This window comes from Hyphomonas sp., assembly GCF_036964145.1.
Taxonomy (GTDB): Bacteria; Pseudomonadota; Alphaproteobacteria; order Caulobacterales; family Hyphomonadaceae; genus Hyphomonas.
The window spans coordinates 168,831-226,501 of the sequence record NZ_JBALUC010000004.1 but is presented as its reverse complement, the minus strand read 5'-3'; the positions used below and the strand labels follow the sequence as shown (position 1 = coordinate 226,501).

The following is a 57,671-nucleotide window of genomic DNA, read 5'->3' as shown; positions in this document are numbered from 1 at the left end:
ATGGGCGTCTAGGGTGGACTCCTGAATCGCGCTCCGGAGGATTCCATGAAACGCTTGCTCGCCACGATGACCATTGCCGCCTGCCCGCTCGCTGCCTGTGTCACAGCGCCTGAGCCCTGCACGCAGGAATGGGTCGAGTACAAATCCGATCGCATCCTCGGCGAATTCGCCTCCGAAAATCGCGGCCTGATCAATGATCTGCGGCGCATGACCGATACTGAAGGCGAACTCAACACGTTCGCTACGATGCGGCTGATGTCCCGGACAGACGACCTTCAGAATTTTGCCGACAGTTTCCAGAATGTCGTCATTCCGGAACTGGAATCGGCGCTGATTGAGTGTGGTCAGAGCGACCAGTTCGCTCCTGCGCTCACCAGCTTCCTGCGCGATGAGGGCGTCGACGAGGAAGCCCTGCTATGGGTCGCGCCGATCATCGGCCTGATGCAACAAATGCGCGAAGATGATGTGGGCAACCCGCCGCGAGCCATGTAAGAGCGCGGCCATGAAAACGCTGATCGTTGTCCCCGCCCGCTACGCCTCAACCCGTTTTCCGGGCAAGCCCTTGGTCGAGATTGCCGGCCGGAGCATGGTGAGCCGTGTGGCCGCCATGGCCGCGCGCGCGGCCGCTGAACTGGAAGATGCCGCAAGTGTCGTGGCCACGGATGACGAGCGCATCGCCAGCCATTGCCGGGACCTTGGCATTGAGGTCGTCATGACCGATCCGAACGTCCCGTCCGGCACCGATCGCGCCCTCGCCGCCGTCGATGCGATGGGGGTCACACCAGACGTGGTCGTCAATCTGCAGGGCGACTCGCCGTTCACCCCGCCCGCCCATGTCGTTGCCGTGGCTGAAGCCGCCGCCAAGTCCGGCGCGGATGCGGCCACGCCCTATGTCCGCCTGACCTGGCAGGCGCTGGACGATTTCCGTGCGCACAAGAAGACCACCCCCTTTTCCGGCACGACGCTGGCGCATGACAGTTCAGGCCGCGCGCTCTGGTTCTCCAAGAACCTGATCCCGGCCATCCGCAAGGAAGACGCGCTGCGCCAGCAAGGCGACATGTCTCCGGTCTGCCGCCATATCGGCCTCTATGCCTATCGCCTGCCCGCGCTACGCAAATATGTCAGCCTGCCGGAAGGTCACTACGAGAAACTCGAAGGTCTCGAGCAGCTGCGCTTCCTGGAAAACGGGATGAGCGTGCAATGTGTGGAAGTCGAGCCGGACACGATCGCCATTCCCGGCATTGATGCGCCGGAAGACGTGGTACTCGCCGAGCGCCTGATTGCGGCGCATGGCGATCCGCTGAAGGACTGAACGAGCTATGGCAAGACTGATCATCGTCCGGCACGGAAACACCTTCGACAAGGGCGACACGGTCACCCGTGTGGGCGGACGCACCGACCTTCCCCTGTCCGCATCCGGACTGGCACAGGCTGACGCGCTCGCCCATCATTTCGCAGGCACACGCTTTGTCGCCGCCTTCTGCTCGCCGCTGATGCGTACACGGCAGACCGCACGTGCCATGATCGGCATGCCCACCGGCGCGCCTGCCCTGATCGTCCTGCCTTTCCTGACCGAAGTTGATTACGGCCCCGACGAAAACCAGCCGGAAGACAAGGTCGTGGCACGGATTGGCGTAGCAGCGCTCGAAGCCTGGGAGCGTGATGCCACGCCGCCCGAGGGCTGGCTGGTGAACCCGGACGCGCTCCGCGAGGGCTGGCACGGCCTGCTGGAGCGCGCAGCTAGCCTGGATTCGAAAGACACGGCGCTGGTCGTCACCTCAAATGGCATCGCCCGCTTCCTGCCGGATGTCGTGGATGCCCAGCCGGATGATCTTGACCGCAAGCTGAAGACCGGGGCCTGGGGCGTTGTCGAAATAGACGGCGCCGCGTCGCGCATCACCAGCTGGAACCAGCGCCCCTAGGCGACGTCCCGTGCATTGCTTTCATCGACGAGTTCCCGCGCGCCGGAGATCGGCAGGGTGAACGCCACCGTCGTGCCTTCGCCTTCGATGGAGGACAGGATCATCCGGCCCCCATGCATTTCGGCAAAGGATTTCGTCAGCGCGAGGCCGAGCCCCGTGCCTTCATAATTGCGGTCCTTGGTGCCGGACACCTGCTCGAACGGCGTCGCAAGGCGCGGCAGGTCTTCGGCCGGAATCCCAATGCCTGTATCGGTCACGCCGACATAGATTTCCGGTCCGCGCTGCTCGACCGTGACCGTGATCTTGCCGCCGGCATCCGTGAACTTGATCGCATTCGACACGAGGTTCAGCACCATTTGCCGGATCGCCCTGTGGTCGGCGTCGATCTCCGGCAGGTGCGGCTGGGTGTCGAGTGTGACGGCGATTTCCTTGTCCTCGGCCTTGCGGCGGATCATGCGCACGGCGGCGTCCACCGGATCCACCGGATCAATCGGCTGCGGATCAATCGTCATCTTGCCGGCTTCGATTTTCGCCATGTCCAGAATGTCATTGATCATGTCCAGCAAATGCTGGCCGGACGTCAGGATGTCTTGGGCATAGCCCTTGTAGCGCTGGTCGCCCAGCGGACCGTAGAGCTCATTCGACAGGATTTCCGAGAAGCCATTGATCGCGTTCAGCGGCGTGCGCAGCTCGTGGCTCATATTGGCTAGGAAGGCGGACTTGGTATGGGCCGCATGTTCGGCCTTGGCCTTTTCCTCGGAGTATTTCCGCGACAGTTCGCGCTCGCGCCCTTCGGACCGCTCCAGGTCGAGCGCGGTCTTGTGCATCTTCGCCTTCTGCTTCTTCAGCTCTTCCTCGTTGCGGACATTCTCTGTCACATCCACACCGACGGAGATGAGGCCGCCATCGAGCGTCGAGCGTTCGACCAGCTTGATCCAGCGCTCGGTGTTCAGCTCCAGCAAAGTGGTCTGCGGATCTTCCAGCGACGGGTGTTCGGAGCGCAAGGCCCCTGCCCGCGCAATGTTCACCGTATGATGCGCCATGCCCGGCCGCAGCGTTTCATCCAGCAGGAAATCCGTCGCGAACGCGCGGTTCCAGTAAAGCAGGCGCTTGCGGTTGTCCCACAATGCAAACGGGCCGTTGAACCCTTCAATGGCCGTGCGCAGCCGGCGCTCGGCCGCTTTCACGCGGTCTTCCGCCTGTTTGCGCTCGGTGATGTCCAGGACCACGCCGCCATACACATTGGCGCCGGTGTCGGGATTGGTGGTCACGCTGCCGCGCAATTCCATCCACCGGGCCGGCTGGAAGCTCGTCACGAAACTGGTCTGCACCCAGCCTTCCTTGTAGCCCTTCCGGAAGGCGGCCTGAACGCGCTGCTGGTGCTCGGGATGCACCTGCGGCAGCATTTCATCGATCGTGATCTCGCCATCGCCCAGCATACCCAGCAGTTCGGACGCCGCGTCGCTGAGATAGACGGCGCTGGAATCGTCCGACCACTCCCAATAGCCTGCCCGCACACCCAGCATGACGGGGCTCATGAAGCGATCCGACTCGACCTCCTCCACTGGCTCGACAAAGGGAATTTCCGCCGCGGCCGACAGCCGGTTCATGAGGCCGAGGATGACAAGCAGCGGCGCCGCCAGCAGCAATCCGAAAATGAGGAGCCGGACCAGATCGTCCAGCGTGAACAGGGGCGTGCTCTGACTGGAACAGACCAGCAGCGCGCTGCCCCCCACAGGCGCACACCCTGTGGCGGCCCGGCTGAACAGGCCGAGCGACCGGAACCCCGTTGCGGGCCGCATGCCCCCCGTGCCGGGCAACATCCTGCCCGCACTGAAATGCGTGTCCGTAACGAAAATGCCGGTCCCGGCCTTGCTTGCCGGCAGCCATGTCCCGGTAGGCGCAAGCGCCAGGATGATGGCGTCGTCGGGGGACGCTGTCGCGACAATGAGGTCGCCCTGCCTGGACAGGCCGATCCGGTCACCGCTGGCGAGCATCGCCTCTGCCACGGGCACCGCCGCCGCCAGACGGCTATCGTCCGGCGCGGTCCGGGCATCTTCCAGGGACATGACCACATCGACGCCGGGCGTCGCAGACGCAACCGCCGACCGCGAGGCGCCCGCATCCGAAGTCAGCCGCATGGCCATCTCGGCGGTCCCGGCATGTCCTGCCAGACTGGCAGAAATCGTGCGTGAATTCGCTTCGAGGCCCGCGAGCAGGGTCGCATCCGCCGTCTGGCGCTCTTCCCAGGCCTTCAGGCCCAGGGCGCCGGCCAGCAGGAGGATGATGGCCACAACGGTCCATTTCAGCCGCCGGTTATCGCGTTCGGGGACTCCCGATGCGACGGCATCCGTCTCGGAAGGGATGGCCGACTTGGACAAGGCGTTTCCTGTACCGGTACCTTAGAAAAACAAGGACTAAGCTCTGGTTGTCGGACGTAATCCTTGCCCAAATCTTAACAAAGGTACAGAATTCGTTAACCCAAACATCGGCGGCATCGGCCTAGCCCAGAGCGCGCGAGACAATATCAGCAGAATTCTTTGACAAATCAGATGCTTGCAGACGCCGTAGACAGGCTTCAGCCTCTGCCTTCGCCTTCGGTTCCAGGATGCGCCACTGTTCAAAGGCCGTCAGCAGGCGGGCGCCGAGGGCCGGGTTCACCTTGTCGGCCTTGAGGATGATGTCCTCGACCACCTTGTACCCGGCGCCATCCGGCGCGTGGAAGGCGGCAAGGTTCTGCATGGCAAAGGCCGCCGCCACGGAGCGGACGCGGTTCGGGTTGCGCAAATCGAAATCCGGATGCGCGACCAGCTTGCTGATGGTCTCGGCATCGCCGGTGCCGGCCTGCACGCCGAACCATTTGTCCATGACCAGCGGGTTCGATTTCCAGTCCTGCTCGAAATCGGCGAGGGCGGTGTCCCGCGCCTTGCCTTTCAGTCCGGCCAGCCCGCGCAGGGCGGCCAGCTTCTCGGTCATGTTGGGGGCCGCTTCATAGAGACCCAGCAGGCGTTCGCCCGCTTCCTCACGGCCGGAAGCCGCCAGCAAATTGATCAGGGCCGTGCGCAGCGCGCGTTCGCCCGCCTGCTCTGCCCCCGGATCATAGGGCTCAGGGGACGACTTGGCGAGAATGTCGTCGGCAAAGCCGGACAGCTTCCCGAACAGGGCAGCCTGCAGCTTCTTGCGGGCTGTGTTCAACGCCACCGGATCGGCCGGCTGGCGCTCCAGGAACATTTCGCCGACATCCGGCAGGCGTGTCAGCAGCGCCGCAAAAGCAGGATCATCCACCGCGCCCTGAATGGCGACGGCGACGGCTTCCACCAGCGCATCATCCGGCTCGGTCTGCGAGCCTTCGGACAGGGCCAGGATTTCCTCTTTCACGAGGCTCTGCACGCTGTCCCACTGATTGAACGGATCGGTTTCCAGACGGATCATCGCCAATTGGTCGTCGCGGCTGAGGTCGCGCTTGATGCGCACCGGCGCGGTGAAGTCACGGTTGATCGAGACCAGCGGTCGCTCGGGCCCTTCCGGCAGGTCGAAGGTCATGGTCAGCTCTTCATCTTCCAGAAGGGTGATCCATTCGGCCATGTTCCCCTCTTCGTCGATCAGCGCCATTTCCATCGGGATCAGCAAGGGTTTCTTGTCCGGCTGGCCGGGGGTGGCGGGCGTCTTCTGTTTCAGCGTGACGGCGATCTCGCGCGTTTCCGGGTCCCAGGATTCCTCCATCGTGATCTCGGGGGTGCCGGCCTGCGAATACCAGAGGCGGAACTGGGTGAAGTCCTGTTCGCTGACTTCCTCGAAACAGGCATAGAAATCCTCGATCGTCACCGCCTGGCCGTCATGGCGGTCGAAATAGAGGTCCATCCCCTTGCGATAGGTTTCCTCGCCGAGCATTCGGCGCAACATGCCGATGATCTCGGCGCCCTTCTCGTAGACAGTTGCCGTGTAAAGATTGTCGATGGCGCCATAGGCTTCCGGGCGGACGGAATGGGCGAGCGGGCCGGCATCCTCGGCGAACTGGCGCGCCCGCAGGCGGATGACATCCTTGATGCGCTGCACCGGGCGCGACCGCATGTCGGCGGAGAAGTTCTGGTCACGGAAGACCGTCAGGCCTTCCTTCAGGCAGAGCTGGAACCAGTCGCGGCAGGTGATGCGGTTGCCGGTCCAGTTATGGAAGTATTCATGCGCCACGATGCTTTCAATGGCCTCAAAATCCGCATCGGTCGCCGTGTCTTCATCCGCCAGCACATAGGCGGAGTTGAAGATGTTCAGGCCCTTGTTCTCCATGGCGCCGAAATTGAAATCGCGCACGGCCACAATGTTGAACACGCCGAGATCATATTCCCGGCCATAGGTCTCTTCATCCCATTTCATCGAGCGCTTGAGGCTGTCCATCGCCCAGGCGGCACGGTCGGCATCGCCCTTGTCGACATGGATGGCCAGGTCAATCGTCTTGCCGCTCATCGTCGTGAACTTGTCGGGATAGACATCATAATCGCCGGCGCACAGGGCGAAGAGATAGGCCGGCTTCTTGTGCGGATCATCCCAGACCGCAAAATGGCGGCCATCATCCACATTGCCTGCCTCGCCGGGCGTGCCGTTTGCCAGCAGGATCGGATAGGTTTCCTTGTCCGCTGTCATGCGCACGGTGAAGCGGCTCATCACGTCGGGGCGGTCCGGATAGAAGGTGATGCGGCGGAAGCCGATGGCTTCACACTGGGTGCAGAAGCGGCCCCCCGACATGTAGAGGCCCGACAGCGCCGTGTTCTGGGACGGGGCGATCTCGACCTCGGTGACGAGGGTGAAATCGTCCGGCACATTTGCCAGCGTCAGCCCGGCGGAGGTCAGCGCGACCGCATCATCCGGCACCGGCTTGCCGTCAATCGCAATCGATTTCAAATTCAGCGCTTCGCCATCCAGTTCGAGGGGCGCGTTCGCATCGCCGGTCCGCCGTATCTTCAGATCCGCCCGCACCAGGGTCGCATCCGGATGAAGGTCGAACCTCAGATCCACTTGCTCGATTTCGAAGGGATAGGGTGAATAGTCCGACAATTGAACGGCGACGGGGGCTTCAGTGCGCATGTTTTCTCCGGCAAACAGAATTCCAGTCTTTCAGTTAGGCATTCAGGCTGGCAACGTCGAGGCCTCGTCCCCATGAGCGTGCAGATATTACCGGAAAAGCGAGACCAGATGCCCGGACTGATCCGTCACCCCCTGATACGTCTCCTCGCGGCGGGGGCCGCCATCGGGCTCGCCGCGCTGATTGCCATCTACTCCCTCGTCCCGGCCTCCGAGACCCCTGCCCCGCACCTGTCGGACAAGCTCAAGCATATCGCAGCCTATGCCGCGCTGGCCGCCCCCTTGTCGGTCGCATTCGGGCGGGGCCTGCGCGAAGCCATCCTCGCATTTGGCGTAGCAGCCCTGTTCGGCATCGGGCTTGAGATTGCGCAAATGCTCGGCGATGCTGGCCGCGAAGGGTCTCTGCTGGACGTCGCCGCAAATCTCTGCGGCGCGCTCATCGGACTCTTTATTGTCTGGGGTCTTGGGAGGGCGTGGCCGCTATTCGGCCGCGACGGTGGCTGACTCGGTTTCGGCCGCCTGATCCAATTGGTAGACGAAGCGCAGGATCGACGCGCACCGCTGGGCAGCCTGTTTCAACTCGGCCGGGCAATCATCCGGGTTTTCCTGATAGAAATCGGCAATCTGACGCGCGGTCTGCAACAGGTCCGGCGTGCAGGCGATCATCCGGGCCTGGTGTTCAATACGCTGTGGGTCGCGATCATATTCGCCGCCGGTCACGCGCCAGCCGCCCTGGTCATCCTCATCGGTGACAATCACGGGATACGTCCCGACATCCGTGATGCCGAGACCACCAATGCTCGCGCGCCATTTGGCGCGGCGGCGGGCAATGTGCCAATGCTCCAGCAGCGAGTCATCCTCGTCCGGGCGCAACACATGCGTTTCGGCCGCAAAGCTTTCTTCTGCGGTCAGTTCATGCGCCTGGAAGCTGCGTCCCAACCCGCATTCATAGGTCACACGCAGAGGTTCATCCACGTCCTTGACCCAATGGGGTACGACTTTTTCAACCAGCGCCCATGTTCCGACGGGCTTCACGAAGACGCGCTGCGATTTGTGAAATAACGCTTTGGCCATCAACTGCTCCCGAATTCAGACGCAAATACTGGCATCTGGGTCTTTCAACGCAGTGAAACCGATTGATCAAATTTAACCTACCCGGACGATTTCCCACTAAAAGTGGATTACCGTGTTTCCGTTGGGTGACGGGTTTCCGCGCACGTAAACCGCGCTATTTTCAGCGTCAGTGAAGAAAAAGAGGCCCCACCGGGCCGACAAGGGGAGCGCAAGCGACATGAACTTCGATTTTTCTGAAGACCAGAAATTTCTCGGCAATGAGGCCCGAAAATTCCTCGAAGCCGAATGCCCGATGACGGCTGTCCGTCTGGTGCTGAATGATGACGATATGAGCCACAATGAAACCGTCTGGAACAAGGTGGTGGAAATGGGCTGGCTGGGTACGGCCATTCCGGAAGAGCATGGCGGCCTCGGCCTCGGCCTGCTGGAAGTCTGCGTGCTCGCCGAGGAAATGGGCCGCGTCCTGGCGCCGGTGCCGTGGGCATCCACCGTCTACTTCTTTACCGAAGCCCTGAAAATTGCAGGCTCCGACGCGCAACAGGCCGACATCCTGCCGCGCATTGTCAGCGGCGATGTCGTCGGCTGCTATGCCGCCAGCGAAGGCCCCGGCAACCCGGACGCCGCCAATCTCAAGACCGTGTTCGACGGCACCACCCTCTCCGGCACCAAATTGCCTGTTACCGATGGCAATGTGGCAACCCATGCCGTCGTGCTCGCCAAGGAAGGCTCTGGCGCAAGCCTCGTCCTGGTCGATCTGACCGGCGCAGGGGTCACCCGCAAGACGCTCCAGACACTGGACCCGACGCGCAGTCACGCCGAAATCACTTTCGACAAGGCCCCGGCCACACGGCTCGGCAAGGCTGGCGATGGCGAGATGCTGAACGATCAGGTGCTGGACCACGCCGCTGTCCTGCTCGCCTTTGAACAGCTGGGCGGGGCCTCCCGCGCGCTGGAAATGGCGACCGCCTATGCCAAGGAACGCTACGCTTTTGGCCGCCCGATTGGCGGCAACCAGGCGATCAAGCACAAGCTCGCTGAAATGTATGTGAAGAACGAGGTGGCGCGGTCGAACTGCTTCTACGGCGCATGGGCCGTCTCGACGGGTGCCGCCGAACTGCCGGAAGCGGCAGCGGCTGCCCGCATCGCGGCCTGCGAAGCCTTCTGGTTCGCCTCGAAGGAAAACATCCAGACCCATGGCGGCATGGGCTTTACGTGGGAGGTGGATTGCCACCTCTTCTACCGCCGCGCCAAGCTGCTGGCCGTTCAGGCTGGTGCCCCGAAAGTGTGGAAGGAAAAACTCGTCCGCACCCTCGAAAACAAGAATGCCGCCTAAGGAGGAATGACTCATGGACTTCAATGACACCAAAGAAGAAGCTGAATTCCGCGCAGAAGCCCGCGCTTTCCTCGGCAAACATCTCGAGCCCAAGGGCGACAAGCCGCTGCGCCAGCGCGTGGACGGCACCGAATTCATGAAACTTGCCAAGCAATGGCAGAAGACCAAGTCCGAAGGCGGCTACGCCCAGATCACCTGGCCGAAAGAGATCGGCGGGCGCGGCGGTACGCCGATGCAGCAGGTCATCTGGAACCAGGAAGAAGGCAAGTTCGATGCGCCGACCGGCCCGTTCACCATCGGCCTTGGTATGTGTATCCCGACCGTCATTGCGTTCGGCTCGGATGAGCACAAGAAGCGCTATGTCGGCAAGGCGATGAAGGGCGAGGAAATCTGGTGCCAGCTTTTCTCCGAGCCGTCTGCCGGGTCTGACGTGGCGGGCCTGAAGACCCGCGCCGTCAAGGATGGCGACGAATGGGTCATCAATGGCCAGAAGGTCTGGACCTCTGGCGCGCACTATTCCGATTACGGCATCCTGCTGACCCGGACCGATCCGAGCGTGCCCAAGCACAAGGGCCTGACCATGTTCATCGTGGACATGAAACAGGCCGGCGTCGAAGTGCGTCCGATTCACCAGGCCTCCGGCGGACGCGAGTTCAACGAGGTCTATTTCACCGATGTCCGCATCCCGGATTCCGACCGCCTCGGCGAAGTCGGACAGGGCTGGAAAGTGGCCATCGTGACCCTGATGAACGAGCGTCTCGCTGTCGGCGGTTCGCCCGGCCCCGACTGGGCCGAGATCATGGCCTATGCGAAGGAAGCCGGCACCATGTCCGACCAGGCCTTCCGCGAGAAACTGGCCGATTGGTATGTCGCTGCGCAAGGCTACAAGCTGACCAAGTTCCGTACCCAGACGGCCCTGTCACGCGGCCAGACACCGGGACCGGAAAACTCGATCGGCAAGATCATCACCGCGAACCATCTTCAGGATATCTGTAACTCGGCCATCGAGATGCAGGACCATTACGGCATCCTGACAGATTCAGACCGGATGCCGGCCGATGCCATCTTCCAGCAAAGCTTCATGTGGGCCCCTGGCCTGCGGATTGCAGGCGGTACGGACGAAATCCTGAAGAACATCATTGCCGAACGCGTTCTGGGCCTGCCCCAGGATGTCCGCGTCGACAAGGATGTGGCGTTCGACCAGATGAAAAGCGGCTAGATCAGGCTTCGGGCTCTGGCTCGGATTCGGGTTCGGGGGCGTGGACGTTGATGTACTGGCTGACAAAGGCCGCAACATCGTTCACGCAGGCCCGACCTGCTTCGCCGAGCGCCTTGGCACGGTCCGCATTGGACCCGCCCCGGGCATCGGCTGACGCCGAGACCACCGTCTGATCGAGCACGTCCCGCGAGGCGCCATCGAGCAGCGTCGCGCGCACGCGGCATCGGCCGGTCGTTCCCGACAGAGTGAAATCCGTAACCTGCCAGGACAATTCATAGGGGGCCGCAGCCCCGGTTTCCGGCGCAATCGCCTTGCCCGCGCCCTGCCCCTGCAATGCGTCCAGCATCGCCATCTGCATCAGGCGGGTGGACGAATCCGTCCATTCGACATTCGGCACCAGCCGCAGGGCGCCCGAGGAATCCTCCGACGCAATGGCCCGTCCGGCCACGAGGCGCGAGGCGTCCGGCTCGCGGACAATGACGGACGCTTCAAGGTCATAGACAGTCTCCATCGGGGCAAAGCGATAGAGCCCCTCGGGCACTTTCGGTTCCGGCAGGACGGACACACAGGCAGCAAGGCTGCAGGCGGCAAGGCCAGTTGCAAGAATACGGATCATCTAGCGGCTCTCCTCATACGGGGCAGGGTCGCCGACCACGAAGCCCTGGGGGTTCTGTTCCAGTTCGCGGGCCACCCGGTCGAGCCGGGAGATCAGCACACGCAATTCACGGCTGGCGAGGCGGGCGTCTTCCAGCGCGCCTGTGGCCGGACCCTCAATCGCATCGGCCGCAGCGCTGACCGCGCGGTTGCTCTGCTCGACGGTCTTGTTGGCATTCGCAGTGACTTCGCGAATGTCGGCGACGAGGGCGTTTGCCTGCGCGCCAAATTCAGTGATCTGCTGGTCGGCATTCGTGCCGAAGGATTGCAGCGAGGCCGAGGCTTCTTCAAATCGCGCGGCAGCGTCGGACACATCCTTCATGGTCTGGGTCGCCTGCGCCATCGTGCCGTCATTCGCGGCGAGATTGCCGCTCAGGGTTTCGATGTTGCGAAGCGTTGCCGACAGGGAATCGATGTTCTCATCCGTCAGCACCAGATTCACCCGCTCGATGGTCCGTGTAGCCTTGCCGAGCACTTCCGCGCCGCCGGCAAAAATCTCGTCAAGCTGCGTTCGCTCAGCCTTGATGACCGGCACGGGCTGTCCCGGACGCGCCCTCAGCGGCGCCGCATTAGGGGAGCCTGCCGTGATCTGGACAAAGGTGATGCCGGTAATGCCGGCGAGCTGGATCGAGGCGGTCGAATCCACTTTCACCGGGGTTTCGGAATCCACCCGGATGCGGGCCCGCACCTTGGAGGGGTCTCCCCGGTCAATCCGGACCCAGGACACTTCGCCCACCTTGATGCCGATATAGCGGACCGAGGCCCCCTGCTCCAGCGAGACCGGACCCTCGAACACAATGTCATAGGCTTCGAAATCCTGCCGGAACTGGGACTGGCCCAGCCACAGGGTAAACATAGCCACGGCCAGCGTCGCTATGATGACGAATGCTCCGATCAGGGCGTAATTCGCACGTGTTTCCATCGTCTCCGGGCTCCCTTCTAGTGTCCCGTCGCGGCCCGACCACGCGGACCTCCGAAATATTCCTGGACCCACGGATGATCGAAGGCCCGTAATTCATCTATTGTGCCGACTGCCAGCACGCGTTTCTCGCCCAACACGGCAATCCGGTCACAAGTTGCATTCAGCGTATCCACATCATGCGTCACTAGAAAGACCGTCAGGCCCAGTGCGCGTTGCAGCTTGCGGATCAGCGCATCGAAATTGGCCGCTGTGATCGGGTCGAGGCCGGCGGTTGGCTCGTCGAGAAACAGGAGTTCCGGGTCGAGCGCCAGAGCCCGTGCCAGCGCCGCGCGCTTGCGCATGCCACCGGACAGGTCGGAGGGGTATTTCGCCCCGGCCTGTACGCCCAGACCAGCCATCAGGATCTTCATGTCGGCCAGTTCGCGGCAAAGCTGCGGCGAGAGATCGGTGTGCTCCTTCAGGGGCACCATGACATTCTCGCGTACGGTGAGGTTCGAGAACAGGGCGCCATCCTGGAACATGACGCCCCAGCTGCGCTCAACGGCGGCCCGCTCGTCGGGGTCGAGGGTTTCCAGCCGCTTGCCGAACACTTCGATGCTGCCGGCAGAAGGTTCCTTCAGCCCGGTGATCGCGCGGAGCAGGACGGACTTGCCACAGCCCGACGGGCCGATGATGCCGATGATCTCGCCGCGACGGATATCGAGGTCCAGATGCTCATGCACGACATGACTGCCATAGGCTGTCTTGAGATCGCGAATGCGGATGATGATGTCGTCGGTCAAATGTCCATCTCCATGTAGAAGATGGCGAACAGCGCATCGATCACGATGATCGAGAAGATGGCCTGCACCACTGAGGTGGTCGTCTTGCTGCCGAGCGACTGGACGCTGCCGCCGACATTCAGGCCCTGACGGCAGGCAATCAATGCCACCACAAAGCCGAACACGGGCGCCTTCGACATGCCGACCCAGAACTGGTCCAGCGGCACATTCGACTGCAGGCGGTCAAGAAACAGCGCCGGATTGATGTCCAGGGCCAGCCAGCCAACGATGACGCCGCCCGCAATGCCCGCCAGAGTGGAGACAAAGGTCAGCACCGGCGTCGTCACCACCATGGCGATGATGCGCGGCGCCACCAGCACGTCCATCGGCTTCAGGCCGAGCGTCTGCATGGCGTCGATTTCCTGGCGCATCTTCATCGTGCCGATCTGGGCCGTGAAGGACGAATTGGTCCGGCCGGCCAGAACGATGCCGGTCATGATGACGCCCAGCTCGCGCAGCATGGCAAAGCCGATCAGCTCGACTACGAAGATTTCGGACCCAAGGTCGCTCAGCGTGGTCGCGCCGATAAAGGCCACCACCATGCCGACGAAAAACGAAAGAAAGGCGATGATCGGCATGGCGTCGAGGCCCGCCTCTTCCATCACCGATACAATTGAGGTCCAGCGCAGCTTCCAAGGCGTCAGCACAAGCCGGAATGTCGTCACCAGCGTTTCCCCGAGGAAGGCCAGTGTGTCCTTGGCTTCGCTGAGCAAATTCATGAAGCCGCGGCCGGTCCGCTCCAGCATGTCGACCAGTCCGCCATGCGGGGGCCGCTTCGGGTCTTCCACATCGGTCACGGCATGGACCTGGCCGATCAGGTTTTCGGCGTTCGCGTGATCGCCCTCGATCCGGGCAGGCTCCTCGGAGAGCTGACGTAAGGTCCGGTCGATCACGAAGGCGCCGGCGGTATCGAGGCTGCCGAGCGCTGAAGCGTCGAGCACCACGCGGCCCTGCCCTTCAAGCTCGCGCAATTCATCATCGACAAATTGCACCGTGCGCACCGTCCAGTCTCCCGAGACACGGAGGATGGTCTGTTCGCCGCTGGTTTCCAGCGCGAATTCGGGGGTGCTAGGGTTTGCCATGCTAATACTTTTCTACCTGACCACCCTATCCAGACATGCTTAAGACCTGAAAAGCAGGATTGTTCAAATTTCACCTATCAGGACCATATATGGGCCAGCGAACACTTGAAATTACTGATATTTCTTCATCTCTGAAGACGGCGTTTACCATTTCGCGAGGCGCGAAGACCAGCGCGGAGACAATTCGGGTCACACTCCGGGAGGGCGACGCCATCGGGCGCGGCGAATGCGTGCCCTATCCCCGCTATGGCGAAACCCAGTCCGGCGTGCGCGCCGCCATCGAAGCGCTGCGCGCCCAGATCGAGGGCGGCCTCAGCCGCGAGGCGTTGCAGGCCGAGATGCCGGCCGGGGCGGCGCGCTGCGCGCTGGACTGCGCCTTGTGGGATCTGGAAGCCAAGCAAAGCGGCCTTCCGGTCTGGAAACTCGCGGGCCTGCCAGACCCCAAGCCGATCGAGACTGCGGTCACTGTCAGCCTCGATACCGCCGAGGCGATGGCCGAGGCCGCGCGCTCGAAGCCGAGCCGACTGCTGAAACTGAAACTCGGCGGCCCGGAAGATCTGGAACGGATCGAAGCGGTACATGCCGCCCGGCCCGATGCGCGCCTGATCGTCGATGGCAATGAAGGCCTGCTGCCGGAGCACTTCCCCTCCATCGTCAAACGCGCGGCAGACCTTGGCGTCGTCCTGATCGAACAACCCTTCCCGGCTGGCAAGGATGAAGCCCTGCTCCGCCGCCCCGGTGCGGTCTCGGTCTGCGCGGATGAGAGCGCCCATACGAGCGCCGAAATCCAGGACCTCTCCCGACGCTATGATGCGGTCAACGTGAAGCTCGACAAGACCGGCGGCCTGACTGAAGCAATCCGCATGGTGCAGGCCGCGCGCGACAGCGGACTGGGTGTGCTGGTCGGTTGCATGGTGGGCGGATCATTGTCGATGGCGCCGGCTGTGCTGCTCGCCGGGCTTGCGGACGCCGCAGACCTCGACGGGCCACTCTGGCTCGCCGAGGACATTGCGCATGGCCTGACCTATACGGACGGACATATCACCCCCCCAGAGCGGGCGCTCTGGGGATAGACTCGCAAGCTCAGCTCGCGACGGGCGTCAGTCCGAGCGCAACGCGGCCGGAAAACATCTGCTGACGCTTTTCCGGCAGCGGATGGAACTGACCGGCATGCGCATCCCGCAGCAGGCGTTCAATGCCCGCCTTGCGCATGAAGCCGGCCCCGCCCGCAACTTCCAGCGCCTTCTCGGCCACACCGATGACCGCATTGGCGCAGATCGTCTTGCGCGACAGGACCTGACTGGTCAGCACTTCATTCGGCATGAAGGCGAGATCATCACATAGCTCGATCATGGAGTCGGTCGCCATCTGCGCCGTGACAAGCAGGTTCTGCATCTCGCCGAGCTGTAGCGCCGTGATCGGATCATCCGCCTTGATTTTCGCCTTCTCGGTGGCGACCGAAGCCGCCTTTTCCGCAAGGCCCGTATAGACCGACATGATCAGCGGCAGGGCCACGGTCACAATCACATTGAACGCGCCGTGGAACGGCCCGCGCGGACGTTTGAGGCCGACGGCCGCATCAGGCACAAACACCTTGTTGAAGCGGATCGTCTGAGACCCCGTTGCCCGCATGCCCATGGCCTGCCAGTCATCCAGCATCTCCACGCCGTCGGCCTTCAGGGAGACCGGGAAATGCAGCACGTTCGGCCCCTCTTCCGGGCAATCATAGGCGCAGGAGGTGATGGCAATATCGCCGCAAGGCGACCCGCTGCCAAAGGGTTTTACCGCATTGATCAGATACCCGCCCTCGACCTTTTCCGCCGAGCCATTGGAGTCCAGCCAGTCATTTGCGCCGGTACTGACGAGCACGAGTTCCCCGGCGAGGACCTTTTCCAGCAGGGCCTCACCCGGCTTGCCGTCTTCAAAATTCTTGCGCGCGGCCGAGACGAGATGCTGGTGCATGGAAACAGCCAGCGCGGTAGACGGACAATCCTGGGCGAGACGGCGCAGGAACGCGCACATCTCGCGATGCGAAACTCCCTCACCACCCAAGGCGACGGGCACTTGCGCGGAAAACACCTTGCGCGCCTTCAACGCCTCATAATTCTCGTGAACGAATTCGTCCTTGCACTCGAATTCGGCGGACTTGTCTGAAAACAAGCTGCCCAATCCAATGGCAGCGTCTACAATTTGTGTGTCGAATGGCATGTCTGGTCCCCTGCCGTGGAAAGAAGATGAGGGACGCCGCCCGATGCGGCGCCCCGGAAAGCGGCGTCAGGCGAGCGCGGGCTCGGCCTTTGCCATGGCCTGAACATCTGCCGCGCTGAGCAGGTGTCCGCCAATTCCCCAATCCCCCTGTTCGATCTCGTTGATGCGAACCCAGGTGACGGAGCGCAGCGCTTCGCCTTCTATCCCGACCATTGTGTCGGTGACCTTGGTGATGATGTCCGCCTTCTGAGCGGGGGTGAACACGTCCTTGATAACATCGATTGTGACGAGTGGCATTTCATTTCTCCTATTTGAATCGTGACCGGACGATCCGGCCATGGGAGAAAATTGCGTGAAATGTGATTTTGTTTATAGTTCACACGTTGAAGCAACGCACTTCAGAATCTAAAGTAACTCACTTCAAAAGCTATATTGCCCGTCTTGTTCAGTATTGGGAGGCTCCCAATGAAATACGGCCAGTTCTGTCCTATCGCCAAGGCGACCGAGATTCTTGGCGAGAAATGGACCATCATCATCCTGCGTGAAATTCTCATGGGGGGCTGTCGTTTCAACACGTTGCAGCGCGGCCTCGGCGGCATTTCGCCGGCCTTGCTGACCAGCCGCCTGAAATCCCTGGAAGAGCAAGGCATGGTCGTCCGCCGCAAGGTGTCCGGCCAGAAAGGGTATGAATATTACCCCACCGAGGCGTGCCAGGCCTTGCTGCCCGTCCTCATTTCCATGGGCGAATGGGGTCTCATCTGGGCCCGGCACAATGTGCTGGACGAGGATTTCGACGTCGATTTCCTGATTTTCTATCTCGAACGCAGCGTCGATCCGTCAAAACTGATTGGCAATGAGAGCGTGATCCGGTTCAAATTCACCGACCTCACCGAACAGAGCGACTATTGGCTGCTGGTCAAGAATGAGAATATCGACCTCTGCCTCAAGGATCCGGGCAAGGATGTGGACGTCTATTTCACCTGCACCATCCGCACCATGCATGATGTCTGGATGGGCGACCGCACCTATCGCGACGCGATCAAGTCAGGCGATCTCTACGTGCATGGCGAACCCAGCCTGACACGGAACATCAGCTCCTGGCTGCGACCCAGCATTTTTGGCGAGTCGAAGCGCGCGCCGATACCCGCGACAGACCGGCTGGCCTAGCCGGCCCCGTCGAGAATATCCCGGAATCCGCTCGGGGCGTGCGGGCCCATAAATAATTGCTCGAAAGCGCCGATGCCTTCCGAAGCCAAGCCACCCGGCCCTTCATGCCGCGCGCGGGCAATGGCCTGGATGTGGAGATTCTCAGGCTGCTGCCATGACATCTTCTCCGGCTCGTAATCCTCGCGCAGGACCGACAGCTGGTCGCCATGATAAGAGCCATGCTTGCGCTCGGGATGGCCATAGCCGATGCCTTTCATCAGGAAGGTGCCGAACGGCTCGAAGCTGACCGTATGCGGATTGCCTTGCCCATCCTCGACATGCAGCTTGGCCGATTTCATCCGGCGCGTTCCGGGCGTGTAATGGATATCCATGTGCGGTTTGTCCAGATGGACCAGCTCGCCCTGCCCGGCGCCATCCATGGCCAGCACGGCGCGGGTGTTCCACGGCTCACCCGCCTCATCATGGTTCACATGATAGAACATTGAGAGGTTGGGGAAATTCGTCGGGGTCCAGATCCAGTAGAATTGCGGCGGCAGCGGCGGGATCAGCGGCTGGGTGTCCTGCGCGCCGATCGGGCGCACACCCCAGCTGCGGTCGCGCGTGCCGGTCCATGTCTCCGGCGAGACGGCGATCTCCTGTCCATCAAGGCGCAGCGTGCCGGACCAGCGGCCATTCTGCGTCATGCGGGTGACATCCATCAGCATGCGGGGCCCCTGCCGGCGCGTGAAGCGCGGCTCCTCGATGGGAAAGGCGCGACCCTCGAATTCCAGATCGAGCGCGATGCCTTCCGTCTCTTCCACTTTCAACCGGATACGTTTCAGCGGTTCGAGCACTTCGACCGAGAACCCGCCGACATAGGTGTCCATCCGTTCCATATTGAGCGGGCGCGAGAAGAAGACCGAATGCTGCTTGCCGCCGCGCAGCACCGAGACCGCCGCGTCGATAATGTTCAGATGCGGATAAATACCCATCGCCGCCGCGAAGAAGGTCTCACCATCGGGCGAATAGCCATTGAAGAAGTAGCGGTCATAGAAATTCCGGTCGGAGCCTGAAAAGGCGATAGGTTCCGGGGTCTGGTGAATCGGATATTCGTCTCCGGCGGTGAGCATGGCGTTTCCTTCCTTCGCGTCACCACTTGGCGGGCAACGTCCTGCCGATAGGGTGAACGAGGCAGACACACGGTTCAAGACGTGACGCAAAGGGAGGGCCCCGAATTGACGAGCAAGATGACGGCTGAGGAAGCCAACACATTCCTGGGAGGCGCGTTCGACACGCATGCGTCGCGCAGCGAGGTGACTTTGATGGAAGAGGGCCGCGCCGTGGTGCGACTGGTTGCCGACTCGACCCATCTCCGCCCCGGTGGCTATATCTCAGGGCCGACCCAGATGTCGCTGGTCGACACGGCCGCCTATATGGCGGTGATGACGAAGACAGGCCATGAACCGATGACGGTGACCAGCAATCTCAGTATCAATTTCCTGCGCCCCTGCATTGGCGACGTCGTGGTGGCGGATGCGCGGATCATGAAGATCGGCCAGGCCCTCGCCGTGATGGATGTGGACGTGCGCATCGAAGGCGCAGAGAAACCGTCCAGCCACGCCGTAGTCACGTATGCGATCCCCCGGGAACGGAGCGGCATGGCATGAACCGGCTCGGCCTCTTCGCGGCCCTGACAGGCTTTCTCGCCGTCGCGCTCGGCGCGTTCGGCGCGCACGCGCTGGACGGCACGCTGACCGCGGAAGGGACCGATTGGTGGCACACGGCTACGCTCTATGCCCTGCCCCATGCGGCAATGGCGCTCGCCATCGCGCTGCACTCCGGCAACGGTCTCATCCGCAAGGCCGGCTGGGCGTTTGTGTTCGGGACAATCGTGTTCGCCGGATCGCTCTATGCGATGGCACTGGGCGCACCGCGTTGGTTCGGCGCGATCACGCCGATTGGCGGTGTTTCATATCTGGTGGGATGGGGGCTTTGCGCGCTCGGCGCGAGCCGCTCCTAGGACGTCGAGCGATCCAGCGAGGCGTATTTGTCGGCCAGGCCATCGGCCGTCTCGCGGGCATCGTCAATCGTATCCGCAAAGGATTTCAGCTCACGGTCCACCGGAGCAATGTCCATGTCCATGTCGGAACGTGTGGTCACTTCGCCGAGGGCGCCCTGGAAATTCCGGTAGGCCATCTGCGCGCGCACCAGCGCCCGCTCATAGCTCATCACGTCGGCGCGGCTGGCTGAATCTTCGCCGCCGGTCTGCAGCACGTCGCGGGCTTCGCGGCTGACATCGGCGAGGCCGTCGCGGGCCGACTGGGTGTCAGACACGATCCGCGCCAGCACCAGCGAGGGCGCATCGGACTTCGCGCCAATGCGGGACGCATAGTCGCGGGATGTGTCCTTGTCGGATTTTCCGTTGATCAGCGTAGAAGCAAAGGCAGCCAGGCCGCCGGTCGCTTCGATCCAGCCATTCTTGACGGCATTCGCGCAATAATCGGCAGATACTTTACGCAGCGCAGACTGGGACTGCGTAAGGCTGGTTTCCACCGACGCCTCACCGGGTACCATCGAAACGGTTGCGCACCCTGCCAAAAGGCATAGGGATGCACCCAGAACTATACTACGCATTTGACAGCCACCTGCACACCTGATTGGGACCACACCTGTAATAATGTTTACGGACGCTATTGGTTCAAGTCCAGTAATGGCTGTGAATTTGACTGAAAATAGGTGAAGACTGCATGAACAGACGCCCAAACCGCCGCATTTTGTACCCGAGACTTGAATCCAGGCGCTCTGGACGGGTGCGAGTCAGTGAAATTCACGAGATTTATTGGGAAGAATCGGGGAATCCGGGCGGGATTCCGGTCATTGCCGTTCATGGAGGCCCCGGAGGCGGCTCAAGCCCGGAAATGAGGCGCTTCTTCGATCCAGGCAAATATCGCATCATCCTGTTCGACCAGCGCGGCTGTGGACGCTCCACGCCTCACTCCGAATTGCGCGAAAACACGACTTGGGACCTGATCGACGACATGGAGTCGATTCGCGACATGCTTGGGATCGACAAATGGCTGGTGTTTGGCGGGTCATGGGGCTCGACCCTGTCGCTGGCCTATGGCGTGACCCATCCGGACCGCACGCTTGGCCTCGTCCTGCGCGGCATCTTTCTGGTCTCCAAGGCCGAGATCCAATGGTTCTACCAGTCCGGCGCCAGCCGCCTGTTTCCGGATGCTTATGATCGCTACATCAAGCCCATCCCGGATGACGAACAGGATGATCTGTTGATGGCCTTCCATCGCCGCCTGACCGGGGATGACAAGCAGGTGCGCGTCGAAGCGGCCCGCGCCTGGTCACGCTGGGAGGGCGAGACCCTGTCCATCAAGGGCCCGACAACGACCCCTGCCCGCTTCAACGAAGATGAATTCGTCGATGCGTTCGCGCGCATCGAATGCCACTATTTCGTCAATCGCGGCTTCTTCGCCAGGGATTCCTGGCTGCTTGAGGAAGCGGAGACGAAACTGAAGGACATTCCCGGTGTGATCGTCCATGGACGGTATGATGTGGTGACGCCGCTCTCGACCGCCTGGGCGCTGTCCAAGGCGTGGCCGAAAGCCGATCTGCACGTCATTCCGGATGCCGGACACTCATCCATGGAGCCGGGCATTGTCGACAAGCTCATTCAGGCAACGGATGATTTCGCCGACAAATATGCCGGACTGGTATCCGCCTAGCACCGGACGCCGGACAGGCCTCGCCTTCCGGGTGTGTCGGGGTGTGTAGCGGGCGGAAGATACAAAAGGCCACGCAGTCTTGGGTATTGGGGAAGTATCAGGGTGCGACCCTCATACCTTCCGCCGCTGGGGCTCCGGCTATGGGCCGCCATCGCCCCCTCCCGCCGCGCTGAGCATCACGGCCGGAGACAGGCAGAGAGTGCCATGCGCGCCGCTGCGCCGGATTGGCCTGTCCTGATCGCTTGTCCCCACAACGAAAAAGGGGGCGGATAGCCGCCCCCTCTTCCCCGAATTTACTTGTGTCGGCGGCGTCTATATCACGCCGAGCTTGGTCAGGGTGCCCAGCACAAGGATGAAGGCCAGCGCCGGTGGAACGACCCAGCGGCACATGAAGCGCCAGAGGTTCATGATCGTCCCTTCGCCGAGTTCCGTGGTCAGCATTTCGCGGCTGAGGATCCAGCCGGCAAACACGGCCAGCAGCAGGGCGCAGAGCGGCAGCATGATGTTGCCGGTGATGATGTCTGCGAAGTCGATGAAATCGGTGGAGTAGACATAGCCCATGCCGATCATGAACAGCACGAAGCCGATGCCCATAGCTGCGCCGGGACGGGTTACGCCTTCGCGCTCTTCCAGCCATGCGACGCCCACTTCCATCAGAGAGATCGAGGAGGTGAAGGCGGCAAAGAGAGCGAGCAGGAAGAAGGCCCCGCCGACCCAGACGCCCAGCGCGCCCATCTGGCTGAAGGCAATCGGCATCGAAACGAAGAACAGACCCGGACCACCCGCAGGGTCTGCGCCAAAGGCGAAGACGATCGGGAAAATGGCAAAGCCGGCAATCAGCGCCACCATCGTGTCAGCGCTGGCCACAATGGCCGAGGCGCGCGGGATGTTGGTGTCCCGGCTAAGATAGGCGCCATAGGTGACCATCAGGCAGGAGCCAACCGACAGCGAGAAGAAGGCCTGGCCGACCGCTTCGAGGAACGTGCCCATCGTCACTTCGCTGAAGTCAGGGGTCAGCAGGAAATCAGCCGCTGCGCCTGCATCGCCTTCAATCAACGCGAACCCGACAATCCCGATCAACAGGATGAAAAAGGCTGGCATGAGCACGGTTGCCGCTTTCTCGATCCCGCCTTTGACGCCCCGCGCGACGACGATAACGTTTGCGAGCAGGAAAGCGACAAGCAGGCCGCCAATCATGTATTTGTTGCTGATCGTCTCCCCAAAATTGCCAGCGGAAACATCCGCGATCGAAACCGTCGACCCCGTCTCCGCTGTCAGGCGCGCAGCCTCGGCGGCAAACCCGTTGAACGTGCCGCCGAAAGCCTGCGGGATGAAGGCCAGCACCCAGGCCGAAATCACGATGTAGAAGGTCAGGATGAAGAAGGCGCCCAGCGAGCCGATCCAGCCAACGACCTGCCAGTTCTCGCTCTTGCTTTCCGCGCGGGCCAGGGAGTGAATGCCCTCGATCGCCGACATGCCGGACTTCCGGCCAACCGCGTATTCCGCCATCAGCACGGTCAGGCCGAGGAACAGAACGCAAAACAGATAGATGATGATGAAGGCCCCGCCGCCATTCTCACCGGCTGTGAACGGGAAGCGCCAGAAATTGCCCAGACCTACCGACGAACCGACCGCCGCCATGATGAATCCGAAGCGCGAGCCCCAATGATCCGTCTTGCGGCCAATTTCTCCTGCCATACGCCCTCTCCCCGGGTACAAGTTTCGCGCGAACCTATCTTCGGCAAAACAAAAATCAACGATTGTTATGTTTTAGTGCTAAAATAGCCCTCGGGCTGTCAGCTTCTCGTCACGGTGCATGTGCGCCGCAATGATCAGGCCGAAACACGCCATGGTGGTGAGCATGGCCGTGCCGCCATAAGAGATCAATGGCAATGGCATGCCAACCACCGGCAGCAGGCCGAGCACCATGCCCACATTGAACACGATGTAGAAGCCGACCGTCGCCACGGCGCCCGCCGAGGCAAGCCGCCCGAACCAGCTGACCGACCGGGCCGCACTGTAGAGCGACCAGCCGAGGATCACCGCAAAGCAGAGCAGCAAGGCGGTCGACCCGAGAAACCCGAATTCCTCGGCAATCACGGTGAGAATGAAGTCCGTATGCTGTTCGGGCACATAATCCTGCTGGGACTGGATGCCCTGCAACCAGCCGCGCCCGTTGAAGCCGCCCGCGCCGATGGCGATCTTGCCCTGTTCGATCTGGTAGCTCTCGCCCAGCGCATTGGTGGCGCCGCCAAACAATTGGGCGAGGAAGGTATCGACCCGTTCACGCTGGTAGGGCGCGAGCACGAATTGGTAGACTGGCCAGACCGAGGCCACACCGCCAATGATCGCGGTGCCGATCACCCGAACCGACAGGCCGGCGAGAAAGATGACCACACCGCCGGAGGCGACAAGGGCGAGCGTGGTGCCGAAATCCGGCTGCTTGAAGATCAGCGCGGCCGGCAACAGGATGATCGCGAGCGCACCAAGATGCACGAGGATGCGCCCGGACTGTGGCTGCAGCACCATCTGGTAATAGCGGGCGAGCGCCATGGTGACGGCGAGTTTCGCGAATTCGGAAGGCTGGACCGCAACCGGGCCGATCTGCAACCAGCGCTGCGCGCCGCCCCCGGTCACGCCCATCAGCTCCACCAGGACCAACAAGACCACCGTCCCCGCATAGGCCGGAAAGGCCAGCCGCATCCACCAGGACAGCGGCAACAGAGCGAGCCCGATCATCATGAAGAAACAGAAGACGAACCGCACCAGCTGCAGCTTCCAGAGATGCGCTTCAACCGGATTGGTGTGGGCGGAAGAATAGAGCATCGCAATGCCCGTCAGCGCCATAGCCGCAATCAGCAGGATGAAGCCCCAGGGCAGACGCATCAGCTTGTTGAGCGGGCCCTGCGTCTCGAAATTGAGCGAGGTCGCGGTACGGGTGCGGGCCTCGCCCCGCGAAAAGCCGGTAAAGCCTTCGCGGTTCATGTCGGCTCTCCGTCATCCGTCATGGATTTCGGCAGGGAAGCGCTCTGCGAATAGGCTGGTTTGCGGCGGCTGTCGCTCTTGAGCGCGAAGTGGAGAATGTCGCGGGCGACCGGCGCCGCAGTGCGCGAGCCCCCTTCCCCATGCTCGACGACAACCGAGATCGCATATTTCGGATTGTCTGCCGGGGCGTAGGCCACGAACAGGGCGTGGTCGCGCAGTTCGCGCGCGATCTCACTGCCCGAGCGGACACCGCTGAGACGCTCCTCGCGGGAAATGCGGCGCACTTGCGCCGTGCCCGTCTTGCCGGCGAGGCGCGGACCGCCAAGGCCGAGGTCGCCCGAGCGATAGGCCGTGCCGCCGCCTTCAGAGGTCACGCCATACATGCCCGCCTTCATCAGTTTCATGACTTCCGGGTCCAGCGGCGCATCGAGCGTATGGTCGTCCTGCGATTGCGGCCCGATGCCGATCATGCGCGGCTTGAACGGCTTACCTTCGGTGGCAATCCGCGCGGTCATCAGCGCGAGCTGCAACGGCGTGGTGCCAAGCTGGCCCTGTCCAATCCCGAAATTGAGTGTTTCGCCCTCGTACCAGCTTTCCTTGCGGACACGCTGTTTCCATTCGCGGTCCGGCACGAGACCGCCCCGGCCGCCGGTCATGCCCAGCACCCAGTCCTGGCCGAAGCCGAATTTGCGGGCCGTCTCGGCAATCTTGTCGACCCCGGTGCGGCGGGCGATTTCGTAGAAATAGACGTCGCACGAGCCCTTGATGCCTGTATGCAGGTTGACCGAGCCGTGGCCGCCCTTCTTCCAGCAATGCCAGGTGCGGTTGCCGAAATGGTAATAGCCATTGCAATGGACCCGGTCGGTCGGCTTCACGGCCCCGGATTCCAGCGCGGCAGTCGCCACCACCATCTTGAAGGTCGAGCCCGGTGGATAGACGCCGCCATGCGCACGCGGATAGAGCGGCGAACGGGTGTCATCGCGCAGTTCCGCATAGCTTGCCGTGGAGATGCCGTTGACGAAATCATTCGGATCAAAGGCGGGCGTCGAGACCATGGCCAGTACGTCGCCGGTTTCCACATCCATCACGACGGCCGCGCCGCTTTCGCCCTCGAAGCGCTCGATGGCAACGCGCTGCAGGTCTGAATCGATGGTCACGAACAGGTCGCGGCCCGCTGTGGGCGCCAGGCGTTCGTCGGGGATTTCCTCGATCACGCGACCATGCGCATTGGTCACCAGCTTGCGATAGCCCGGCTTGCCGCGCAGCCATTCTTCGGCAAAGCGCTCCATGCCCTGACGGCCCGTCCGCATGTCCGGATGCCGGAACATGGTTTTCAGCGTCTCGCTTTCCTTGTCGGACATGCCCTCGGTCAGGCGCACGAGATCGTCCTGACTGGCACGCGCGACATAGCCCAGCACATGCGCGAAATCCCGGCCACGCGGATACGACCGCGTCAGCGCCATTTCGACGTTCACGCCCGGCATCTCGGCGGCGTGCACATTCATGCGCGCGAAGTCTTCATAGGTCAGTTCATGCGCCACGGTGACGGGCACAAAGCCGGCATTGCGGCGCCGGCTGAGACGGATCTCGTTGGCAATGCGCTCAAGCCGCTCATCCGGCAGCTCGATCAGGGCAGCAATCTGCGCCAGCGTGTGCTCGGGATCGTCGGTCTGTTCCGGCGTGATCGAGATGCGGCCCGCGCGGCGGTGCGAGGCGAGCGGACGACCGAACCTGTCAAGAATGCGCCCCCGCTGCGGCGGCGCCAGCTGCAGCTTGATATGGTTGGCCTCGGCCTGTGCCTGGTAGCGCTCCTTGTCGAGGATCTGCAACTGGAACAGACGGGCGATGAGCCCGGCCCAGACCATTCCCCCTACCGTGCCCGCAATCGCGGTGCGGCGGGTGAAGGCAAAATCGAGATCGGCGGGTTTCTTGCTCATCCGGCCTGCCCCGCAAGCTCTCCCGGCCGACGCCCGAGATCGAATACTTTCTGCAGCACGGCATAGGCGAGACCTGTCGTCAGCAAGGAGGCAAACAGGGGCAGCACACGCACGGGATGATCCTCCAGCGTCGAGGCCATCAGCCACAACAGGAGAAACGCCCCCGAAAACAGGAGGACGGGCGACAGGATCGCAACGAGGGGTTCGTTCATGACGTCGAACATATCAGCAATCGCGGCGCTGGCACCGTAGGCAAGCAGGTTCAGGATGACAAAACATCCGAGCGGCGCATGGAAGGTAACATCCTGGATAAGGCCGAAAAGGATCAGAAGGATCATCGGGCGAACCGACAAGCCCACCCTGCCCCAGCCCACCGCGCCCCACAGCGCCGCATAGGGCCAGGCAACCGAAAAACCGAAGAATTCCCGCGGTGTCAGACCGAGGACGCCAATGGCCGCAATCGCAAACGCCCCGAACAGGAGACGGGGCGTCGGGCCGGTCTGCGACCACAGGCTCTTCTTGTTGCGGGGAGTAGAACGGGGCATCCTATTGGCGTGCCCCCTGCGCCGGGCTGGCCGCTATCTCGGGCTCTTCCACTTCCAGCTCCACCGGCTTGCGGATCTCTGGCGGAGGGATCATCTGGACATAGCCGCCATCGCGCTCTGCCATCGAGAATTTGACCCGCCAGTCATCACCGGCCTTGCGGACCTCCCCGACGATCAGGCCCCGCGGGAATGCCCCGCCCTCGGCCGAGGTCAGGATACGCTCGCCTTCAACGAACTGATCGCGCTCCGGCAGATCAGTCAGGCTGCCGAGGCCGTCGCGGCCACCATACAGGATGGCCCGGATGCCGCTGACTTCGCCCATCACGGGCACACGGCTGTTGAAGTCGGTAATCAGCAGGATGCGGGACGAATATTCGCCGAGTTGAATGACGCGCCCTACGAGGCCGCCTTCGTTCAGGGCCACGGCGCCGGGTTCAACGCCTTGCGCGCGGCCCGCATTGGCCAGGATGGTCTGCGCGAACGGACCATCATTCTCTGCGGTCACGCGCGCCGTGACGCCGCGTGCGGGCGGCTCGCCCATCAAATTCAGGATTTCCTCATAGGCTTCGAGCCGCTCTGCCATGGAAATGGCGGCGGCCTTGTAGCGCGAGAGATTGCGCACTTCGGCTTCGAGTTCCTTGATGCGACGCTCGCGCTTGGCCTGGCCGGTCACCCAGGCCCAGGCATTGAAGCCTTCATTGCCCCCGAGACGATCCCCGACCGTGGTCCGGACGGGATTGAACAGAGTGCGAATTTGCGGGGCGGACTGGGCGAGAACGAGCGCAATCGCGGCAAAAATGAACACGCCGAGGATGAGACGCTTGGGAGAGCGTTTCTGACTCTTCGTTCCTGATCGGCCGAGGCGCGCCATTGGCCAGTTCCCTTGCGAAATTACCCCTGTCAGCTCATCTCAATCAGACTTCGGGTGAGAGCACCGTACGCATCTTCGTGAAATTCTCGAGCACATGCCCGCAGCCATTCACAACACATTTCAGCGGATCGTCGGCGATCATGACCGGCAGTTGAGCCTGCTCACGGATGACCGTGTCGAGATTGCGCAACAGGGCGCCGCCGCCTGTCAGGACAATGCCGCGATCAACAATATCCGCAGCCAGTTCCGGCGGCATGGCTTCCAGTGCAATCTTAACAGCATCAATGATGTCCGTCACGGGCTCGCGCAGCGCTTCGGCAATCATCGCCTCGGTGATTTCAGTTTCCTTCGGCACCCCGTCCAGCGTGCCGCGGCCGCGCACGGTCAGGGCCATGCCGGTGCCATTCTCCGGCGGCTGGGCCGTGCCGATTTCCTTCTTGATGCGCTCGGCAGACATTTCCCCGATGAGGATCTTCTGCTCGCGGCGCAGATAATTGACGATGGCCTGGTCCATCTTGTCACCGCCGACGCGGACCGAGCGTGAATAGACGATGCCGCCCAGCGACAGCACAGCGACTTCCGACGTCCCGCCCCCAATATCAACGACCATGGAGCCAGCCGGATCATCAATCGGCAGGCCCGCACCGATGGCGGCGGCCATGGGTTCTTCGATCAGCTGCACTTCGCGCGCCCCAGCGGCCAGGGCTGACTGGTGAATGGCGCGGCGCTCAACGCTGGTCGCGGAGCTGGGCACGCAGATGATGATGAGGGGGGACACGAACGCCCGGCGGTTGTGAACCTTCCGGATGAAGTGCTTGATCATTTCCTCGGCGACTTCGAAATCGGCGATCACCCCATCGCGCATCGGGCGAATGGCTTCCATGTTCACCGGAGTCTTGCCGAGCATGTTCTTGGCTTGCTCGCCGACTGCGTAGACGATCTTGCGACCGCCTTGCGTCATGTAGGCGACAACAGAGGGTTCATCGAGCTTGACGCCCTGCCCCTTCACATAGACCAGCGTGTTCGCTGTCCCAAGGTCAATGGCCATGTCCGTAGACAGCATGCCGAGGAGGCTACCAATCATGTCGTACCCGAGCTCTTTCTTGAGCGCCCGGACAGTTTTGCCCGGTGCGCATGTGCAATTCTTTACACAGCCCCATACAACATCTGCCGTTAACGCCGCTTTAATGCAAGAGTCGCTCGGCAGATAAGTGGTACGCTGCGTTCATGGTAAAGATGCGCGCTGTTTTAAAAGGATTTTTCTGGGCGAAATCACAACCAATCCCAGCGTTAACGGAACGCTACGTACGGCTTTTATTAACAAACCCCAAATCCGACTTAAGAAACATCTTCATCTTTTTGATTGGTGTCGTCGCCCCGGCGTATCCGATAGAGCCGTCCCGGCGATTCAGCGTCCGATTCAAACGGGATGTTTTCGAGAAAATCGGGGATTTCATTCCGTTTCAGGCGCGCGGCAAATCCTTCCGGATCATGCCTGGACATGAGTTTGGTTTCCGCATCGGCCGGACAGGTCATGACATAGTCGATCCCGCTGGCGGCCAGAAGTGATTGCGTATCACCGGGCTCCGACAGCCAGAGGCCAATCGCCTGCCGGATGCCTTCCTGATTGCGGTGATAATTGCCCTGAAGAACGCTGTGGCCCGTTTGGTTCAGGATGATCGGCCCAACATCGGCGGAAGCGAGGATACGGCCCTCGGGGAGCGTCTCCAGCGTGGTGAAGACCCCCTCTTGCAGGCAATCGGCCTTGTCCCCGGTCTTGTTACCTGTCTCGGCCTTGTCCGTCACCAGCAGGCCCGGCAGGGCCCACAGAAAGGGCAGGCTGAGCGCCAGCGCGCCAATATAGGTGACGCTGGAGGGGCTCTTCGCCTTGCCCGCGCGGTAGACGTCCGCAATCCAGAGCCCCAGCGGAATGATCGCGAAGAGATGGCCGAAGACGTAGAAACGGATCTGGTACAGTGTCATCGCCAACGCCGCCAGCAGAAGGCCGGAGAAGAGGAGATTCGCGCGCAGACGCTGGCGGCGGTACAGGCCAAACAGGCTGAGGCCGAGCGCCAAAATCGAGATGCCAAGAGCAAATCCGAGGGTCGACACCCTGTCCGGCCGGTTTGAAAAGACAGGGCGTGCCTCATCCACCCGGTCGAGCCAAAGGGCTTTGACCTCTGGCGACAGATCCTCCAGCGGATTTGACAGGCACTCCGGGCCCACCATGACCAGCGTCGCAGCGCAGATGGCACCCACGAGCATGAGCGCGCCAAGCCTCAGCCAGATATTGCGCCCGGAAGCCACCAAGGCGGCGGCGGCCAGCCCGAATCCGCCTGCCATCCCGGCCAGCAGACTGACCGATGACAAGGCATCACAGGCCACGACCTCATAGTGCGACGGCGTGATCGTGGCAAAAAAGGCGATTTCCAGCCCGGCCGCCAGGCCAGCCCCGAAACCTATGGCGCCGCGCATCGCCGCCCGCCCGGCCACGAGCCAGTCGAGCGCGATGAAAGCGCAGATCGCCGCCACAAAGACATAGACTTCGCCGCCAATGGCCACAGAAGCGGCGAGCGCAAGCCCGGCCCCGACCAATCGTCCTGCCCGGCGGAGCGGGTCGAGCGCAAGCCCCATAGCCAGCGCTGTCAGGCCCAATTGAAGATTGTGATGGTCAATCGCCCCCGGACTGAACCGGTAATGCGTGGCATAGACGAATACGCCGAGCACAAGGCAAGCCAGCGCCGCGCCCCGGTCACTCACATGGCGCGCCCCCGCATACAAGCCGCCAAGAACGACCAGTACACTCAAGGGAGGCCAAGCTGAATAGGCCCAGACAAGCGCTGTGTCCGATGGCAGGAACAGATCAAACAGGCTGTAGAGCGCAAGAATGGGCAGGTCAGCGAGGCGCGACCAGTGCATCAGGGTGCCACCATCAGGGCCCATGCGGTATTGGTGAAGATCAAACCAGTCCTGACCGTTCAGCAGATCCTTGATCTGGACCAGTCGCATAACGTCATCACTGTCCGGACCTATCTGTCCGGAGCTTCCCTGCAAGATGCTGGACGCGACCAGGCAGACCGGCACGATTAGGAATAGCAACGCGATTTTGGCGTCAAACCTGATCTGCACGCCGTTCCTCTCCCCTTCTACGGGCATCCCTGCGCCCTGATCCCGAAAGGCAAACTTAACCAGTGGGGGTGTAGGAAACCCTAAAGAGGGAGGCGCTGGATACTTATGGCCGAGGAAGACTTCTCACGTTTGAACATCGCCGTCCTGCTACCTTGCTATAATGAGGGCAAGTCGATTGCGTCGGTCGTCATCGGGTTCCGCAAGGCCCTGCCCGCCGCCCGCATCTATGTTTATGACAACAATTCCAGCGACGACACGTCCGCTCAGGCCGCCTTTGCCGGCGCCACCGTCGTGCCTTCCCGCCGACAGGGCAAAGGCAATGTCGTACGCCAGATGTTCGCTGACATCGAAGCGGATGTGTACCTCATGGCCGATGGGGACGGCACCTATGATCCGGCCGCCGCGCCGCGCATGATCGATACCCTTCTGGCCGATCGGGCCGACATGGTGGTCGGCACACGCCGCAATGTTACCGAAGATGCCGGCCGCAATGGCCATGCCTTCGGCAATCGCCTGTTCAACATGATTTACCGCACCTTGTTCGGCAGTGACTTCACTGACATCTTCTCCGGCTATCGCGCCTTCACCCGCCGCTTTGCCAAGAGCTTTCCTGCCTCCTCGCCAGGCTTTGAGATCGAGACCGAAATGTCGGTGCACGCCTCAACGCTGCGCCTGCCGGTCTCCGAGATCGAATTCGACTATGGCCGCCGGGTCGAAGGCTCCGAGAGCAAGCTGTCCACATTCCGCGACGGATTCCGCATTCTGCGCATGATGGGCATGCTGGTAAAGGAAACCAAGCCCTTCCTGTTCTTCAGCTCTGTCGCCGCCGGCCTGTTCGGCCTTGCCGCCATCCTGAGCGTCCCGATTCTGGCCGAGTATTTCGAAACCGGCCTTGTCAGCCGGATGCCGACCTGGATGCTGACCATGACCCTGCTGCTGGGTGCGATGATGTCCTTCACGGCGGGCGTGATCCTCGATTCCCTGTCGCGCTCCCGCATCGAGCAGAAGCGGATCCATTATCTGTCGATTGCCGCAGCCCGCGGCGAGACCCATTTCCGGGGCACGGCCTCGGTCGCCGACCGCCGCGATACCAGTGACCAGCCGGCGGGTCCCGGCCTGCGCAAGACCGGCGCCTGATCCCTTCTTCACGTCCCTGAGTCGGACAGCCCAGCGACCTGTCAGACAGGTCGCCGTCGCCGCATCGTCCGGCGACGGGCCGGGACGGACGGGACGATCTCAAATGTATGTGGAGAATGGAGTCTTTCGGCAGACAGCCGATCAGCCGGTCTTCTTCTGCAGCTCAGCCGAGTCAATCAGCGGCACTTCGGTCGCCTGTACGCCATCGGGCGTAGGGGAGCGGCGCACCAGCGTTTCCGGTATGGTGATGAAGGCGGTCGTACCACGGCCCAGCTCAGAGCGAAGCTTGATGCGCAGGCCCTGGGCATCGGCCAGACGACGCGCGACGCTGAGACCCAGGCCGACACCTGTCGAATGATCGTATTTCTGGTGGGCTGGACGAGAGTGGAAGAAGGGTTCGAACGCCTTCTCCAGCACATCGGCCGTCATGCCCCTGCCCCGGTCACGGACCATGACCACAAGGCCAACCCCGGACACCATGCCGGCCTTGACCACGATTGGCGCGGACGAACCGGATTCGAGCGCATTCTTGATGACGTTGCGCACGATGATCTCGAAGCTGTTATCATCCATGTCTGCAGCCAGATTGCTGGGCACGCTGACTTTCAGCCGGTCGGCAAAGCGCGAATATTCGCCTTCGGTCAGCTTGCGCACGACATTATGAATGACTTCGGATACCGAGACTTCGGACGATTGCGCCAGATAGTCTTCGCGCTCCATCCGTGTAAAGTTGATAATGCCGTCCAGCGTGGAGGACAGGATCATGGCCTGCTCACCAATCTTGTCAGCATAGGAGCGGACTTCTTCTTCACTGCACGGAATGTTGGACGACGATCCGATAACGCCCGCACAAGCCGAGATGACATCCAGCGGCACTTTCAACTCGGCGCTCATCGAACCGAGGAAACGCGTCTTGGCTTCATTGGCCGCCTCGGCGTCATTCCGGGCATGCTCGATCTCGGAGCGGGCCTCTTCCATGCGGGTCACATCAGTGTAGACAACCACAGTGCCGACGCCAGAAATGCATTCGACGGATTTCTGCCAGAAGACCCCATCGCGGCGGATCGGCTTGTCGGCCGGGTCGAGCGCGTCTTCCCGCGTGCCAAAGACCTGCTGGTGTAGCTGGTTTTCCACAATGACGTCGCCATCCTCATTGAAGATTGCGAAGGCCTGGTGGCTGGCTTCAAGCGCGCCAATAAGGAGATCCCGGGATTCTTCAGCCTTCCGCGTGGCGTCGATGTCCGACTTGTAGACCATGTAACTGGAGCGTGCCCCAAGAAAGAGCGCCAGCATGAAGGATATCATCATCAAGCAGATCGTGGCGCCGGTTACCGATTGGGCATAGGCACTATAGGCTGCACTCGCCACAAATGCCGACAAGGCATAGCGCAGGACGATCCGCGGCACACGCGTCAGCATGCTGGCCATACCAGCCGCCATCGGTGTGATCATCAGGCCACCCATGATCATCGCGGCATTCTCGTCGGGTCCGACGAAGAAGGGCAGAGAGCCCCAGGCGAGACCAAACAGGATGGCGAGGAATTCAGAGCGGCGAAGATACTTGCCGCTGACCGTTTTGGGCGCCGGACGCCCCCGCTTCAGCAGGAAATCAATAACGAGAAGCGTGGCCAGGCAGAGATTGATCGCGATCCAGGCTTCGATGTTCGTATCCGGAACCCAGCGATGGACCAGAAAGCTCGCGCCGATCGTGTTGACCAGCATGATCGTCGCCATGACCAGCTTGTGATTGGAAAAATCCATGTGTTGCTGCAGCAGGACCAGCCGGTCAACCGCCGTCGCCCGGGGAATCTTGTTCCCGGTCACATAAGACAGAAAGGATTTTTCCGGTTTCACCATGAGACCGCTATACACAGGCTAAGTGAACATTCCGCTCTACGGGCCTGATGGGATTGCCAGACTGTGGAAACTTGTCGTTAACGCGTCTGTTAACCAAAAATAGATGCCCTGAAGCGGTTGCCTATCATGTCACCTGTTCTGTAGCGTGCATTCCGATTAAGGAGATCAACGCGCCGGTGACCCGCACGACTGCACCTTTCAAGATCGCCGTCATTGGCGCCGGTCCAGCGGGACTCAGCACCGCGCGTTTCATCAAACAGGCGGGCCACCACCCCATTCTGTTCGAGGCCGATGACCGGTTGGGTGGCAAGTCGTTTTCCGTGGTGCGCGGTGACGCCATGAACGAAATGGGCACCTGCTATACGACCCGCTCACACAAGCTGGTGAAGCAGTGGATGCGCCAGCATGGCATCACGCTGACGCGGCTGGGCGAGGCCCGGTATGACGGGCTCAAAGTCGTCGACTATGTGAAAACCGGGGGCGGCCCGCCCATGGTCCTCCAGGCCTTGAAGTTCATTCGCGCCGCCGGACGCCTGCGCCGGGACATTCGCAACCGGCCGGACGATCCGGATGTGCGCGCTGAAGCTGCAATGACGACTGCAGAATGGGTGAAGCGGTTGAACCTGCCGAAGATCGAGCTGGCGTCGCACCGGATCCAGACAACTCAGGGCTATGGCTTTACCGACGAGGCCACAATCGGACAGACCGTCCAATGGTGTGACCTCAATTACCTCCTCTCCGGCGTGCTCAACGACATGCACATGCCCGACCAAGGCTGGAGCGAGTTCTGGTACCGCTTTTCCCAGGATCTCGATGTGCGCCTGTCGAGCCCGGTGACGCATCTGGACCGGGCCGGGCCCAAACCTGTCATCACCGCCGCCGGGAAGAGTGAGGAATTCGACGCCGTTGTCTCAACCGTGCCTATGCAGAACTTCGTCAAATTCTGCGCGGCGACGCGCGACGAGATGTTCATCTGCAATGGCATCGAATGGCAGAACTACACGACGACCCTGCTGACCTCGCCGGACTGGTTCGAGGGTCACATGATCATCGGCTATTCTCAGGCAAGCATGGACAGTACCCGCAAGGGCGCCATTCTGGGCGGGCGCCGTGAGGGCGAAAGCGAGGAACTTGGCGGGCGCCTGTACGTCACAGGCCAGTTCTCGACCGGCCTGACGGGGCCGGAGCTCCGCGAAATCCTGCTGGCGGATGCCGAGCGGCACGGCTTTACGGTCGAAAGCGTGATCCAGCAAAAAATCTGGCAATATTTCCCACAATACAAGATCGAGGCCGTACGGGAGGGTCTGTTCGGCGCGTTGAAGCGTGTGCAAGGCCACCAGCATACATGGTTCAGCGGAGCGAGCTTTTCACACGAACTGGTCTGCAGCGTCGTGGAGCAGGCCCAGGGCATGGTGCGGGACATGCTGGGCGAGCTCTCGCGCGCCCCCGCCCCGGCAGCCACTCAGGACACGCCGAGAACCGCCGAAACGGTCTAGACCGGCTCCGCTTCCGGCGCGGCGCAATACTGGTTGATGAAATCCTGATGGCTGGGCATCTGTGAGACTGCCCGCGAAATATTCGCCTGCAGGCCATTCAGCGCCGTCTTTAATTGCTCATCCGTCATCAGATGGCCCATATGGTGATAGCCCTTGGGCCTGAGCCGTTGGCCCATCATCACCTGCAGCCAGGAATCCACGCGGAAAAGATCATCCGTAGCCTGATAGGCAAGTCCATTCTCGCGGAACAGGGCAATACGCTGCGCCAGCGAGTCCGGAATTTCCATGTCCCGGCGGGCCCGCCAGAAATCTGAATCGTCGCGTTCTGTCAGCTTGTAGTGCAGCACGATGAAATCGCGAATCTTTTCCAGTTCCCGCTCGGCCTGTTCATTATAGTGGGTCGCTATCGCCTCGCTGATCCCCGCGAAGGGGAATTGCTGGACAAGGCGGGTCGCGCCGACCTGGATCAGATGGATGCTGGTCGATTCCAAGGGCTCGACAAATCCGCTGGACAGACCAAGCGCGACGCAGTTCTTGTTCCACATCTTCTTCCGGCGGCCCGTCTTGTAACGGATCAGGCGCGGTTCGGTCAGCGCCTCGCCCTCTACATGGCTGAGCAGATAGTCCCTTGCCTCGTCGGGCTGCATGTTTTCGCTGCAGAAGACGAGACCATTGCCGACCCGGTGTTGCAGCGGAATGCGCCACTGCCAGCCGGCATGGTGCGCAATGGCGCGCGTATAGGGCAGCGCCGGGCCGACCGAGCGGGTCTGCACCGCCAGAGCGCTGTCGGTCGGCAGCCAGTGCGTCCAGTCTTCGTAGCCGGTCTTGAGGGTCTGTTCGATCAGCATACCCCGGAAACCGGTACAGTCGATGAAGAGATCGCCCTCAATCCGCTCCCCCGATTGCAGCTTCAGCGCCGTGATGAAACCGCTCTCGCCATCCTGCTCGACTTCCTCAATCAGGCCTTCAATGCGTTTGACGCCTTTGGCCTCGCTGAAGTTCCGCAGGAATTTGGCATAGAGGCTGGCATCGAGGTGATAGGCGTAATTGATGTTGGCTTTTTCAGACGTGTAGAACCGCCCGACCTCGGCTGCCTGCAGTTCGTAGCAATAGGCATCCAGTTCATCTCCGATGCCACGCTCCTGCGCATACATCCAGATATTGTAGAACTCCCCCATCCAGTTCGATTTGCCGACCTGGCCGAAGGAGTGGATGTAGCGGTCGCCCTGGCCGCCCCAATTCTCGAACGCGATGCCGAGCTTGAAGGTCGCCTTGGTGGCGCGCATGAAGTCGCGCTCATCGATCCCCATCAGATGGTGGAAGGTCCGGTGGGTCGGGATGGTCGCCTCGCCTACCCCGACCGTGCCGATGGTATCGGATTCCACAAGGGTGATGTCGAGCAAGGGGCCGAGCAAGCGGGAGAGCGACGCCGCTGCGATCCACCCCGCTGTGCCACCCCCGGCAATGACAACTCTTCTGATGTTCTGCGTGTCCAATGGGATCCCCGGTTCTTCTTGTGGTTTTCAGCGATTGAGCTTGTTCAGCAACAGGGCGCGCAACCGGCGTGCCTTCAGTTCGTCGAGGGGCCCGAGATTGCCTTGCGCACCCTCTGGCAAATGGGCGGCGGGCTGGTCGGCGGGCCCGAAGATGTAATAGTCGAACAAGGCCTTCCAGGCCTGTTTCTCCGGCTCCGGACGATCCCGCAGGCTGAGCATGGCGTGCAGCAAGGTATTCTGCGGCGTATCCATGAAGGCCGGGGACGTGTTCCACCAGTAATTTATCATCGCGGTGAAGTCGCCGATGCCTTCGACATTGTGCCACCAGAGCGCCGGATAGAAGAGCACGTCGCCCGGCTCCAGCTCGGCCACTTCCCCGGCGGCCATCGCCTCGGCAAAGCGCGGATAGCGCTCGAGATCGGGATCGCGGAAATCCACCATACTGACGACCTGCCCGCCCGGCGTCGGCTCCAGCGGACCCGGATAGAGATTGGCCACCTGTTCCGGCGGGAAAAGCGTAAAGCGCCGCTTGCCCACCATGCAGCAGGCGAGGTTGTTGGACATGTCATAATGGGCGGATGCGATTGTGCGATTGCCCATCCAGATGCTGACGAGCGGCTTGTGCGCGTCAAACATGGGGTCGTTCAGCACAAGGTCGTTCTCGCCGCGCATGCCCGGAAAGAATGTATCGAGGTCGGTGGAGCCGATATAGTAGGAAGACCCGTCTGACGCCGTCATGGTTTCACGGATTTTCGCGAAGAAGTCTGTCAGCTGAACACGGGCGCGCTCGAAATTGAAGCCATCGACCTGGTCTGTATAGAAATAGCGCCCGCCCTCTTCCGGGGCGCAGCTATAGCCGACCACCGGACGCCCTTCATGGAAGGAGGCGATATAGTCCATGGCCGCGTTCGGGGATTCCAGTCCGCACTGGACGAGCGGCCAGTGCCGTGCGACGCCCTTGAAAATCACCGGCTGCTGGTTCTGCATCAGCTCAGCATAGGGAATGGCGTCTGGCGCGACGCCTTCTATCACCCGGGTCCTGCGTTCAATGGCCAGCATAGCTGGTTCCTGCCTCCTGACGGATCAGCCGCCTGCTGCCCGCTTCGCGTTTTTCATGTTGATCAGCCGGTTCACATTGCCCAGCGATGCCAGCACAAGATAGGCCGCACGCAGGAAACCACCACGATGCAGCTGTTGCAGCGCCTCCCCTTCCAGCGAAGCCAGCTTGTCTTCGTTCAGCGTGAACAGGTCCGGCACCTTGTATTCGGTATGATCGTCCAGCTTGAGATCCAGCGAGACGGGCTCGATCAGGCCCGCCTGCCCGAAGGCGGCAAACATCGGCGCCGTCATGTCCGCGCCGACCGTGATCACGCGCAAGACCTGACTGATATGCTGCAGGTAGGGCGCGTTGCCGCCCTGGGCGAGGAAGAGCGGTTCGCCCTCGGTCCGGCTGATGCGGGGGTTGTCAAGATCGACATGGATCACCGGTTCGCGGCGGATCTCACCATCGACATCCTGGTTCTGGAAACCGATCATGAACGGGCCGCGTTGGAGGATGGCCGGCACGTAGCGGGCCTGCCATCGGTCGCCGTCGAGAAACAGATTCTCGGCCTTGTCGAGGCCGAGCAGGACCACGCAATAAAATGCGCCGTCGGCATCCTTGCGGAAGAAGATCGGGTATTCCCGCTGCAGTTCAGAGAATTCCGTCGGGTAGACGGCCGCCTGGTTCACGCTGTCGCCATAGGCCGCGCCGAAGCGGGTGATCACCTTCAGATCCGGATGATCGATATTGTTGAGAAGTGCCATCTTGGTCATGGGGCGCCCTTCGGTGCTGCCTGCGCGATCTCTACCGGGTGCGTACCGGAGTCGCGCGCGTTTCCATCATGATGAAACAATCCCCTGCCCCGTACAAGCGGGGGCAAAAAAGGCCGCTGCAAGCAGCGGCCTTTCCTGAAATGCTTCACGTCTCAGTCCAGTCGTCTCCGACTAGAACTTGTAGCGCACGCCGATCTGGTAGCGTGGTGCCAGCTCGTAGACATAGTACACCTGCTCCGGCACGCGGTGGTAGATGCGCTGGTCTTCCCCGGTCAGGTTGATGCCTTCGAAGGAGACAGCAATCTGCTCGTTGATGTCGTAGCTGACATTCAGATCGTACTGACCGAAATCTTCGACATAGGTACCGGACCGGTCACCACCTTCATTTGTGGCGAGCAGGAATGTGTCACGCCAGTTATAGGCCAGACGGGCGGAGAAGCCGTACTTCTCATAGATCGCCGTCAGGTTGGCCGTATCGGACAGGCCGAGCAGGGCGAACTGGTTCTCGTTGATGCTTGCAGCCGGATCCAGCTCAACATCGCCGTTGACCAGCGTATAGTTGGCCTGGAAGCCAAAGCCCGTCTCACCGAAGAAGTGCTGCCAGGCGAACTCCATACCGTCGATGTTGCCTTCGCGGTTGTTGACCGGCTGGTTGACGGCAAACACCGCCAGCGGGTCGCTGCCATCGGAAGACACGTCATACTGACCAAGGATCAGGTCGACATAGCTCTGTGGCAGAGCGCCTCCGACGAGTTGGGACTCGAATTCGGCACGCGCCGCTGCCGCATCGCCGCCATTGGCTTCGATCAGGGCTGCCAGCGTGAAGAGGTTGGCTTCGGACTGGTCAACACCAAGATCGTTGATGATGTCCAGCGCGTCCCCGGAACGCGAACCAGCCGCACCGGACGCCGGATCACGCAAGCCGAACAGGTTGCGTTCAACGACACCATTACCGATGAAGTTCTTCACCTTCTTGTCGAAGTAACCTGCCGACACATAGCTCGTATCACCATAATACCATTCGACAGACACGTCGAAATTGGTGGATTTGAGCGGCAGCAGACCCGGGTTCTGAGCGTCGCCGGTCAGCGAGCCACCAAAGGCCGTCGGACGGTTTGGTGCGTTGGCAGTCGTCGAGGCGAACAGGCTGCTATAACCGGCCCGACCGATCGTCTTGCTGAACGAAGCGCGCGCGACAATGTTGTCCGTCAGGTCAACCTGGAAGTCGACGTTCGGCAACACTTCCTCATAGGCACCCTTGCCCGCCAGATCCTGCTTGTCACCAGACTGAACGACGAGGAAGTCGTTGTCGGCCGTCCACAGAATACCCGATGGGATCGACTGCAGGGTGGTCGACGTAACATTCGTGTCTTCATAGCGGACACCAATGTTGGTGCGCGTCGGAAGACCCATGAAGTCTCGCTCGATATTGAACTGGGCGTAGAAGGACAAAATCTCTTCCTGCACCGTATCATCCGTCTCGGAGATGTTCACAGGGTTGCCAGCATAAGCCGCTTCGAGGATGGGATAGAGCTGAGCCGCATCAACGCGGAAGGCCGTATCGGCCTGGCCCACAGCCACATCATCATACAGGCAGGACAGGCAGTAGGACTGCATCATGCCCGGCGCATACTGTTCGATATCGCCCGGGTTTGAGATACCCCAGGAACCCAGGTCCTGTTGTGTCGTGCGGGTCGAGCGATCCATTTGCGAGTCGCGGTAGTTACTGCCGACGGTCAGGTTGGTGCGATCATCGAAGTCCCAGACGAAGCGAAGGTCAAATTCATCGACCTGATGCTCCATGTTGGAAGAGTTCGACCGCTGAACCTGGCTGCCGAGATCGCCAGCATCCAATACGCCATTGCCATTCCCGCGAACGGAATCGTCGATGGTGTAGGACTGGATCGGCGTGCCTCCGCGGAAATCAACGGAATGCTGGAGGATGACCGGCGCACCCATAGATACGAAGGTCGCCGTATGGCCGAGCGGGTTGTTACCGCCGGATTCCGACTTGGAGCTATGCGCATCGAAGATGACCGTTCCGCGCTCGGAGAATTCCCATTCCGCGTTGAAGCCGAGCGAGTTCAGCTCGTCTTTCGTGGCGCGGTTGGTCTGCTCGAAGCCGATATCTTTTGAGCCATTATTGTTTTCCTGCATGAACACGGCCGTGGCGACCGGGCCATCATTGTCGAAGATGATCTGGTCGAGCGGTGTGGCAAACCAGTTGGTCTGCTCGTAGCGCAGTTCGTCCGACTCCGTCTGGGCGTAGGTGTAGTCACCGGTGAGGGTGAGGTTGTCCACAGGACGGAACTGGAGAACCAGCTGACCGTTCAGGCGCTCACGGGAAATGTCGGAGAAGTCGTAACGGCTATCCTGAGGGATGGCGTAGAGCTGGCCGGCAGCTGGCGGGTTGGTGATCTGGGTCGAGCCGTCACCGCGTGTGTAGCTGCCATCAATTGTGCCGTCTGCGGATTCGCGGACGATCCAGTCATTGATCTGCTGGGATGGCGCGCCGGAGTCACGCTTGGAATAGGACCCGAAGATGCCGATGCCGAAGCGGTCGGATGGATCGGTCCAGCTTGCGAGGCCGGACAGTTCCGGCGTGAAGTCGTCGCCGGCTTCCACGCTCGTGTCGTTGATGGCCTTGGCCGAGAAGGACGCATTGAGGCCCGGATCGTCAAAGGGCGTGCGCGTCTTGATGTTGACCGTGGCACCGATACCGCCCGATGGCAGAACAGCCTGGCCGGTCTTGTAGACTTCCAGACCGTTGACGCCTTCAGAGGCGAGGTTCGAGAAGTCGAACGCGCGGTCGCCGCCAGCACCATAATTGCCGCGGGCACCGATGGCGCGAACCTTGGCGGTCGGCATCGTGCGGCCGTTCAGGGTGACCAGGTTGAAGCCCGGTCCGAAGCCGCGAACAGTGATCTCGGAGCCTTCGCCGTTGACCCGGTTGATGGACACACCCGTGATGCGTTGAAGCGATTCAGCGAGGTTGGTGTCCGGGAACTTACCGATATCTTCGGCTGAAATGGCGTCAACAACGCCGTTGGAATCGCGCTTGATATCCATGGCGCGCTCGAGCGATCCGCGAATGCCCTGCACAACCACAGTTTCCTGCGTCAGTGTTTCGTCATTCGCGTCTTGCGCCTGCGCTGCCAATGGCAGGGCTGACAGAAGAGACACCGCGGACGCACTGCACAGCAGCGTTCCCCATTTTACTTTCCGTGCGGAAACCGCACGGACCTTGTCCGTGGAAACAGTCATTACAATCCTCCCTGAGACAGGCCACTCACGATAGATGGTGCCGGTCTTCAATGCTTGTCTCGGCCAGGTGGATCGCCCCTGCAATCTACCTACCCGCACGGCAATCCATCACCAAATGTTTGCGCTATCAAGTCTTACATGACGAAAATTTTGGTTTCGTACCGGCTGAGCCGGGCGCAATGAAACCGATTTCATGGTTGTTGCAACAATTTACGGCCCGTATCTATTGATACTTCTACGATCCGCTGGCGCACTGAGCGATCGCATTAGAAAATTTTTCAGAGACCGTTTTTTTTGGATTTGTGACAAGGTTGGCAAAAAGGCCACACTCCCAACCTTCACACCTTGCGCCGAATCTCCAAGCTCCAAGCCTGCATCCCCCTTGGCGTCGAGTGTTTTTGCCCATCCCGCGAGCAAGCCCACCCCTTTCTGGCAAAGATATTGTGCAGGCTGGGTCAAGACGGTCTCCCGCTGCATCGCCACACTCTGGGGGACCTTGCGGTACAGCCAGATGGGATGAGATGCACATGGACCACCCTGCCCCCGTTGACCTGCTCATCCGGAATGCCTGGATCGTCACAATGGATACGGAGCGACGGATCTATCGCGACGGCGCAATCGCCCTTAGCGGAAACCGCATTCACAGCATTGGCCAGGACAGCGAGGTTTCGAAAGCTGTCAGCCCCCGGCAAACGCTGGACGGTAATGGCTTTGTCATCACGCCCGGATTCGTCAATTGCCATGTTCATCTTACCGGCGAACCGCTGACCCGCGGCATAGTCCCGGACAATACGGACTGGCAGGCAAACGTCTTTGGCTGGCTGATTCCGATGTACATGACCCAGACCCCGGCCGACGAACGCCTGTCGGCCCAGTTCGCCGCGCTAGAAATGCTTCGCACCGGCACGACGAGCTTCATTGAAGCGGGCACGATCCTGGACCTTGATGCCGTGGCGGACGGCCTTGCCGAAATCGGTATTCGCGGAAAGATCGGCCAATGGTTGCAGGACCGGGCTTTCGCCCCGGATGATGACCAGACGGCGCTGACCGATTCAGCGCTGTCCCGCATGGAAGCCCAATCAAACGCCTACCCGCAGACCGAAGATGCACTGATCTCGGCCTGGCCGCTTCTGGTGGGTCACAACACGGCCACGGATGACTTATGGCGCGGCGCGACGGACCTCGCGTGCTCGAAAGGGCTGGGCGTCAGCGCACATATGAGCGCGGACCCGGCAGACCCCGACTATTATCTCGCGACCTCCGGCAAGCGCGCCATCGCCCATCTCGCAGATATTGGCGCGCTGGGCCCGCATTTGTCCCTGACCCATGCGGTGCATCTCGACCAGGCTGAAGTCGACCTGCTCGCCTCCAGCGGCACCCATGTCACGCATTGTCCGATGACTGCCATGAAGGGCGGGTACGGGGCGAGCTCTGTCGGCCTGTTCCCGGAAATGGCCGCCGCAGGCGTGAACATCCAGCTCGGCACGGACGGCAACAATAATGGCAATACCAGCGACATCATGCGCGCCATGTTCGCCATGGCGGGCCTGTTCAAGGATGCGCGCCGCGACGCAAACCTGTTCTCGGCCTATAGCGTGCTGGAGGCGGCCACAATCAATGGCGCAAAAGGCGCGCAGATGGCTGACCAGATTGGGTCGCTGGAGCCAGGCAAGAAGGCCGATTTCGTGCTGCATGACCGCAATCGGCCGGAATGGGTGCCCCTCTTCAACCCGGTCAACCAGCTTGTCTATTCCGCCGATGGCCGGGGCGTTCACAGTGTCTGGGTCGATGGACGGCGCGTGGTCGAGAACTACCGTTCCACGCTGATCGATGAAGACCGCTTGCTCGCCGAGGTCCAGGCCGCCGGAATGGCGCTGGTCTCACGCGAAGGCCGCAGCGTGCCGTCAGAATGGCCGGTCCTCTGAGGGAGGCCCAAGACGTCGCACTTTGGAAATTCAGAGAAAAATGGTGGGCGGTAACGGGCTCGAACCGCTGACCCTCTCGGTGTAAACGAGATGCTCTACCAACTGAGCTAACCGCCCCAATCCCGCTCAAATGCACGCGCTTGGGGGAAAAAGCAAGACGGCCGTTCAGTGTTTGAACGGCCGCCTGCGATAAGTCTCAATTCAGCCTAGTGAGGCCGGGCCGGATCGGTCGCCTGATTGCCAGGCTGACCGGACAGGGACGCCTGCAGCGCCGCTTCATCAGCTTCCGACCATTCGATCGGCGACAGCGGCCGGGTCAGGGCAATCGCCAGCACTTCATTGATGTCCGACACGGGCACGATCTTCAGGCCGGTCTTCACATTCTCCGGAATGTCTTCGAGATCCTTCTCGTTCTCTTCCGGGATCAGCACTGTCTTGATGCCGCCGCGCAGGGCCGCAAGGAGCTTCTCCTTCAGGCCGCCAATCGGCAGGACGCGTCCACGCAGGCTGATTTCGCCCGTCATGGCCACTTCCCGGTCAACCGGGTTGCCGGTCAGCAGCGAGACAATCGCTGTCGTCATGGCAACACCCGCAGACGGGCCATCCTTTGGCGTCGCACCATCCGGCACGTGCACGTGGATGTCGGTCGTGTTGAACACGGTCGGCTTGATGCCGAGCATGACAGACCGGGACCGCACGAGCGAACTCGCCGCCTGGATCGACTCCTTCATGACGTCGCGGAGGTTGCCCGTGACCTTCATGTTGCCGCGTCCGGGCATCTTGACCGCCTCGATGGTGAGCAGGTCACCGCCGGTTTCGGTCCAGGCAAGGCCCGTCACAGCGCCAAGCTGGTCGGTCTCGTCGGCGAGGCCATAGCGGAATTTCCGCACGCCTGCGAACTCGGGAAGGTTCTCCGAATTGATCGTCATGACCTCCCCTTCCTTGTCGGTCAGGATCCGGACCGCCTTGCGGGCAAGCCGCGCGATTTCGCGCTTCAGGCTCCGCACACCGGCTTCGCGGGTGTAGTACCGCACGAGATCCCGGATCGCCTCATCCTCGACGATCCACTCCCCTTCCTTCAGGCCGTGATCTTCACGGACCTGCGGGATGAGGTGACGCTTGGTGATCTCCACCTTTTCGTCCTCGGTGTAGCCGGCGATGCGGATGATCTCCATCCGGTCGAGAAGCGGCTGGGGCATGTTGAGCGAGTTCGCCGTCGTCACGAACATCACATCCGAAAGATCGTAATCGACTTCCAGATAATGGTCGTTGAACGTCGAGTTCTGTTCGGGGTCCAGCACTTCCAGCAGAGCGGACGCCGGATCGCCGCGATGGTCCATGCCCATCTTGTCGATCTCGTCCAGCAGGAAGAGCGGGTTGCCCGTCTTGGTCTTCTTCAGCGACTGGATCACCCGGCCTGGCATGGAGCCGATATAGGTCCGGCGGTGGCCGCGGATCTCGCTCTCGTCCCGTACGCCGCCCAGCGACACGCGCACAAAGTCGCGCCCGGTGGCTTCAGCGATGGAGCGGCCAAGCGAGGTCTTGCCGACGCCCGGAGGGCCCACGAGGCAGAGGATCGGTCCCTTCATCTTGCCGGTGCGTTTCTGCACGGCGAGATATTCGAGGATCCGCTCTTTCACCTTGTCGAGACCATAATGGTCATCATCAAGTTGCTTCTCGGCCTTGGCGAGATTGGTCTCGATTTCCTTGCGCGTGCCCCATGGCAGGGCCAGCAGCCAGTCGAGATAATTCCGCACGACGGTCGATTCCGCCGACATCGGCGACATCTGACGCAGCTTCTTGATTTCGGCCTCGGCCTTTAGGCGAGCTTCTTCAGACAGCGGGGCGTCTGCAATCTTCTGTTCGAGGTCGGCCAGCTCATCGCGCTCGCCGCCATCACCGCCCTGCTCACCCAGCTCGCGCTGGATCGCCTTCATCTGCTCGTTCAGGTAATATTCGCGCTGGGTCTTCTCCATCTGCCGCTTGACGCGGTTCTTGATCTTCCGCTCCATCTGCAACATGCCCATTTCGCCTTCCATGAGGGCGAAAACCTTCTCGAGGCGATCTTTCGCATCGGGAAGTTCGAGCAATTCCTGCTTTTCGGAGAGTTTGACAGACAGGTTCGACGCCACCGCATCGGCCAGACGGCCAGGCTCGGTGAGCGCGGCAATCGTGGTCACGGATTCCGGTGGGATCTTGCGGTTCAGCTTGACGTAATTTTCAAACTGCTCCTGCACGGCCCGCATCAGCGCCTGCACGTCATCATCGGTGCCTTGCGCCTCGTCATAGGCTTCGACTTCGGCTTCAAAATATTCACCGCGGTCATGCAGCTGGTTCAGGCGTGCCCGCGTCTTGCCCTCGACCAGCACTTTTACCGTCCCGTCCGGCAGCTTCAGGAGCTGGAGGATGGTGGCGATCGTACCGACTTCGTGAACGTCGCCCGAATCCGGATCGTCGATCGCAGCGTCGCGCTGGGCCACCAGCATGATTTCATTATCGGCCTCTTCGATCATTTCGAGGGCCCGAACAGACTTGTCCCGTCCCACGAACAGGGGCGCAACCATGTCTGGAAACACGACGATGTCCCGCAACGGCAACACCGGAAGGTTCTTTATACTTGGCATCTACAATGCCTCCTTCTTCAAATTGAGCCCCGACTGGGCGGCAGCTCAGGATACCCTGCCTGCCGAAGATGGCAGGAGTCGGGCGTTTCACCAGATGTGGAGCGCAAGGCAGGCAGGTTCAAGCCACCGAATGCTCAGGAAATCCCCTCCCTTGTGGAAACTGTCTGCAATCAGGGCATTGCAGCTTTTCTGGCCTTCTCCGTCCGGGATTCATTTTTCTGGTTGGCCAGGAAGGCGGAGAAAACCCCCAATTTCCTGTCCGGCGCCTCACCCGCGCCCAGATGGCGCAATTGTTCATAATACCATGCCTGCGCGCCAAACCCATTAAGGGCTTTTACCAGTTTGAGCGGGGAATTCGGCCCGAGCAGGCCGGGACCGAGGCGCAGTTTCTTTTCCCACTGCTCGGCTGCGGCCAGTTCCCCGGACAGGAGCCGTTTGGGCGTGTCGGTCTCAACGCAGAGCGGTCGGCCAAGGCCGATCAGGTCGGCCTCCCCTTCTGCGAGCGCCGAATTCATCGCCTCGACCGTGCGGAAGCCGCCCGTCACCATGAGGGGCAAACGGCTGCGTTCCTGCACCGCCTTGGCGTATTTCAGGAAATAGGCTTCCCGCTTGCGCGTCGATTCTCGGACGCCCTGTTCGAAGACCGGCTCCAGCCCGTCCATATCCATCATCCGGGGCTGCTCGTAATTGCCGCCGGAGATCTCGACAAAGTCCACGCCCAACTCGTTGAGGATATCGATGACGGCGAGACAGTCCTCGAAACTGAACCCGCCTTTCTGGAAGTCCGCCGAATTGAGCTTCACCGAGACCGAGAAGCCCGGTCCGGCCGCCACACGGGCTGCGTCCACACACTCGACCAGGAGCCGCGCGCGGTTTTCCAGCGGGCCGCCATAGTCATCCTCGCGCAAGTTCGCGAGCGGCGAGAGGAAGGAGGAGAGCAAATAGCCATGCGCTGCATGGACCTGAACGCCGTCAAACCCGGCCTGCTTCGCCACGCTGGCGGCCGTGCCGAAGCCCTCGACCACGGCCCGGATCTCCTCCCGGGTCATCGCGCGGGGCTGGCCGAACTGACCGCCTGGCAGGCCAAGGGCGACCGGGCTCGGCGCGGCGGGACGGGGATTGACCAGCTTCGGGGTCTGGCGCCCGGCATGGCTGACCTGCATGATCATCGCCGCACCGTGCGATTTGCCCGCGTCGGCCCAGCGAGAGAACATGTCCATCTCTTCATTTGACGGCGTGCCGTCTATGACCACATTCCCGGCACGCTCGAGATGATTGCGGTCAATCTGGACATTTCCGGTGATCATCCCGCCAATGCCGCCTTCCGCCCAGCGGCGATACAATGTCAGATGAGCTTCAGTTACCCGGTTGCGAGGATCGGCGAGTCCCTCTGTCATTGCTGCCTTCACAAGCCGATTGGGGAAGGTAAGCCCGCTCTCCAGGGTTAACGCCGTATTAATCGAGGCTGTCATCTTATGCTCTCCCATATCGACATTGAGTCGCCCGCCCTTATCGGAGACATCATATGGCAGCCGCCAAGCAAGCAAAGCTGTTTGACCAAATGAGTACAGAAAGTACCGGCTATTCCGCCAAGGATATCGAGGTCCTTGAAGGCCTCGAACCTGTCCGCAAGCGCCCCGGCATGTATATCGGCGGCACGGATGAGCGCGCCTATCACCATTTGTTCGCTGAAGTCCTGGACAATTCCATGGATGAAGCCGTGGCCGGCCATGCCAGCCGGATCGAGATCAAGCTCGACGCCGACGGGTTTCTGGCTGTGACCGATAATGGCCGCGGCATTCCGGTCGATCCGCACCCGAAATTCCCGAAGAAGTCCGCCCTGGAAGTCATCATGACGACGCTGCATGCGGGCGGCAAATTCTCCGACAAGGCCTATGAGACGGCCGGCGGCCTGCACGGCGTCGGTATTTCCGTCGTCAATGCGCTGTCGGAACTGGTCGAGGTGGAAGTCGCACGCGACAAGATTCTCTACCGCCAGACCTTTTCCCGCGGCATTCCGCAGGACAAGCTGAAAAAGGTCGGCACGGCCCCGAACCGCCGCGGCACGTCGGTCAAGTTCAAGCCGGATTTCCAGATCTTCGGCGAAAAGATGCGTTTCCGCCCGGCCCGTCTGTTCCAGATGGCGCGGTCGAAAGCCTATCTCTATCGCGGCGTCGAAGTGCGCTGGAGCTGTGACCCTTCCCTGCTGCCGGAAGATTCCAAAGTCCCGGCCGAAGCCACTCTCTCCTATCCGAATGGTCTCGCGGACCAGCTGGACGAGGTCTTCAAGGGCAAGGCGACGATCACCGACGCGGCATTTACCGGCCTTGTTGACCAGGGCGGCGAAGGCAAGGTCGAATGGGCGATTGCCTGGACGCGCGCCGGCTTTGGCGAGGCGGACGGCTTTTCCCGCTCCTATTGTAACACCATTCCGACCCCGGATGGCGGCACGCACGAAGCCGGCTTTCGCTCGGCCATCACCAAGGGCCTGCGCAATTTCGGGGAGCTGACGGGCAACAAGAAAGCCTCCGAGATCACGGCCGAAGACATCATGGGCCATTCCGGCCTGCTCTTGTCGGTCTTCATCAAGGGCCCGGAATTCGTCGGCCAGACCAAGGACAAGCTGTCGACGACGGCCGCGTTCCGTCTCGTGGAAAACTCCGTGCGCGACCGGTTCGACCATTGGTTGGCCGGCAGCCCCAAGGAAGCCGACAAACTGCTGAGCTGGGCGGTTGAGCGCGCGGAAGAACGCCAGCGCCGTCGCAAGGCGAAGGATATCAGCCGCAAATCGGCCACCAAGAAGCTGCGCCTGCCGGGCAAGCTGGCCGACTGTTCCAACAAGGGGCCGGACGGCACCGAACTCTTCCTCGTCGAGGGCGACTCGGCTGGGGGCTCCGCCAAACAGGCGCGCGATCGCAAGACCCAGGCGATCCTGCCCCTGCGCGGCAAGATCCTGAATGTCGAAAGCGCCTCGCTCGACAAGATGATGAACAATCAGGAGATCAATGATCTCTCGCTCGCGCTCGGCACGGCGCTGGGCAAGAAGTTCGAGCTGGATGATTTGCGCTATGACCGCATCATCATCATGACTGATGCCGACGTGGATGGCGCGCACATTGCCAGCCTGCTGATCACCTTCTTCTACCGGTTGACGCCGGGCCTGATCGAAAGCGGGCGCCTGTTCCTGGCGCTGCCGCCGCTCTACAAGCTCTCCAACAAGGGCACGATCGTCTATGCGATGGATGATGCCGACCGCGCGGAGAAGATGAAAGAGCATTTCAAACCGAACCAGAAGGTCGACATGACCCGCTTCAAGGGCCTCGGCGAGATGAACCCGTCGCAGCTGAAGGAAACCACAATGAACCCGGCAACGCGAACGCTTGCTCGGGTCACGCTGGAAGCGATTGATGACGTGGAGATCCCGGCCGAGGAGCTGATCAACACGCTGATGGGCAAGAAGGCGGAACTGCGGTTCCGCTTCATTCAGGAGAATGCGGCTTTCGTCGAAGAGCTGGATATCTAGGTAAACAGATACTGAAGGTACGGTAGGGAATTTCCGCCTTGTCGAAAGGCGATTCTAACCCTGTTTTGGTACACCACGCCATCATGTTTTCTGGACGCACCCTTTTCAAGCAGGCCAAAATGCGCCGTCCCGGCCGTGCGATTCTCGAATCGCACCTCAACCGGTACATTCTCGCGCTGAGCATTATCCTGGCCTTGATCCTGGCCAGTCACATCATGTCCCTGACCGCTCTGCGCCAGGGCGCGCATGATGCGACGGCGATCAATATGAGTGGGCGCCAGCGCATGTTGCTGCAGCAGATGTCGCATGCCGCCCATGCGTATGCCGAAGACGGATCCCCGGAATTGCGGGAAAACCTGAAGGACAGCATCAAGCTGTTCGAGACCTCGCACTATGAGCTGATCCGCTTTGGCGAAGATGATGCCGCTTTGCATGCGATCTATTCCGAGGGCGACGATTCCATTCACGCCAAGGTCCTGCAGCTGATCAATAATGTGAACTGGGTTCTGGTGGACCGCCGGAACACGGGCATTGCACTCGAAGCGATAGAGCATGACGCGGCTGGCCCGCTGGCCGACCGGCTGGGCGATGCGGCCGATGCGTTCGAGGCGCAGGCCAACAAGCGCGCCTCTTGGCTCAGCAGCATACAGAATTACACGGTCCTGGCGCTGGTGCTGACCGTCATTGCCGAAGTGTTCCTTGTCTTCTGGCCGGCGCACAAATCCATGATCCGCGCCTTCAAGGAGCTCGACCAGCAGCATTCCGAAGCCCAGGCCACGCTGAAGCGCCTGTCCAATTTCTCGGAGATTGCCGCCGACCTGTTCTGGGAAACCGATCTCAGGGGCAAGCTGATCTATGCCGAGGGCGCCTTCCTTGAAAAGCTGAAGGGCGGCCGCGACTCCCTGGTCGACTGTAACTATCTCGACATCATCCAGTTCGATGAGGAAAACGCCGCCCATATGAAGAAAGCCATTGCCACGGCCGATAAATATGCCCGCATTCGCGGCACGTTCACGGACATTGACGGCGAGACCTATCACATGGATATGGCGGGCGCCCCGCGGCATGACGAAAATGGTCAGATCACGGGCTATATCGGCACCGCCAATGATATTTCGGCCCAGGTCGTGAAACAGGAGGAAGTGCGCAGACTGGCCTATTCCGATCCTCTGACGCATCTCGCCAACAAGCGCTCGCTCGAAGACAAATTGCCGGGCCTGATCGACAATGCCTCCACCACCAACCCGCTGTTCCTGCTGGCGATGGACCTGGATGACTTCAAGGAGGTCAACGACACGTATGGCCACGGCGCTGGCGACGAGGTTCTGAAAGCCGTTGCCGCTCGCATGAAAGCCACGATCCGGGACGCCGACCTGGCCGTGCGGATTGGCGGGGACGAATTCTTCGTGGTCTGCACGACCGCGCCGTCGCGTCTGGCCGTCGAAGGCCTCGCCATGCGCCTCAATCGCAAGCTGCGCGAGCCCTATGGCCTGTCCACCGGACACCGCGTGCGGGTCAGTGCCTCGATCGGCATTGCCGCCGCGCCGTTTGATTGCCTTGCCGAAGGCCCGCTGCTCCGCGCCGCCGACACCGCGCTCTACGATGCCAAGCGCAGCGGCCGCAACCAGTACCGTTTCTATGAAGACCTTGGGCCGTTCGTCGAGGACATGCAGGCCACGGGCTGAGCCCCCCTGCCCTGACGCGCAGCACGGAAGACCGGAAACGCTCCTGGCGGTCCGGCACACTCCTTACATTTTGAGGGTGTTCAGCCCGAGCTTTCCCACGAGTCCAGCCCGGCCCTGATCTGCGCGGGCAGCAGCGTCGCAATCGCGCCAAGCTCTGGCGAGAGGCGGAAGGCGGAGGTCGCCGCGCCGACCATCGGGCGCGGCTCGCCGGATGTCTGCAGGCGTCTGAGATTGCGCGCGAGGCGAATGGCGTGGCCGTCCGGGTCTGCGATGACGCGCCGGAGCGCCGCGATCCTGGCCATCAGCCTGTGCGGGGATACGGGTCCGGAAAGGGTCCGGGAAATGTCCGGAAAGTCGCCCTCAATCATTTGCCGCGCGGGCAGCAATTTCAAACGCCTCGGAGACAGGCGCGGAAAGATGGCCAGCTCGACGCCGTCGGGCAGGTCCGGTTCCGGCTTTGGTTCAGGGGGCGCGGCGCGCGGGGCCGCCGGGGCGAGCGTCAGATTGAGCGCGAGGACCAGGATCAGGCGGCGGACAATGGTTTCCAGCATTTTCAGCCGCCCGGAAATCCGCTGCGTCACCCCCCGCCCGATCACTTTCGGCCCCAGATGGAGGTTCGCCAGCGCCGAAGCATCCCGCACCGCCCGCCCGGCATGTTCCAGCCCCCGTTTCAGAATGTCCGTTTGCGCGTCCATGCGGGGAGTATGGGGGTGGCGGGTATCAGACGGATTGGGGGTGGCTGACGGGACACCTCAGCCAACCCCTCCCCGCCACGCATCAGCTTGCGCGGCTCCAACTGTAAATCTGCCAGCGCAATAATGGCGGTCACCACAAGACGTACTTCATGGAGGCCGACTTCCACAAAGGGGTTTCCTACGCTTATGTTGTGAGTATGGGAAGTGAAGTTGTGTGACGGATAAGTTCAACAACATACTCTACACAAAGAGAGGGCCGCGATTCTATACCGAACGCGGCCCTCTCTGTCAGGCAAAAAGAGTACAAAGACTAAAGTAGAAACCTATCCTTTAGCGCCACCTTGCTTTCATGCAGTGCACTGCGAAATTCCCTTACCGCAAATTCGTACGAATTCGGATCTTTTGAGATCTTTTGCGGATCCCATCGCGCCATATTCATTACAAGCTGATAGGAGTCAGCGATTCTGGCTAGATACTCTTTCAGAAAATCAATTGGGTTCTCCACTAACCAACGAACCTTACCTTCCTTTACCTCCATAAGACCCTTGAGGCCATAGATTAATGGGACGATCAGCCCCTCTGGATAGTTGTTAGAAACACCCTTTCTAAAGAAGGGGGTCTTTGGCTCAGTGGTGACATATCCTGATACGTCTTTGCCGGCAGCCTTTGCATTCTTTCTTCTCTCAGGGTCATAAATTTTAACAATTGGATTTGCTCCAAAACGTCTATTCCCTTCATTGTAGGCACGCGGAAAATTTTCGTAGATATAGTCATAAAGTAGAGGCAGGTCTGTCAGCACTTTGAAAGCACTTCGTACACCTTCATGTTTTAGCGAACGTTGCGCCCCCTGCATCTGATCAGTTACCCGATCGTCACTCATCAATTCTTCAAACCGCTTCGAGCATTCTCCCTTGTTACGGTAAGTGTTTTGCGGAGACACACTAATATCAAGAGGCAATGCCCCCTCTTCATTCAGGAGATTTAGAGGAATCCACGCCAATGCAATAAGATCTCGAACCTTAATGGGTCGGTTCTCGGTATCATCGTCCCAGCTATTTGGCTTCCACTCCACTCTTGCGGCAAATTCCGGCGGAACAAGTTCTTTGATAGCTTCATAGAAACCCTGTTTATTTGCCTTTGCTTCAATTGGGAGCTGAGCATTGTTGTTCCTCGCCTCGCAAACTTCCAAGAGCGGCATCAAGAAATCATCCCTCTCCTCTTCTGTAGGTCCGCTAGGCACAAGAATCTCAACAGGCACGTAAAACCCAAAAATACGTTGGTCTTCAGGACGCTCCAAATCTGACTTCACAGCGGACTCAATATCGCCCCTGTGGTCATGCCAGGCCGCCTTCATATCGTCCCATGATTTCAGTCTTTTCCATTCTTTGTCCTCCATTAGCGGCTGAAGAATGTACAGGCCGATGGCAAGCATATTGTGGCCACCATCAAGGATGCCTTCGATCTGTGGGTCGTTAAACGCCAATCGATATCTGTTTCTTTGAAGTGCTTCATACTTCGAAGATCCGATCAACACGCCTTTGGATTTGTAGCGAAAAAGGTCGGCAGACGTATTCAGTGTTGAAAGAATATCTTCAACAACCGAATTTCTCCGAGAAGATCGCGGATTAGCAGCAAGACCAGCATTGTCGAATAGAGGAAGCAAATATCTGACCGGAACAAATCCAATCAATCTGGTTATAGGTACCTCAATACCCATATCTGTATTGGGCGCAGGCTGCACAGCAACGTCTGCAAAACGAATCACAATGTCATCAGAAATTTTGGACATAAAAAAACTCCTTTGTCCGTCTCAGGATTAAGGAGCAAATCTCGAATCTGTCGTGGCAAAAAAAGCCTGATCACAATAGGTCCACGATCTTTCGATCACCTAAAGGTTGCCTCCCATCCGGTCAGCCAGAAATCCGAAACCCACTCCGAGGTTATCTATGCGTTTTTTCAAACGCGTAGTCTTTTTGCGAGATAAATGATGGGAAGTCAATGCAACTTATTGTATTTTTTCGACTCAGCAGCCGATCAAAGCCACGATTGCCATCACGCCTCCCATCACCTAAATGCTCCTTATGAGCAAAAAGCTGAGAATCTTGGTCGCGCAGTTGAACCCGGTGGTGGGGGATATTCGGGGGAATCTGGAGCTGGCGCGGGGCGCGCTGGCCGAGAGCAAGGCCAAGGGCGCGGACCTCGTCGTCCTGTCGGAACTCTTCATCCTGGGCTATCCGGCCGAGGATTTGGTGCTGAAGCCCGCCGCGGTGGAAGATTCCATGAAGGCGGTGAAGACGCTGGCCGCCGAGACGGCTGATGCGCCGGACCTGATCATCGGCGCGCCGTGGATGGACAATGGCAAGCGCCACAATTCGGCGGTCTGGCTATCGGGCGGGGCCATCAAGGGCCGCTATGACAAGCGCGAGCTGCCCAATTATGGCGTGTTCGACGAAAAGCGCATCTTCGATGCCGGCGAGGGCCCTCCCCCCGTGTTCGAGTTCCACGGCGTGACGATCGGCGTCGCGATCTGTGAGGACATCTGGTATCCGCGCGTGCCGAGCGAGCTGCATGATGCGGGTGCCGACATGCTGATCGTGCCGAATGGCTCGCCCTGGCGCAGGACGGTTCAGGTGGAGCGACACACGACCTTTTCCGCCTGGCGCAAGACGGGCGTGCCGTATTTGTTCGTGAACCAGGTGGGCGGGCAGGACGAGCTGGTCTTTGACGGCAGCTCCTACGCGGTCGATCATGACGGGACCGAGCACCAGTTGCTCGGCGATTTCGTGACCGGCACGGCGATGGTGGCCTATGATCCGGCCACGCACTGTTTCGAGAGCGGCGCGAAAGCGGAGTTGACCGAGGGCTGGCATGCCGAATACCGCGCGGCGATGCTGGCGCTGGGCGATTATGTCAACAAGAACAAATTCCCCGGCGTCGTGCTGGGCATGTCGGGCGGGATCGATTCGGCGCTGACGGCGGCGATGGCGGTAGACGCGCTGGGGCCGGACCGGGTCTGGTGTGTGATGATGCCGTCGAAATATACGTCCTCGGACAGTCTGGAAGATGCGAAAGCCTGCGCCGAGGCGCTGGGCGTAACATATGACAGCATCAATATTGCCCCCGGCGTGGGCGCGATGGGCGAGATGCTGGCCGACCAGTTTGCCGGCACCAAGCCGGACACGACCGAAGAGAACATCCAGTCGCGCCTCAGGGCCGTGACGCTGATGGCGCTGTCGAACAAGTTCGGCCACATGGTGGTGACGACGGGCAACAAGAGTGAGATGGCGGTCGGCTATGCGACGCTCTATGGCGACATGTGCGGCGGCTACAATGCGCTGAAGGATTTCTACAAGACCGAAGTGTTCGAGCTGGCCAAGTGGCGCAACACGATGGTGCCGCGCGGCGCGCTGGGCCCGGCGGGCGAAGTGATCCCGGAGCGGATCATCACCAAGCCGCCCTCTGCGGAGCTGCGCGAGGACCAGCGCGATGATGACTCGCTGCCGCCCTATGACGTGCTGGACGATATCTTGCGCGGGCTGGTGGACGAGGAAGAGCCGATCGAGGCAATCCTGGCGCGCGGGCATGACCGCGCCGTGGTGAAGCGGATCGAGCACCTGCTCTACATTGCCGAATACAAGCGCCGCCAGGCCCCGCCGGGCGTGAAGGTCGGCGGCAAGAATTTCGGCCGCGACCGCCGCTATCCGATCACCAACCGGTTCCGGGACGATTGATCGGGCTTTTGACGCCTATTCGAGCGAGCCGGGCTCAACCCCTTCATAGGCGAGGCGGTTGGCCTCGGCATCCATGCGGATCTGCTCGGCATCTTCCGGGGCAATATCGCTCGCTTCGCCATAGGCCAGCATCGGCGACGGCACGACGCCCGGATGCTCGATCACGGACGCATAAAGCAGCCAGGCCTGATCGCCGCCCTCACAGGTGACGCGCACCCATTGGTCCTCGACCGTCGGCATGGAGCCGATGTCGCTGATGTCGCGCAGCTCGGCCTCGTTGATGTCGTATTCGGCGCCCTCATGGGAAACAACGGTGAAGCCCTCCCCAAGATAGCGGAGATAGGTCAGCTGCTCGCCGGCCTTGAGGTCCAGCGTGTGGATGCCGCCCTCGGAAATGTATTCGATGCTGGCATCCTGGTTGAGCGTGACCGGGAAGGTCTTGGTCGCCACGAAGAAGCGGAGGTCGTCGGCCTCGGCGCGCGCATAATTCCAGAGCTGGTAATTGGCATATTGCGGCAGGGCGCAGCGCGTGTCGGCCTCATTGGCGCCATTCGGCACCGTCCAGGCGGGGACAGTCGTGCCAGCATCCAGCACGGCAAAGCCGGCCGGGTATTCGCCGGGCCAGCCGGGGCTGACATACCAGCTGTCATCATAGCCGGACAGGGCCTTGTAATCGAGATCATCGACGGGCGGCGCGGCAGGCTCTGCCTCCAGCGCGCTGTCGAGGCCGGGATCGGCTTTGGTCTCGGCGGGCGCCGGCGTCGCTGCCGGGGCGTCCGCGCGCTCCTGTCCGCAGGCCGCGAGCAGGCCCGCTGCGATCAGAATACAGCCCAGTCTCATCTACCTCTCCTTGACGGCGACTCACATGCCCGTGCCACATTAGCACGAACAATAGCAAGAATGTGGCATCGATCCCTTGGCTTTTTATGCAATTTGATGTCGAAAGCACGCTTCAAAACAGGTTTTCTCCATGACTGCACCGATTGTTCGCTTCGCTCCCTCGCCCACCGGCCGCCTGCACGTAGGCAATGTGCGCACGGCGCTGATCAACTGGCTGTTCGCCAAGGGCCAGCAAGGCAAGTTCATCCTGCGCATTGATGATACTGATACCGAGCGCTCGACACAGGAATATGAAGACGGCATCCGCACGGATCTGACCTGGCTCGGCCTCGTCTGGGACGACACATTCAGCCAGTCGAAACGCTTTGCCGAATATGACGCGGCGGCCGACAAATTGCGCGAGATGGGCCTGCTTTATCCCTGCTACGAGACGGCTGACGAGCTCGACCGCAAGCGCAAGATCGCGCTGTCGCGGGGCCGCCCGCCCGTCTATGACCGCGCGGCGCTGGAGCTGAGCGATGAGGACAAGGCAAAGCTGGAAGCCGAAGGCCGCACGCCGCACTGGCGCTTCAAGCTGTCTGGCGGGCGCGTGGAATGGACCGACCTGGTGCGCGGGGACCAGAGCATCGACACGGCCAGCCTGTCCGACCCGATCCTGATCCGCGAGGACGGCTCCTATCTCTACACCCTCCCCTCGGTCGTCGATGATATCGAGGCGAAGATCACCCATGTCGTGCGCGGCGAGGACCATGTCACCAATTCCGGCGCGCAGATCGAGATCTTCAAGGCGCTGGGCGGCACGGCCCCGGACATGGCGCACACGCCGCTGCTGATCGGCGCGGACGGACAGGGCCTGTCGAAGCGGCTCGGCTCGCTGTCGATGGGCGAATTGCGCGCGCAGGGCTATGAGCCGATGGCGGTC

At 61.1% G+C, this 57,671-nt stretch carries 46 protein-coding genes and 1 tRNA gene (1 of these 47 only partly in view); 18 read left to right on the top strand and 29 right to left on the bottom strand.

All coding sequences use genetic code 11. The features are described 5' to 3' along the window. Window positions 1-45 precede the first annotated feature (45 nt). Genes V7660_RS13205 through V7660_RS13195 form a run of 3 tightly spaced genes read left to right on the top strand, consistent with a single transcriptional unit; the run spans window position 46 to window position 1,922 of the window. Window positions 46-492: a hypothetical protein gene (locus V7660_RS13205; protein ID WP_335603518.1), complete on the top strand. Its 447-nt coding sequence runs from the start codon at window positions 46-48 to the stop codon at window positions 490-492. A 10-nt stretch (window positions 493-502) separates the two neighbouring features. Then, complete coding sequence (kdsB, locus tag V7660_RS13200; RefSeq protein WP_335603517.1) at window positions 503-1,312, top strand: 3-deoxy-manno-octulosonate cytidylyltransferase; 810 nt, start codon at window positions 503-505, stop codon at window positions 1,310-1,312. 7 nt (window positions 1,313-1,319) lie between these two features. Next, window positions 1,320-1,922: a histidine phosphatase family protein gene (locus tag V7660_RS13195; RefSeq protein WP_335603516.1), complete on the top strand. Its 603-nt coding sequence runs from the start codon at window positions 1,320-1,322 to the stop codon at window positions 1,920-1,922. Here V7660_RS13195 and V7660_RS13190 read toward each other — a convergent pair. Both V7660_RS13190 and pepN read right to left on the bottom strand, forming a co-directional pair. Further along, complete coding sequence (locus tag V7660_RS13190) at window positions 1,919-4,303, bottom strand: PAS domain-containing sensor histidine kinase (RefSeq protein ID WP_335603515.1); 2,385 nt, start codon at window positions 4,301-4,303, stop codon at window positions 1,919-1,921. The two genes, V7660_RS13195 and V7660_RS13190, sit on opposite strands and share 4 nt — an antisense overlap. A gap of 121 nt (window positions 4,304-4,424) precedes the next feature. Then, window positions 4,425-7,001 carry an aminopeptidase N gene (pepN, locus tag V7660_RS13185; RefSeq protein WP_335603514.1) on the bottom strand — a complete coding sequence of 859 codons (2,577 nt, stop codon included), beginning with the start codon at window positions 6,999-7,001 and terminating at the stop codon, window positions 4,425-4,427. Between the two features lie 72 nt (window positions 7,002-7,073). Here pepN and V7660_RS13180 point away from each other — a divergent pair, with 72 nt between their 5' ends. Further along, window positions 7,074-7,502 carry a VanZ family protein gene (locus tag V7660_RS13180; protein WP_335603513.1) on the top strand — a complete coding sequence of 143 codons (429 nt, stop codon included), beginning with the start codon at window positions 7,074-7,076 and terminating at the stop codon, window positions 7,500-7,502. Here V7660_RS13180 and V7660_RS13175 read toward each other — a convergent pair. After that, the gene (locus tag V7660_RS13175; protein ID WP_335603512.1) at window positions 7,479-8,072 is read right to left on the bottom strand and encodes a hypothetical protein; all 594 of its coding nucleotides are present in this window, start codon (window positions 8,070-8,072) and stop codon (window positions 7,479-7,481) included. The genes V7660_RS13180 and V7660_RS13175 overlap by 24 nt on opposite strands. Before the next feature lie 217 nt (window positions 8,073-8,289). On the opposite strand from V7660_RS13175, the gene V7660_RS13170 reads away from it, so the two are divergent. Together V7660_RS13170 and V7660_RS13165 are read left to right on the top strand one after the other, a co-directional pair. Then, window positions 8,290-9,405: an acyl-CoA dehydrogenase family protein gene (locus V7660_RS13170; protein ID WP_335603511.1), complete on the top strand. Its 1,116-nt coding sequence runs from the start codon at window positions 8,290-8,292 to the stop codon at window positions 9,403-9,405. Window positions 9,406-9,418: 13 nt separating this feature from the next. Next, the gene (locus tag V7660_RS13165) at window positions 9,419-10,624 is read left to right on the top strand and encodes an acyl-CoA dehydrogenase family protein (RefSeq protein WP_335603510.1); all 1,206 of its coding nucleotides are present in this window, start codon (window positions 9,419-9,421) and stop codon (window positions 10,622-10,624) included. A gap of 1 nt (window position 10,625) precedes the next feature. On the opposite strand, the gene V7660_RS13160 is transcribed toward V7660_RS13165, so the two are convergent. Genes V7660_RS13160 through V7660_RS13145 form a run of 4 tightly spaced genes read right to left on the bottom strand, consistent with a single transcriptional unit; the run spans window position 10,626 to window position 14,103 of the window. Next, a complete protein-coding gene (locus tag V7660_RS13160; RefSeq protein WP_335603509.1) occupies window positions 10,626-11,240 on the bottom strand; it encodes an ABC-type transport auxiliary lipoprotein family protein in 615 nt (204 codons plus the stop codon). Next, a complete protein-coding gene (locus V7660_RS13155) occupies window positions 11,241-12,200 on the bottom strand; it encodes an MlaD family protein (protein WP_335603508.1) in 960 nt (319 codons plus the stop codon). 17 nt (window positions 12,201-12,217) lie between these two features. Next, window positions 12,218-12,982 carry an ABC transporter ATP-binding protein gene (locus V7660_RS13150; protein WP_335603507.1) on the bottom strand — a complete coding sequence of 255 codons (765 nt, stop codon included), beginning with the start codon at window positions 12,980-12,982 and terminating at the stop codon, window positions 12,218-12,220. After that, entirely contained in the window at window positions 12,979-14,103 is a 1,125-nt protein-coding gene (locus V7660_RS13145; protein WP_335603506.1) for an ABC transporter permease, read from the bottom strand. Before V7660_RS13145 ends, V7660_RS13150 begins: the two co-directional genes overlap by 4 nt. 89 nt (window positions 14,104-14,192) lie before the next feature. On the opposite strand from V7660_RS13145, the gene dgcA reads away from it, so the two are divergent. Continuing rightward, window positions 14,193-15,176 (top strand): N-acetyl-D-Glu racemase DgcA, encoded by a 984-nt coding sequence (gene dgcA / locus V7660_RS13140; RefSeq protein ID WP_335603505.1) that lies wholly within the window; start codon window positions 14,193-14,195, stop codon window positions 15,174-15,176. Between the two features lie 10 nt (window positions 15,177-15,186). Here dgcA and V7660_RS13135 read toward each other — a convergent pair whose 3' ends face one another. Together V7660_RS13135 and V7660_RS13130 are read right to left on the bottom strand one after the other, a co-directional pair. Then, entirely contained in the window at window positions 15,187-16,311 is a 1,125-nt protein-coding gene (locus V7660_RS13135; RefSeq protein ID WP_335603504.1) for an acyl-CoA dehydrogenase family protein, read from the bottom strand. A gap of 66 nt (window positions 16,312-16,377) precedes the next feature. Continuing rightward, window positions 16,378-16,608 (bottom strand): tautomerase family protein, encoded by a 231-nt coding sequence (locus V7660_RS13130; RefSeq protein WP_335603503.1) that lies wholly within the window; start codon window positions 16,606-16,608, stop codon window positions 16,378-16,380. Window positions 16,609-16,776: 168 nt separating this feature from the next. On the opposite strand from V7660_RS13130, the gene V7660_RS13125 reads away from it, so the two are divergent. Further along, complete coding sequence (locus V7660_RS13125) at window positions 16,777-17,478, top strand: winged helix-turn-helix transcriptional regulator (RefSeq protein ID WP_335603502.1); 702 nt, start codon at window positions 16,777-16,779, stop codon at window positions 17,476-17,478. Here V7660_RS13125 and V7660_RS13120 read toward each other — a convergent pair. Then, window positions 17,475-18,587: a hypothetical protein gene (locus V7660_RS13120; RefSeq protein WP_335603501.1), complete on the bottom strand. Its 1,113-nt coding sequence runs from the start codon at window positions 18,585-18,587 to the stop codon at window positions 17,475-17,477. The genes V7660_RS13125 and V7660_RS13120 overlap by 4 nt on opposite strands. A gap of 105 nt (window positions 18,588-18,692) precedes the next feature. On the opposite strand from V7660_RS13120, the gene V7660_RS13115 reads away from it, so the two are divergent. Further along, window positions 18,693-19,124, top strand: a complete 432-nt coding sequence (locus tag V7660_RS13115; RefSeq protein WP_335603500.1) for a PaaI family thioesterase — start codon at window positions 18,693-18,695, stop codon at window positions 19,122-19,124. Beyond that, window positions 19,121-19,477, top strand: coding sequence for a DUF423 domain-containing protein (locus V7660_RS13110; RefSeq protein ID WP_335603499.1), 357 nt, complete (start codon window positions 19,121-19,123; stop codon window positions 19,475-19,477). Before V7660_RS13115 ends, V7660_RS13110 begins: the two co-directional genes overlap by 4 nt. Here V7660_RS13110 and V7660_RS13105 read toward each other — a convergent pair. Continuing rightward, complete coding sequence (locus V7660_RS13105; protein WP_335603498.1) at window positions 19,474-20,010, bottom strand: hypothetical protein; 537 nt, start codon at window positions 20,008-20,010, stop codon at window positions 19,474-19,476. The genes V7660_RS13110 and V7660_RS13105 overlap by 4 nt on opposite strands. 194 nt (window positions 20,011-20,204) lie before the next feature. Between V7660_RS13105 and pip the strand changes: the two genes are divergently transcribed. Further along, a complete protein-coding gene (gene pip / locus V7660_RS13100; RefSeq protein WP_335603497.1) occupies window positions 20,205-21,194 on the top strand; it encodes a prolyl aminopeptidase in 990 nt (329 codons plus the stop codon). Between the two features lie 312 nt (window positions 21,195-21,506). On the opposite strand, the gene V7660_RS13095 is transcribed toward pip, so the two are convergent. From V7660_RS13095 to V7660_RS13065, 7 genes are all read right to left on the bottom strand, one after another. After that, on the bottom strand, window positions 21,507-22,892 hold the full coding sequence (locus V7660_RS13095) for a sodium-dependent transporter (RefSeq protein WP_335603496.1): 1,386 nt from the start codon (window positions 22,890-22,892) through the stop codon (window positions 21,507-21,509). A gap of 78 nt (window positions 22,893-22,970) precedes the next feature. Then, the gene (gene rodA, locus V7660_RS13090; RefSeq protein ID WP_335603495.1) at window positions 22,971-24,179 is read right to left on the bottom strand and encodes a rod shape-determining protein RodA; all 1,209 of its coding nucleotides are present in this window, start codon (window positions 24,177-24,179) and stop codon (window positions 22,971-22,973) included. Beyond that, window positions 24,176-26,116: a penicillin-binding protein 2 gene (gene mrdA, locus V7660_RS13085; protein WP_335603494.1), complete on the bottom strand. Its 1,941-nt coding sequence runs from the start codon at window positions 26,114-26,116 to the stop codon at window positions 24,176-24,178. Before mrdA ends, rodA begins: the two co-directional genes overlap by 4 nt. Next, the gene (locus tag V7660_RS13080; RefSeq protein ID WP_335603493.1) at window positions 26,113-26,661 is read right to left on the bottom strand and encodes a hypothetical protein; all 549 of its coding nucleotides are present in this window, start codon (window positions 26,659-26,661) and stop codon (window positions 26,113-26,115) included. Before V7660_RS13080 ends, mrdA begins: the two co-directional genes overlap by 4 nt. A 1-nt stretch (window position 26,662) precedes the next feature. Further along, the gene (mreC, locus tag V7660_RS13075) at window positions 26,663-27,532 is read right to left on the bottom strand and encodes a rod shape-determining protein MreC (protein WP_335603492.1); all 870 of its coding nucleotides are present in this window, start codon (window positions 27,530-27,532) and stop codon (window positions 26,663-26,665) included. 43 nt (window positions 27,533-27,575) lie between these two features. Then, window positions 27,576-28,616: a rod shape-determining protein gene (locus V7660_RS13070; RefSeq protein ID WP_206992296.1), complete on the bottom strand. Its 1,041-nt coding sequence runs from the start codon at window positions 28,614-28,616 to the stop codon at window positions 27,576-27,578. A gap of 254 nt (window positions 28,617-28,870) precedes the next feature. After that, window positions 28,871-30,661, bottom strand: coding sequence for a hypothetical protein (locus V7660_RS13065; protein WP_335603491.1), 1,791 nt, complete (start codon window positions 30,659-30,661; stop codon window positions 28,871-28,873). Between the two features lie 105 nt (window positions 30,662-30,766). Between V7660_RS13065 and V7660_RS13060 the strand changes: the two genes are divergently transcribed. Next, complete coding sequence (locus V7660_RS13060; protein ID WP_335603490.1) at window positions 30,767-31,798, top strand: glycosyltransferase; 1,032 nt, start codon at window positions 30,767-30,769, stop codon at window positions 31,796-31,798. Window positions 31,799-31,939: 141 nt separating this feature from the next. Here the strand turns inward: V7660_RS13060 and V7660_RS13055 are convergent, their stop codons facing one another. After that, entirely contained in the window at window positions 31,940-33,655 is a 1,716-nt protein-coding gene (locus V7660_RS13055) for a sensor histidine kinase (RefSeq protein ID WP_335603489.1), read from the bottom strand. Window positions 33,656-33,831: 176 nt separating this feature from the next. Between V7660_RS13055 and V7660_RS13050 the strand changes: the two genes are divergently transcribed. Continuing rightward, the gene (locus V7660_RS13050) at window positions 33,832-35,151 is read left to right on the top strand and encodes an FAD-dependent oxidoreductase (protein WP_335603488.1); all 1,320 of its coding nucleotides are present in this window, start codon (window positions 33,832-33,834) and stop codon (window positions 35,149-35,151) included. Here the strand turns inward: V7660_RS13050 and V7660_RS13045 are convergent. From V7660_RS13045 to V7660_RS13030, 4 genes are all read right to left on the bottom strand, one after another. After that, complete coding sequence (locus V7660_RS13045) at window positions 35,148-36,647, bottom strand: tryptophan halogenase family protein (protein WP_335603487.1); 1,500 nt, start codon at window positions 36,645-36,647, stop codon at window positions 35,148-35,150. The genes V7660_RS13050 and V7660_RS13045 overlap by 4 nt on opposite strands. Before the next feature lie 27 nt (window positions 36,648-36,674). Continuing rightward, window positions 36,675-37,706: a cupin-like domain-containing protein gene (locus V7660_RS13040; RefSeq protein ID WP_335603486.1), complete on the bottom strand. Its 1,032-nt coding sequence runs from the start codon at window positions 37,704-37,706 to the stop codon at window positions 36,675-36,677. Between the two features lie 24 nt (window positions 37,707-37,730). Then, window positions 37,731-38,462 carry a SapC family protein gene (locus V7660_RS13035; protein ID WP_335603485.1) on the bottom strand — a complete coding sequence of 244 codons (732 nt, stop codon included), beginning with the start codon at window positions 38,460-38,462 and terminating at the stop codon, window positions 37,731-37,733. Window positions 38,463-38,633: 171 nt separating this feature from the next. After that, on the bottom strand, window positions 38,634-41,726 hold the full coding sequence (locus V7660_RS13030; protein WP_335603484.1) for a TonB-dependent receptor: 3,093 nt from the start codon (window positions 41,724-41,726) through the stop codon (window positions 38,634-38,636). A gap of 527 nt (window positions 41,727-42,253) precedes the next feature. Here V7660_RS13030 and V7660_RS13025 point away from each other — a divergent pair. Further along, window positions 42,254-43,651 carry an amidohydrolase family protein gene (locus tag V7660_RS13025; protein ID WP_335603483.1) on the top strand — a complete coding sequence of 466 codons (1,398 nt, stop codon included), beginning with the start codon at window positions 42,254-42,256 and terminating at the stop codon, window positions 43,649-43,651. Between the two features lie 41 nt (window positions 43,652-43,692). Here V7660_RS13025 and V7660_RS13020 read toward each other — a convergent pair. From V7660_RS13020 to V7660_RS13010, 3 genes are all read right to left on the bottom strand, one after another. Next, a tRNA-Val gene (locus V7660_RS13020) sits at window positions 43,693-43,768 on the bottom strand. A gap of 89 nt (window positions 43,769-43,857) precedes the next feature. Beyond that, window positions 43,858-46,275, bottom strand: coding sequence for an endopeptidase La (gene lon, locus V7660_RS13015; RefSeq protein ID WP_335603482.1), 2,418 nt, complete (start codon window positions 46,273-46,275; stop codon window positions 43,858-43,860). Between the two features lie 170 nt (window positions 46,276-46,445). Next, window positions 46,446-47,747, bottom strand: a complete 1,302-nt coding sequence (locus tag V7660_RS13010) for an NADH:flavin oxidoreductase/NADH oxidase family protein (protein ID WP_335603481.1) — start codon at window positions 47,745-47,747, stop codon at window positions 46,446-46,448. Between the two features lie 53 nt (window positions 47,748-47,800). Between V7660_RS13010 and parE the strand changes: the two genes are divergently transcribed. Continuing rightward, window positions 47,801-49,798: a DNA topoisomerase IV subunit B gene (gene parE / locus V7660_RS13005; protein WP_335603480.1), complete on the top strand. Its 1,998-nt coding sequence runs from the start codon at window positions 47,801-47,803 to the stop codon at window positions 49,796-49,798. A gap of 119 nt (window positions 49,799-49,917) precedes the next feature. Beyond that, window positions 49,918-51,483 (top strand): diguanylate cyclase, encoded by a 1,566-nt coding sequence (locus tag V7660_RS13000; RefSeq protein ID WP_335603479.1) that lies wholly within the window; start codon window positions 49,918-49,920, stop codon window positions 51,481-51,483. 80 nt (window positions 51,484-51,563) lie between these two features. Here the strand turns inward: V7660_RS13000 and V7660_RS12995 are convergent, their stop codons facing one another. Further along, complete coding sequence (locus tag V7660_RS12995; RefSeq protein ID WP_335603478.1) at window positions 51,564-52,178, bottom strand: hypothetical protein; 615 nt, start codon at window positions 52,176-52,178, stop codon at window positions 51,564-51,566. Window positions 52,179-52,488: 310 nt separating this feature from the next. Then, entirely contained in the window at window positions 52,489-53,967 is a 1,479-nt protein-coding gene (locus V7660_RS12990) for a hypothetical protein (RefSeq protein ID WP_335603477.1), read from the bottom strand. A 292-nt stretch (window positions 53,968-54,259) separates the two neighbouring features. Here V7660_RS12990 and V7660_RS12985 point away from each other — a divergent pair, with 292 nt between their 5' ends. Then, complete coding sequence (locus tag V7660_RS12985; RefSeq protein ID WP_335603476.1) at window positions 54,260-55,909, top strand: NAD+ synthase; 1,650 nt, start codon at window positions 54,260-54,262, stop codon at window positions 55,907-55,909. A gap of 15 nt (window positions 55,910-55,924) precedes the next feature. On the opposite strand, the gene V7660_RS12980 is transcribed toward V7660_RS12985, so the two are convergent. Then, window positions 55,925-56,749, bottom strand: a complete 825-nt coding sequence (locus tag V7660_RS12980) for a hypothetical protein (protein WP_335603475.1) — start codon at window positions 56,747-56,749, stop codon at window positions 55,925-55,927. A gap of 130 nt (window positions 56,750-56,879) precedes the next feature. Between V7660_RS12980 and gltX the strand changes: the two genes are divergently transcribed. Beyond that, window positions 56,880-57,671, top strand: the 5' portion of a protein-coding gene (gene gltX / locus V7660_RS12975) for a glutamate--tRNA ligase (protein WP_335603474.1). 549 nt of this gene lie beyond the right edge of the window; the window shows 792 of its 1,341 coding nt (coding positions 1-792); the start codon lies at window positions 56,880-56,882; the stop codon falls past the right edge of the window.

Coding starts and splice junctions, on each gene's coding strand:
- V7660_RS13205 (WP_335603518.1), top strand. CDS start 46: ATGAAACGCTTGCTCGCCACGATGACCATTGCCGCCTGCCCGCTCGCT.
- kdsB (WP_335603517.1), top strand. CDS start 503: ATGAAAACGCTGATCGTTGTCCCCGCCCGCTACGCCTCAACCCGTTTT.
- V7660_RS13195 (WP_335603516.1), top strand. CDS start 1,320: ATGGCAAGACTGATCATCGTCCGGCACGGAAACACCTTCGACAAGGGC.
- pepN (WP_335603514.1), bottom strand. CDS start 7,001: ATGCGCACTGAAGCCCCCGTCGCCGTTCAATTGTCGGACTATTCACCC.
- V7660_RS13180 (WP_335603513.1), top strand. CDS start 7,074: ATGAGCGTGCAGATATTACCGGAAAAGCGAGACCAGATGCCCGGACTG.
- V7660_RS13175 (WP_335603512.1), bottom strand. CDS start 8,072: ATGGCCAAAGCGTTATTTCACAAATCGCAGCGCGTCTTCGTGAAGCCC.
- V7660_RS13170 (WP_335603511.1), top strand. CDS start 8,290: ATGAACTTCGATTTTTCTGAAGACCAGAAATTTCTCGGCAATGAGGCC.
- V7660_RS13165 (WP_335603510.1), top strand. CDS start 9,419: ATGGACTTCAATGACACCAAAGAAGAAGCTGAATTCCGCGCAGAAGCC.
- V7660_RS13160 (WP_335603509.1), bottom strand. CDS start 11,240: ATGATCCGTATTCTTGCAACTGGCCTTGCCGCCTGCAGCCTTGCTGCC.
- V7660_RS13155 (WP_335603508.1), bottom strand. CDS start 12,200: ATGGAAACACGTGCGAATTACGCCCTGATCGGAGCATTCGTCATCATA.
- V7660_RS13145 (WP_335603506.1), bottom strand. CDS start 14,103: ATGGCAAACCCTAGCACCCCCGAATTCGCGCTGGAAACCAGCGGCGAA.
- dgcA (WP_335603505.1), top strand. CDS start 14,193: ATGGGCCAGCGAACACTTGAAATTACTGATATTTCTTCATCTCTGAAG.
- V7660_RS13135 (WP_335603504.1), bottom strand. CDS start 16,311: ATGCCATTCGACACACAAATTGTAGACGCTGCCATTGGATTGGGCAGC.
- V7660_RS13130 (WP_335603503.1), bottom strand. CDS start 16,608: ATGCCACTCGTCACAATCGATGTTATCAAGGACGTGTTCACCCCCGCT.
- V7660_RS13125 (WP_335603502.1), top strand. CDS start 16,777: ATGAAATACGGCCAGTTCTGTCCTATCGCCAAGGCGACCGAGATTCTT.
- V7660_RS13120 (WP_335603501.1), bottom strand. CDS start 18,587: ATGCTCACCGCCGGAGACGAATATCCGATTCACCAGACCCCGGAACCT.
- V7660_RS13110 (WP_335603499.1), top strand. CDS start 19,121: ATGAACCGGCTCGGCCTCTTCGCGGCCCTGACAGGCTTTCTCGCCGTC.
- pip (WP_335603497.1), top strand. CDS start 20,205: ATGAACAGACGCCCAAACCGCCGCATTTTGTACCCGAGACTTGAATCC.
- V7660_RS13095 (WP_335603496.1), bottom strand. CDS start 22,892: ATGGCAGGAGAAATTGGCCGCAAGACGGATCATTGGGGCTCGCGCTTC.
- rodA (WP_335603495.1), bottom strand. CDS start 24,179: ATGAACCGCGAAGGCTTTACCGGCTTTTCGCGGGGCGAGGCCCGCACC.
- mrdA (WP_335603494.1), bottom strand. CDS start 26,116: ATGAGCAAGAAACCCGCCGATCTCGATTTTGCCTTCACCCGCCGCACC.
- V7660_RS13080 (WP_335603493.1), bottom strand. CDS start 26,661: ATGCCCCGTTCTACTCCCCGCAACAAGAAGAGCCTGTGGTCGCAGACC.
- mreC (WP_335603492.1), bottom strand. CDS start 27,532: ATGGCGCGCCTCGGCCGATCAGGAACGAAGAGTCAGAAACGCTCTCCC.
- V7660_RS13070 (WP_206992296.1), bottom strand. CDS start 28,616: ATGATTGGTAGCCTCCTCGGCATGCTGTCTACGGACATGGCCATTGAC.
- V7660_RS13060 (WP_335603490.1), top strand. CDS start 30,767: ATGGCCGAGGAAGACTTCTCACGTTTGAACATCGCCGTCCTGCTACCT.
- V7660_RS13055 (WP_335603489.1), bottom strand. CDS start 33,655: ATGGTGAAACCGGAAAAATCCTTTCTGTCTTATGTGACCGGGAACAAG.
- V7660_RS13040 (WP_335603486.1), bottom strand. CDS start 37,706: ATGCTGGCCATTGAACGCAGGACCCGGGTGATAGAAGGCGTCGCGCCA.
- V7660_RS13035 (WP_335603485.1), bottom strand. CDS start 38,462: ATGACCAAGATGGCACTTCTCAACAATATCGATCATCCGGATCTGAAG.
- V7660_RS13030 (WP_335603484.1), bottom strand. CDS start 41,726: ATGACTGTTTCCACGGACAAGGTCCGTGCGGTTTCCGCACGGAAAGTA.
- V7660_RS13025 (WP_335603483.1), top strand. CDS start 42,254: ATGGACCACCCTGCCCCCGTTGACCTGCTCATCCGGAATGCCTGGATC.
- lon (WP_335603482.1), bottom strand. CDS start 46,275: ATGCCAAGTATAAAGAACCTTCCGGTGTTGCCGTTGCGGGACATCGTC.
- V7660_RS13010 (WP_335603481.1), bottom strand. CDS start 47,747: ATGACAGCCTCGATTAATACGGCGTTAACCCTGGAGAGCGGGCTTACC.
- parE (WP_335603480.1), top strand. CDS start 47,801: ATGGCAGCCGCCAAGCAAGCAAAGCTGTTTGACCAAATGAGTACAGAA.
- V7660_RS13000 (WP_335603479.1), top strand. CDS start 49,918: ATGCGCCGTCCCGGCCGTGCGATTCTCGAATCGCACCTCAACCGGTAC.
- V7660_RS12995 (WP_335603478.1), bottom strand. CDS start 52,178: ATGGACGCGCAAACGGACATTCTGAAACGGGGGCTGGAACATGCCGGG.
- V7660_RS12990 (WP_335603477.1), bottom strand. CDS start 53,967: ATGTCCAAAATTTCTGATGACATTGTGATTCGTTTTGCAGACGTTGCT.
- V7660_RS12985 (WP_335603476.1), top strand. CDS start 54,260: ATGAGCAAAAAGCTGAGAATCTTGGTCGCGCAGTTGAACCCGGTGGTG.
- V7660_RS12980 (WP_335603475.1), bottom strand. CDS start 56,749: ATGAGACTGGGCTGTATTCTGATCGCAGCGGGCCTGCTCGCGGCCTGC.